48 protein-coding genes and 1 pseudogene (1 of these 49 only partly in view) are annotated in these 57,671 nt (G+C 69.9%); 21 read left to right on the top strand and 28 right to left on the bottom strand.

Features of this window, described 5'->3' with window-relative positions; all coding sequences use genetic code 11:
- The 4 genes from DNK56_RS00495 (at position 1) to DNK56_RS00480 (ending at position 2,206) form a co-directional block, all read left to right on the top strand.
- Positions 1-318, top strand: coding sequence for a cupin domain-containing protein (locus DNK56_RS00495; protein WP_111329612.1), 318 nt, complete (start codon positions 1-3; stop codon positions 316-318).
- A gap of 130 nt (positions 319-448) precedes the next feature.
- Positions 449-664, top strand: a complete 216-nt coding sequence (locus tag DNK56_RS00490; RefSeq protein ID WP_158558501.1) for a DUF5326 family protein — start codon at positions 449-451, stop codon at positions 662-664.
- A gap of 232 nt (positions 665-896) precedes the next feature.
- Positions 897-1,667: an IclR family transcriptional regulator gene (locus tag DNK56_RS00485; RefSeq protein ID WP_330239568.1), complete on the top strand. Its 771-nt coding sequence runs from the start codon at positions 897-899 to the stop codon at positions 1,665-1,667.
- A 101-nt stretch (positions 1,668-1,768) separates the two neighbouring features.
- Complete coding sequence (locus tag DNK56_RS00480; protein ID WP_111329610.1) at positions 1,769-2,206, top strand: SsgA family sporulation/cell division regulator; 438 nt, start codon at positions 1,769-1,771, stop codon at positions 2,204-2,206.
- Between the two features lie 78 nt (positions 2,207-2,284).
- Here DNK56_RS00480 and DNK56_RS00475 read toward each other — a convergent pair whose 3' ends face one another.
- A complete protein-coding gene (locus tag DNK56_RS00475) occupies positions 2,285-3,616 on the bottom strand; it encodes a YibE/F family protein (RefSeq protein WP_111329608.1) in 1,332 nt (443 codons plus the stop codon).
- A gap of 199 nt (positions 3,617-3,815) precedes the next feature.
- On the opposite strand from DNK56_RS00475, the gene thiC reads away from it, so the two are divergent.
- Positions 3,816-5,621 (top strand): phosphomethylpyrimidine synthase ThiC, encoded by a 1,806-nt coding sequence (thiC, locus tag DNK56_RS00470; protein WP_111329606.1) that lies wholly within the window; start codon positions 3,816-3,818, stop codon positions 5,619-5,621.
- 137 nt (positions 5,622-5,758) lie between these two features.
- Here thiC and DNK56_RS00465 read toward each other — a convergent pair whose 3' ends face one another.
- From DNK56_RS00465 to DNK56_RS00455, 3 genes are all read right to left on the bottom strand, one after another.
- Positions 5,759-6,571 carry a hypothetical protein gene (locus tag DNK56_RS00465; RefSeq protein WP_111329604.1) on the bottom strand — a complete coding sequence of 271 codons (813 nt, stop codon included), beginning with the start codon at positions 6,569-6,571 and terminating at the stop codon, positions 5,759-5,761.
- Between the two features lie 182 nt (positions 6,572-6,753).
- The gene (locus tag DNK56_RS00460; protein ID WP_111329602.1) at positions 6,754-7,812 is read right to left on the bottom strand and encodes a metallophosphoesterase; all 1,059 of its coding nucleotides are present in this window, start codon (positions 7,810-7,812) and stop codon (positions 6,754-6,756) included.
- A 175-nt stretch (positions 7,813-7,987) separates the two neighbouring features.
- Positions 7,988-9,100 carry a LacI family DNA-binding transcriptional regulator gene (locus DNK56_RS00455; RefSeq protein ID WP_111329600.1) on the bottom strand — a complete coding sequence of 371 codons (1,113 nt, stop codon included), beginning with the start codon at positions 9,098-9,100 and terminating at the stop codon, positions 7,988-7,990.
- A 371-nt stretch (positions 9,101-9,471) separates the two neighbouring features.
- Here DNK56_RS00455 and hisC point away from each other — a divergent pair, with 371 nt between their 5' ends.
- The 5 genes from hisC (at position 9,472) to DNK56_RS00430 (ending at position 18,734) form a co-directional block, all read left to right on the top strand.
- Positions 9,472-10,551, top strand: a complete 1,080-nt coding sequence (gene hisC / locus DNK56_RS00450; protein WP_111329598.1) for a histidinol-phosphate transaminase — start codon at positions 9,472-9,474, stop codon at positions 10,549-10,551.
- A 238-nt stretch (positions 10,552-10,789) separates the two neighbouring features.
- The gene (locus DNK56_RS00445) at positions 10,790-12,298 is read left to right on the top strand and encodes a cytochrome ubiquinol oxidase subunit I (protein ID WP_111329596.1); all 1,509 of its coding nucleotides are present in this window, start codon (positions 10,790-10,792) and stop codon (positions 12,296-12,298) included.
- A 16-nt stretch (positions 12,299-12,314) separates the two neighbouring features.
- A complete protein-coding gene (cydB, locus tag DNK56_RS00440) occupies positions 12,315-13,316 on the top strand; it encodes a cytochrome d ubiquinol oxidase subunit II (RefSeq protein ID WP_111329594.1) in 1,002 nt (333 codons plus the stop codon).
- Between the two features lie 45 nt (positions 13,317-13,361).
- Positions 13,362-16,898: a thiol reductant ABC exporter subunit CydD gene (gene cydD / locus DNK56_RS00435; RefSeq protein ID WP_111329592.1), complete on the top strand. Its 3,537-nt coding sequence runs from the start codon at positions 13,362-13,364 to the stop codon at positions 16,896-16,898.
- Between the two features lie 78 nt (positions 16,899-16,976).
- On the top strand, positions 16,977-18,734 hold the full coding sequence (locus DNK56_RS00430) for a GAF domain-containing sensor histidine kinase (protein ID WP_111329590.1): 1,758 nt from the start codon (positions 16,977-16,979) through the stop codon (positions 18,732-18,734).
- Positions 18,735-18,842: 108 nt separating this feature from the next.
- On the opposite strand, the gene DNK56_RS00425 is transcribed toward DNK56_RS00430, so the two are convergent.
- On the bottom strand, positions 18,843-19,709 hold the full coding sequence (locus DNK56_RS00425; protein ID WP_111329588.1) for a Cof-type HAD-IIB family hydrolase: 867 nt from the start codon (positions 19,707-19,709) through the stop codon (positions 18,843-18,845).
- Positions 19,710-19,921: 212 nt separating this feature from the next.
- Between DNK56_RS00425 and DNK56_RS00420 the strand changes: the two are divergent.
- Positions 19,922-20,161, top strand: a pseudogene (locus DNK56_RS00420) (LLM class flavin-dependent oxidoreductase); the annotation flags it as partial.
- 63 nt (positions 20,162-20,224) lie between these two features.
- Here the strand turns inward: DNK56_RS00420 and DNK56_RS00415 are convergent.
- Positions 20,225-25,039: a P-loop NTPase gene (locus tag DNK56_RS00415; protein WP_146610456.1), complete on the bottom strand. Its 4,815-nt coding sequence runs from the start codon at positions 25,037-25,039 to the stop codon at positions 20,225-20,227.
- A 189-nt stretch (positions 25,040-25,228) separates the two neighbouring features.
- On the opposite strand from DNK56_RS00415, the gene DNK56_RS00410 reads away from it, so the two are divergent.
- Entirely contained in the window at positions 25,229-25,822 is a 594-nt protein-coding gene (locus DNK56_RS00410; protein WP_111415612.1) for a hypothetical protein, read from the top strand.
- Between the two features lie 26 nt (positions 25,823-25,848).
- On the opposite strand, the gene DNK56_RS00405 is transcribed toward DNK56_RS00410, so the two are convergent.
- The 3 genes from DNK56_RS00405 to DNK56_RS00395 form a co-directional block, all read right to left on the bottom strand.
- The gene (locus DNK56_RS00405; protein WP_111329580.1) at positions 25,849-26,751 is read right to left on the bottom strand and encodes an LLM class flavin-dependent oxidoreductase; all 903 of its coding nucleotides are present in this window, start codon (positions 26,749-26,751) and stop codon (positions 25,849-25,851) included.
- A 155-nt stretch (positions 26,752-26,906) separates the two neighbouring features.
- Entirely contained in the window at positions 26,907-27,386 is a 480-nt protein-coding gene (locus tag DNK56_RS00400; protein WP_111329578.1) for an NUDIX domain-containing protein, read from the bottom strand.
- A gap of 91 nt (positions 27,387-27,477) precedes the next feature.
- On the bottom strand, positions 27,478-28,395 hold the full coding sequence (locus DNK56_RS00395; protein WP_111329575.1) for an FkbM family methyltransferase: 918 nt from the start codon (positions 28,393-28,395) through the stop codon (positions 27,478-27,480).
- Between the two features lie 101 nt (positions 28,396-28,496).
- Here DNK56_RS00395 and DNK56_RS00390 point away from each other — a divergent pair, with 101 nt between their 5' ends.
- Positions 28,497-28,997 (top strand): ATP-binding protein, encoded by a 501-nt coding sequence (locus DNK56_RS00390; RefSeq protein ID WP_199563674.1) that lies wholly within the window; start codon positions 28,497-28,499, stop codon positions 28,995-28,997.
- Here the strand turns inward: DNK56_RS00390 and DNK56_RS00385 are convergent.
- From DNK56_RS00385 to DNK56_RS00370, 4 genes are read right to left on the bottom strand one after another with little or no spacing between them, the layout of a single operon-like run.
- Positions 28,955-29,851, bottom strand: a complete 897-nt coding sequence (locus DNK56_RS00385) for a glycosyltransferase family 2 protein (RefSeq protein ID WP_111329573.1) — start codon at positions 29,849-29,851, stop codon at positions 28,955-28,957. The two genes, DNK56_RS00390 and DNK56_RS00385, sit on opposite strands and share 43 nt — an antisense overlap.
- Positions 29,848-31,083 (bottom strand): hypothetical protein, encoded by a 1,236-nt coding sequence (locus tag DNK56_RS00380; protein WP_111329571.1) that lies wholly within the window; start codon positions 31,081-31,083, stop codon positions 29,848-29,850. The genes DNK56_RS00385 and DNK56_RS00380 overlap by 4 nt, the downstream gene beginning before the upstream one ends.
- Positions 31,080-31,784: a hypothetical protein gene (locus DNK56_RS00375; RefSeq protein WP_111329568.1), complete on the bottom strand. Its 705-nt coding sequence runs from the start codon at positions 31,782-31,784 to the stop codon at positions 31,080-31,082. The genes DNK56_RS00380 and DNK56_RS00375 overlap by 4 nt, the downstream gene beginning before the upstream one ends.
- Positions 31,781-32,935 (bottom strand): glycosyltransferase family 1 protein, encoded by a 1,155-nt coding sequence (locus DNK56_RS00370; RefSeq protein WP_111329565.1) that lies wholly within the window; start codon positions 32,933-32,935, stop codon positions 31,781-31,783. Before DNK56_RS00370 ends, DNK56_RS00375 begins: the two co-directional genes overlap by 4 nt.
- 143 nt (positions 32,936-33,078) lie before the next feature.
- On the opposite strand from DNK56_RS00370, the gene DNK56_RS35180 reads away from it, so the two are divergent.
- Positions 33,079-34,050 (top strand): helix-turn-helix domain-containing protein, encoded by a 972-nt coding sequence (locus DNK56_RS35180; protein WP_199563673.1) that lies wholly within the window; start codon positions 33,079-33,081, stop codon positions 34,048-34,050.
- Positions 34,047-34,616, top strand: a complete 570-nt coding sequence (locus DNK56_RS35175) for a peptide deformylase (RefSeq protein ID WP_199563672.1) — start codon at positions 34,047-34,049, stop codon at positions 34,614-34,616. Before DNK56_RS35180 ends, DNK56_RS35175 begins: the two co-directional genes overlap by 4 nt.
- A gap of 42 nt (positions 34,617-34,658) precedes the next feature.
- Here DNK56_RS35175 and DNK56_RS00360 read toward each other — a convergent pair whose 3' ends face one another.
- The 6 genes from DNK56_RS00360 to DNK56_RS00335 form a co-directional block, all read right to left on the bottom strand.
- On the bottom strand, positions 34,659-36,371 hold the full coding sequence (locus DNK56_RS00360) for a relaxase/mobilization nuclease domain-containing protein (protein WP_111329563.1): 1,713 nt from the start codon (positions 36,369-36,371) through the stop codon (positions 34,659-34,661).
- Entirely contained in the window at positions 36,368-36,928 is a 561-nt protein-coding gene (locus tag DNK56_RS00355; RefSeq protein WP_111329561.1) for a MobC family plasmid mobilization relaxosome protein, read from the bottom strand. The genes DNK56_RS00360 and DNK56_RS00355 overlap by 4 nt, the downstream gene beginning before the upstream one ends.
- Before the next feature lie 261 nt (positions 36,929-37,189).
- Entirely contained in the window at positions 37,190-37,927 is a 738-nt protein-coding gene (locus DNK56_RS00350) for a DUF2637 domain-containing protein (RefSeq protein WP_111329559.1), read from the bottom strand.
- A 280-nt stretch (positions 37,928-38,207) separates the two neighbouring features.
- Positions 38,208-39,749 (bottom strand): DnaB-like helicase N-terminal domain-containing protein, encoded by a 1,542-nt coding sequence (locus DNK56_RS00345; RefSeq protein WP_241989706.1) that lies wholly within the window; start codon positions 39,747-39,749, stop codon positions 38,208-38,210.
- 130 nt (positions 39,750-39,879) lie between these two features.
- On the bottom strand, positions 39,880-40,068 hold the full coding sequence (locus tag DNK56_RS00340) for a hypothetical protein (protein ID WP_111329557.1): 189 nt from the start codon (positions 40,066-40,068) through the stop codon (positions 39,880-39,882).
- Positions 40,069-40,303: 235 nt separating this feature from the next.
- Positions 40,304-41,737: a recombinase family protein gene (locus DNK56_RS00335; protein WP_111329555.1), complete on the bottom strand. Its 1,434-nt coding sequence runs from the start codon at positions 41,735-41,737 to the stop codon at positions 40,304-40,306.
- Positions 41,738-41,760: 23 nt separating this feature from the next.
- On the opposite strand from DNK56_RS00335, the gene DNK56_RS00330 reads away from it, so the two are divergent.
- Positions 41,761-42,501, top strand: a complete 741-nt coding sequence (locus DNK56_RS00330; protein WP_241989705.1) for an LLM class flavin-dependent oxidoreductase — start codon at positions 41,761-41,763, stop codon at positions 42,499-42,501.
- Positions 42,502-42,583: 82 nt separating this feature from the next.
- Here DNK56_RS00330 and DNK56_RS00325 read toward each other — a convergent pair whose 3' ends face one another.
- Both DNK56_RS00325 and DNK56_RS00320 read right to left on the bottom strand, forming a co-directional pair.
- Complete coding sequence (locus DNK56_RS00325; RefSeq protein ID WP_111329553.1) at positions 42,584-43,126, bottom strand: RNA 2'-phosphotransferase; 543 nt, start codon at positions 43,124-43,126, stop codon at positions 42,584-42,586.
- Positions 43,127-43,306: 180 nt separating this feature from the next.
- On the bottom strand, positions 43,307-45,079 hold the full coding sequence (locus DNK56_RS00320) for an SDR family oxidoreductase (protein WP_111335285.1): 1,773 nt from the start codon (positions 45,077-45,079) through the stop codon (positions 43,307-43,309).
- A gap of 370 nt (positions 45,080-45,449) precedes the next feature.
- On the opposite strand from DNK56_RS00320, the gene DNK56_RS00315 reads away from it, so the two are divergent.
- From DNK56_RS00315 to DNK56_RS00295, 5 genes are all read left to right on the top strand, one after another.
- Positions 45,450-46,460 (top strand): ABC transporter ATP-binding protein, encoded by a 1,011-nt coding sequence (locus DNK56_RS00315; RefSeq protein WP_111329551.1) that lies wholly within the window; start codon positions 45,450-45,452, stop codon positions 46,458-46,460.
- On the top strand, positions 46,450-47,358 hold the full coding sequence (locus DNK56_RS00310) for an ABC transporter permease (protein ID WP_111329549.1): 909 nt from the start codon (positions 46,450-46,452) through the stop codon (positions 47,356-47,358). Before DNK56_RS00315 ends, DNK56_RS00310 begins: the two co-directional genes overlap by 11 nt.
- On the top strand, positions 47,355-48,266 hold the full coding sequence (locus DNK56_RS00305) for an ABC transporter ATP-binding protein (RefSeq protein WP_111329547.1): 912 nt from the start codon (positions 47,355-47,357) through the stop codon (positions 48,264-48,266). The genes DNK56_RS00310 and DNK56_RS00305 overlap by 4 nt, the downstream gene beginning before the upstream one ends.
- 27 nt (positions 48,267-48,293) lie before the next feature.
- Positions 48,294-49,013, top strand: a complete 720-nt coding sequence (locus DNK56_RS00300) for an ABC transporter permease (RefSeq protein ID WP_111329544.1) — start codon at positions 48,294-48,296, stop codon at positions 49,011-49,013.
- A gap of 311 nt (positions 49,014-49,324) precedes the next feature.
- On the top strand, positions 49,325-50,017 hold the full coding sequence (locus DNK56_RS00295; RefSeq protein WP_111329542.1) for a hypothetical protein: 693 nt from the start codon (positions 49,325-49,327) through the stop codon (positions 50,015-50,017).
- A 120-nt stretch (positions 50,018-50,137) separates the two neighbouring features.
- On the opposite strand, the gene DNK56_RS00290 is transcribed toward DNK56_RS00295, so the two are convergent.
- The 7 genes from DNK56_RS00290 to DNK56_RS00260 form a co-directional block, all read right to left on the bottom strand.
- On the bottom strand, positions 50,138-50,944 hold the full coding sequence (locus DNK56_RS00290) for an HAD family hydrolase (protein WP_111329539.1): 807 nt from the start codon (positions 50,942-50,944) through the stop codon (positions 50,138-50,140).
- Positions 50,941-52,230, bottom strand: a complete 1,290-nt coding sequence (gene serS, locus DNK56_RS00285; protein WP_111329536.1) for a serine--tRNA ligase — start codon at positions 52,228-52,230, stop codon at positions 50,941-50,943. The genes DNK56_RS00290 and serS overlap by 4 nt, the downstream gene beginning before the upstream one ends.
- A 583-nt stretch (positions 52,231-52,813) precedes the next feature.
- Positions 52,814-53,749, bottom strand: a complete 936-nt coding sequence (gene pheA / locus DNK56_RS00280; RefSeq protein ID WP_111329533.1) for a prephenate dehydratase — start codon at positions 53,747-53,749, stop codon at positions 52,814-52,816.
- Positions 53,750-53,854: 105 nt separating this feature from the next.
- Positions 53,855-55,150 (bottom strand): iron uptake transporter deferrochelatase/peroxidase subunit, encoded by a 1,296-nt coding sequence (gene efeB / locus DNK56_RS00275; RefSeq protein WP_111329531.1) that lies wholly within the window; start codon positions 55,148-55,150, stop codon positions 53,855-53,857.
- Positions 55,151-55,158: 8 nt separating this feature from the next.
- A complete protein-coding gene (locus tag DNK56_RS00270) occupies positions 55,159-57,147 on the bottom strand; it encodes a copper resistance CopC/CopD family protein (RefSeq protein WP_111329528.1) in 1,989 nt (662 codons plus the stop codon).
- Positions 57,148-57,160: 13 nt separating this feature from the next.
- Positions 57,161-57,610 (bottom strand): copper chaperone PCu(A)C, encoded by a 450-nt coding sequence (locus DNK56_RS00265; RefSeq protein WP_111329520.1) that lies wholly within the window; start codon positions 57,608-57,610, stop codon positions 57,161-57,163.
- Positions 57,607-57,671, bottom strand: the 3' portion of a protein-coding gene (locus DNK56_RS00260; RefSeq protein WP_111329517.1) for an SCO family protein. 589 nt of this gene lie beyond the right edge of the window; 65 of the gene's 654 nt are visible here — the last part of the coding sequence; its start codon lies beyond the right edge, outside the window; its stop codon occupies positions 57,607-57,609. The genes DNK56_RS00265 and DNK56_RS00260 overlap by 4 nt, the downstream gene beginning before the upstream one ends.

The following is a 57,671-nucleotide window of genomic DNA, read 5'->3' as shown; positions in this document are numbered from 1 at the left end:
ATGAAGGCGTTCAGGCTGGACGAACTGGAGGCGGAACGGGCCGCCAACGACGGGGCGTACCTGCAGTTCCTTCGCGAACGGAACATGTCGGTCGGCCTGTACGCCCTGGACGCGGGACAGATCGACCCGCAGCAGCCGCACGGCCAGGACGAGGTGTACTTCGTGGTCAGCGGTCGCGCTTCGATCACCGTCGGCATGGAAACGACACAGGTGGGAAGAGGGAGTGTGGTGTACGTGCCCGCGGGCACGGCCCACAAGTTCCACCACATCACCGAGGACCTGCGGGTGATGGTGGTCTTCTCGCCGCCCGAGGGATGAGCCGGCGGCCGGCGCTTCTCCGGGTTCCCTAGGGGATCGATCAGGGGAGTACAAGGGCTTCCCAGGCCCCGGTGGCCGCCCTTTCGCCTCTAGCATCGAAGCAGGAACTCACAGAGACGAGGTAAGGACGATGGCCGTGCGGGAGATATTCGCTGGGATGCCCTGGTGGGTGAAGTGGATCGCGGTGCCCGTGATCGCGATCGTCGTGTTCGGCGGTCTGATCGCCAGCCTGCTCGCGTTCGTGGTCGGTCTGCTGTTCAAGATTCTGGTCTTCGTGATCCTGGTCGGCGGGCTCGTCTTCGTCGTACGGAAGTTCATGTCGTCGTCCTCACGCAACGGGTGGTGACCGCACGCCCGACGGGGGATTAGCCCAGGTGAGCTAAGGGAAAGGCGAATCGGCACTCGGGCAGAAGGCTGCCGTTACAGTGACAGTCCGCTGCCGCCGCCTGGGAAAGCGCCGTAAGTCACCACCCCGACCAGTGGTTTGTACGGAATCCGGCCTCCGGTTCCGCGGCAGACCTGTGGGGGCGGCCCCCACGGGCGGGCTGACCGCCCGTCACCACGCCTGGGGGTGACCGTTGACCACGGCATCGAGTACGGCTGTTCCGACGCTCATCGGGTCGGTGCAGCGGGCGCTGAGGCTGCTGGAGGCTGTGGGTACCCATCGCGACGGGGCCCCGGCCAAACAGCTCGCGAGGGAAGCGGGACTGCCCCTCCCCACCGCCTACCACCTGCTGCGCACCCTGACCTATGAGGGCTATCTGCGCCGGGAGAACGGCGTCTTCCTCTTCGGCGCCGCCGCCGAACGGCTGATGGGTGACGGCGCCCTGCAGAACCGCCGCAGCACCTTGTCCCGGTCCCTGCACCGCTGGCGGGACATCGTCGAGGCCCCCGTGTACTGCGCCATCTACCGCGAGGGCGAGATCGAACTCCTCGCCGTCGCCGACAGCCCGGAGCGCCCGGCGGTCGACGAATGGGCGGCCTTCCGCGAGACCGGGCACGCACACGCGATCGGGCAGTGCCTGCTGAGCCGGATCGACGAGAAGGCCCGTGAAGATCACCTGGACCGGCACCCGGTCCGCCCCCTGACCAGGTATTCCGTCCGCGATCGTGCGGCGTTCCTGGCACGGCTGCGCTCGCTGGAGCGTACGGAGCCGGTCATCGAACGGCAGGAGTACGCGCTCGGCACGGTCTGTGCCGCCATCCCCATCACGGCCGGATTCACGGCTGCCGCGATGGCCATTTCCGTACCCCTGCACGAGGAAGAACGGTTGCTCCCCGCAGTCGAACGGCTACGCGGTGAAGTGGCCAGCCTCTTGCGTTCGTTCGTGTTCTCTATCAGTATCTGAAAAATCACTCCTTGTGATCTGCTATCGCGTGCACCACGATGGCGTCAATAGGGCCATGGGGGATCATTCCTGGCCAGATTCATCTACTGCGGGGTTGAACGATGCGTGAGTCGGTTCAAGCTGAGGTCATGATGAGCTTCCTCGTCTCCGAGGAGCTCTCATTCCGTATCCCGGTGGAGCTCCGGTACGAAGTGTGCGATCCGTACGCGATCCGGATGACCTTCCATCTGCCCGGCGACGCCCCCGTCACCTGGGCCTTCGGCCGCGAGCTGCTGCTCGACGGCCTCAACAGCCCCAGCGGTGACGGCGATGTGCACATCGCGCCGACCGAGCCCGAGGGCCTGTCCGATGTCCACATCCGGTTGCAGGTCGGCGCCGACCGTGCGCTCTTCCGGGCGGGTACGGCACCGCTGGTCGCCTTCCTCGACCGTACGGACAAGCTCGTGCCGCTCGGACAGGAGTGCACGCTGGGTGATTTCGACGGCAACCTGGAGGAGGCGCTGGGTCGCATCCTGACCGAAGAGCAGAACGCCGGCTGAGAGGGAGCCTGCCCACGGGCATTCATGCCACTCGAACAGGACATCTGCCGATCGGGTGAATCACCCTCCGTCGTTCGGTCAGGACCTCGCCCGCCGCCGCCGGCCCCGGCCGGCCCGTACGGGTGCCGAAGCCATGGCTTCCGCGCCGATCCCCGTGCGGTCCGCGGAGACGACCGCCGCCGCGAGCGCGGTCGTCACCGGCACGGAGGCGACCAGCCCGATCGACCCGACGAGCGTGCGCACGATCTCCTCCGCCACCAGCTCGCTGTTGGCGACTGTTCCCATGCTGCTCTGCGCGACCGTGAACAGGAGAAGGAGGGGCAGGGCCGCGCCCGCATACGCGAGCACCAGGGTGTTGACCACGGAGGCGATGTGATCGCGTCCGATCCTGATCCCTGCCCGGTAGAGCTGCCGCGTACTCATGGTGGGGTTCGCCTGTCGCAGTTCCCAGACCGCCGAGGTCTGGGTGACCGTGACGTCGTCGAGCACGCCCAGCGAGCCGATGATGACACCGGCCAGCAGCAGGCCGCTCATGTCGATGTGCGGATACAGGCCGTGGATGAGACCGGTGTTGTCGTCGGTGTTCCCGCTCAGACTCGCCCAGCCGACGAAGAGCGAGCCGAGCAGCCCGATCAGCATCAGTGACACCAGGGTGCCGATGACGGCGACGGAGGTGCGGGCGGTCGGCCCGTGGCAGATGTAGAGCGCGATCAGCATGATCGCGCCTGCTCCGACGACCGCCACCAGCAGCGGGTTCGAGCCCTGCAGTATGGCCGGCAGGATGAAGAACGTCAGCACGGCGAACGACAGGGCGAGCGCCACCAGGGCCATGACCCCGCGCATCCTGCCCACGAGCACCACCGCGACGGCGAAGATGCCGGCCAGCAGCACCAGCGGAAACTTCCGGTTCACATCCGTCACGGAGTACTGGAGGTCATGGGGCGCGTCGGGGGCGTACGCCACCACCACCCCCTGCCCCGCGCGCAGTTGCCGGGGCGCGTCCGGCTGGACCACCTCGGCGAACCGGCGTCCCTCGTCCGGACCGCTGGTGACCTCGACGGTTGCCTTCCCGCAGAGACCGCGGCCGGTCGCCGGCCGTTCCCCGGGCGGGGCGGTTCCGGCGTCGACGGGCAGCTGGGAGGCGTTGACGTCCTGGCAGTCGATCCTGACGACACTCACCACCTTCCCCTGCTGGGTCTGCCGGTCGAAGCCGACCCCGGTCCGTTCGTGCGCCGGCGCGCTGCCCGGCCACAGCGCCACGAGACCGACGAGCACGGCGGCCGCGAAGGGGATCAGCACCGCGGCGATCACCCTGCGCAGACGGGCGGAGACGGGTGCGGCGGGGCCGTGGCTGTGCGTGTGGCCGTGCTGGTGGCCCTGCGGTTCTGAGTCGTGAGGAGGGGGCGTCACCGGCCGATCATCGCAAGGAGGAAGGGGCCCTCTGTTCAGCCCGCCCGTGCGGAGGCTAGCGTGGTGGCACCTTTGCACACGCGGGAGCTCGGAGCACCGGGCTGAGAGGGCGCTGAAACCGTACGTCCGTACGTACGGGAATCGCTGCGCCGACCGCCGAACCTGTTACCGGGTAATGCCGGCGTAGGGAGTAGGTCTCATGACCACATCGGACACACGCACGCCTGCCTCCTCTCAGGGTGACGAGGCCGGGAAGTCCATCGGCTGGCACAAGGGATATGTCCAGGGGCCGCGCCCCGACATCCGGGTGCCGGTCCGCCAGGTGCACCTCACCAACGGCAAGGACGTGACGCTGTACGACACGTCCGGGCCGTACACCGACCCGGCGACCGCGACCGACGTCCGTCGCGGGCTCGCACCGCTCCGGGAGAACTGGATCATCGCCCGCAGCGACACCGAGGAGTACGAGGGCCGGCCCGCCCGCCCCGAGGACGACGGGCTCAAGCACACCACGCCGCGCGGGGGGCTGCGCAATCTGGACGCGGTCTTCCCCGGCCGGCCCCGGCGGCCGCGGCGGAGCCGGGACGGTGCGCCCGTCACCCAGCTCGCGTACGCCCGCAGGGGCGAGATCACCCCGGAGATGGAGTACGTCGCGATCCGGGAGAACGTGGCGGCGGAGGTGGTGCGCGAGGAGATCGCCGCCGGCCGCGCGGTGCTGCCCGCGAACGTCAACCACCCGGAGATCGAGCCGATGATCATCGGGAAGCGGTTCCTGGTGAAGGTCAACGCCAACATCGGCAACTCCGCGGTGACGTCCTCCATCGAGGAGGAGGTGGACAAGATGACCTGGGCGACCCGATGGGGTGCCGACACGGTCATGGACCTTTCCACCGGCCGCAACATCCACACCACCCGTGAGTGGGTACTTCGCAATTCACCCGTACCGATCGGCACCGTCCCCCTCTACCAGGCCCTGGAGAAGGTCGACGGCCGGGCCGAGGAACTGACCTGGGAGATCTACAAGGACACCGTCATCGAGCAGGCCGAACAGGGCGTGGACTACATGACGGTGCACGCCGGCGTGCGCCTGCCGTACGTTCCGCTCACCGCGCGCCGCAAGACCGGCATCGTCTCCCGCGGCGGCTCGATCATGGCGGCCTGGTGCCTGGCGCACCACAAGGAGTCGTTCCTGTACGAGCACTTCGAGGAGCTCTGCGAGATCCTCGCCGCCTACGACGTGACGTACTCGCTGGGCGACGGGCTGCGTCCCGGTTCGATCGCGGACGCCAACGACGAGGCGCAGTTCGCCGAACTGCGCACGCTCGGCGAGCTGAACACGATCGCCAAGCGGTTCGGGGTGCAGACCATGATCGAGGGTCCGGGCCATGTCCCGATGCACAAGATCAAGGAGAACATCGACCTCCAGCAGGAGATCTGCGAGGAGGCGCCGTTCTACACGCTCGGCCCGCTGACGACCGACATCGCGCCGGCGTACGACCACATCACCTCGGGCATCGGCGCCGCGATGATCGCCTGGTGGGGCACGGCGATGCTCTGTTACGTGACGCCCAAGGAGCACCTCGGGCTGCCGAACCGGGACGATGTGAAGACCGGCGTCATCACCTACAAGATCGCCGCCCATGCCGCCGACCTGGCCAAGGGCCATCCGGGGGCGCAGGAGTGGGACGACGCGCTCTCGGACGCCCGGTTCGAGTTCCGCTGGGAGGACCAGTTCAACCTGGCGCTCGACCCGGACACGGCACGGGAGTTCCACGACGAGACGCTGCCGGCCGAACCCGCCAAGACGGCGCACTTCTGCTCGATGTGCGGGCCGAAGTTCTGCTCGATGAAGATCAGCCACAGCATTACCGAGCAGTTCGGCGGCCAGGACAGCGGCCGGGACGGCGCGGAGGCCACGGCCGAGGAGATCGCCGAGGGCATGCTCCGCAAGTCGCGTGAGTTCGCGGAGAGCGGCAACCGGGTCTATCTGCCGCTGGCCGACTGACGCGCGTACGCGACCGAGGTGTCCGGCCCTGTCGCCGGGCCGGACACCTGAGCCCGTTGGTCGCCTGCTTCTGCCGGACGTCCGCGTCTCCGCGCGCTTGCGGTAGCTCGTACGCGGCGCCGGCCGGCGCCGCCCCGTCAGTCCGGTTCGTGCTCCGGCCCACCGAAATCGGGGCTGGAGAAGTCCGGGCTGGTGTACGTGGGGCGGGGCGCGGCGGCCGGTCCCTCGGCCGGGCCGGCGAAGTCGGGCCGGGTGTAGCCGATCTTCGGGAGGCGGCCCGCCGGGCGGTGCGGGGCGGGGATCACGGTGCCGGTGGCGGGTTCGGCGAGCGCGTCGCGCAGGAAGGGCACGATGCCCCGTTCCAGCAGCGCCAGGCGCCAGGCGTCCTTGGCCAGCGCCACCTCGTCGGGCAGTGCGTCGGCGGCGTCGCGGGCCGCCAGGGACGTGGAGCCGTTGCGCAGGGCGGCGAGGAGCAGGCCGATGGCGGCGACCAGGATGGCGGCGGCCGTGACGGCGGCGAAGAACCATCCGGCGCCGACCATGGTCCCGGCGAACGCCGGTGGCGGGTCCAGCATTCTCAGGAGGTAGCCGACCAGCAGGAATATGGCCGCCGCCGTACCCGCCAGCATCGGCGTCAGAACCGTGACGACCGCTCCTATGCCGGCGCCCGACTGCGGGTGGTCGTCCGGCGCGGTGTCCGGGCCGGTGCGCCGGACGGGGGCGCGCAGTTCCTCGCGGGTCTTCACGTACTGCTCGTACTCGGCGGAGGCCGTGGCGGTGATCAGCGCGACGGCGGCGAGCGCCATGGTGCGCAACTGGGCGGCGTTGAGGTGTTCCCCGACGGCGGCCAGTTCAGGTCGTTCATGAGCGTGACGCAGTGCGTCGTCGAGGAGCCGTTCGTACTCGGGCCGGTCCTCGGTCAGCAGGTGCGGAGCGCTGTTCATGTGCATCCCCCGATGCTCCGTCGAGCCTGTCTGCCCGCTGGGGGCGGGCAGTTGGGCGGAAACGGAGGAGAGCCTGCTACTGATAGGCCCGATGTTAGAGCGCGTACAGCACGGGGTGACAGGGGATTTGCGGAAATAGGCCCGCCGCTCGGCGCGGTCGGGCCGGGACGTCTCTTCCCCGTGACGCGTCAGTCACGCAGGGGGAGTTGGGCGACCAGCAGCTTTCCGGCCATGGTCACCCCGCCGTCCATGGCGATGGCGAGCCCGTCCGCGTACACGTGGGGACCGTCGACCTGGGGTCCGGCGCCGTCCTCGCCGTCCTCGGAGCCGACCTCGCCGGTCAGGTACGGGATGGGGCTGTGGCCGTGGACGACGCGCCGCCCGCCGTACGCCGTCATCAGCTCCTGGACGGCGCCGGAGCCGGAGTCGTCGCGGAAGGCGAACCGCTTGGTGAGCTTGCGGAACAGGTCCCAGCACTCGTCGGCGTCGTTGCGCGTGAGGATGGCGTGCACCGTGTCGTTGACGTCCTCGATGGTGGAGCCGTAGTCGAGGTACGCCGTGGTGTCCGAGTGCAGCAGGAGGTGCTCGTCCTCCTCGACGATCGCGTCGAGGCGGGACATCCACTGCAGGTGGACGTCCTGGAGGCGTTCCATGTCCGTCTTCTGACCGCCGTTGAGCAGCCAGGCGGCCTGGAAGGTGGCGGTACCGGCGCCGGAGTTCACCGGGGTGTCGCCGAACCGTTTGGCGCCGATGAGCAGCAGTTCGTGGTTCCCCATCAGGGCCTTGCAGTAACCTCCCGCGGCCGCGGCCTCGGCGGAGAGCCGCATGACGAGGTCGATGACGCCGATGCCGTCCGGGCCCCGGTCGGTGAAGTCGCCGAGGAACCAGAGACGGGCGTTGCCGGCGGCCCAGCGGCCCTCGGAGTCGATCAGGCCCTGCTCGGCGAGGGCGGTCAGCAGCTCGTCCAGGTAGCCGTGGACGTCACCGACGACGTACAGCGGGCCGCGGCCGGGTGTGGCGGCGGGACGCGGCTCGGGCGCGGGCTGCGCCCGAGCGGTTTCGTCGATGCTGATGACGGGAAGGTCGCGCGCCGTCGGCGTGTAGCCCTCCGGGGGCTCGCCCTCGGGGAAAGCGCTTCCGGGATGCGGTGACGCGGGCGGCGCAGGGGACTGCGCATAGGGCGGTACGCGGAAGTCGCGCAACGTCGCCGTCCGCACCACGGGCTCCTGACCGGCCCCCTGTGTCATCGACCCCTCCACACCACCGTCGCGCCGCCGTACACCTGACGGGCCCTGCTGGTCGGGTTGGTCCGCGGTGTCGTGCGCCCATCATAGGAATGCGGATCGTGGTCTGGGACGCACCAGGGGTGGTGAATCCTTCCGCATGCCAGGTTCGTCGGTCGATTGGTCCCAATTGGGCTGATCAGTCCCCTGCCGGGGATCGCGGCGCACTGACCGTGGTGCGGGGCGGACGGCGTTGCGAGGACGTCCGGACGATCAGCTCCGTCGGTATCACCCGCTCGACCGGACCGTCGTGGTCGACGCCCTCGATCGCGTCGATGAGCAGCTGGACGACCGCCGTGCCGATCCGGCGCGGTTTCAGCGAGAGCGTCGTGATGGGCGGCTCGGTCGTGGCGTAGACCGTGGACTCGCTGCAGCACACCAGCAGCAGGTCGTCGGGGACGCGCAGTCCGTAGCGGCGGGCGGCCGCCAGCAGGTCCGTGCCGTTGGGGTCGAAGAGCCCGTAGACGGCGTCGGGTCGGTCCGGGCGGGCCAGCAGCCGGTCGGCGGCCACCGCGCCCGCGCACGGGTCGTGCGCCGGGTAGGACTCGTAGACCGGGTCCTGCCCCACGCGCTCGCACCAGTGCAGATAGGCGGTGGTGGAGAGCCGTGTGTACGTGTCGGTGGTGGTGCCGGTGAGCAGCCCGATGCGGCGGGCCCCGGCGGCGGCGAGATGGTCGAGGAGGTCGAGCACGGCGGCCCGGTGGTCGTTGTCCACCCAGGCGGTGACCGGGAGCGATCCGGCGGGACGGCCGTCCGAGACGACGGGCAGCCCCTGGCGGACCAGCTCGGTGACGACCGGGTCCTGGTCGGAGGGGTCGATGACGACGGTGCCGTCGAGGGCCACGTTCGACCAGACGTCGTGGCGCGAGGTGGCCGGGAGGATGACGAGCGCGTAGCCGCGGGCGAGGGCCGCCGAGGTGGCCGCCCTCGCCATTTCCGCGAAGTACGCGAACTCGGTGAAGGTGAAAGGTTCATCCCCGTAGGTCGTCACGGTCAGGCCGATGAGGCCCGACTTGCCGGTACGGAGCGTTCGGGCCGCTGCGGAAGGGCGGTAGCCCAGGCGCTCTGCGACCTCGCGGACATGGCGGCGGGTGGCGTCCGGGAGCCTGCCCTTGCCGTTGAGCGCGTCGGAGACGGTCGTGATGGAGACGCCGGCGGCGGCCGCCACATCACGGATTCCGGCACGTCCCTGCCTGCCGCCGCGCCGGGGGGTCTCCGTCCGGCTCACCTGGTGCTTCCCTGCTGCTGTCATGGCGTGCCGATAGTAGGGCGCTGCAGGGGGGTTGATCTGGTCGCATATGCGGACGTTGACAGGCACGTTTCTGCATGATCATCAGGCATCAATCGCCTTGTTAATCAAGGGTGTTGAGCCGGTTTACCGTCATGTGTCAAGCGTGTGGCCGGATGGGCCTGGCGTCGGGGCGAGGTCTCGAAGAGGTCTCAACTCACCTCTTCGAGGGACGCGCGCCACGGAGTGAGCCACCGGCGCACGCCACGACCGGGCGCGCTCCCCCTCATTCCGGGGTCCACCGGACGAATCCACTGTTCACCCGTTCGCAGCGGCGCCCAATCCTCATAAGGTGAGCAGTATTGATGTGTACGGATGGCCGAGGAGGATCTGCGGTGAGCGAGACGAGCCCCAAGTTGCGTGCCGAGCTGGACGGCGTTCCCGCGTATGTGCCGGGCAAACCGGCGTCGGCGGACGGACCGGCCTCTTTCAAGCTGTCCTCCAACGAGAACCCGTATCCGCCGCTGCCGGGGGTGATGGAGAGCGCGCTCGCCGCCGCGGCGAATTTCAACCGCTACCCGGACATGGCCTGCACGGGCCTGATGAACGAGCTGGCGAACCGCTTCGGCGTGCCCGTCTCGCACCTGGCCACGGGTACCGGTTCGGTCGGCGTGGCCCAGCAGCTGCTCCAGGCGACCTCGGGGCCGGGCGACGAGGTGATCTACGCCTGGCGCTCCTTCGAGGCGTACCCGATCATCACGCAGGTCAGCGGCGCGACCTCGGTGAAGGTGCCGCTGACGGACGGCGATGTGCACGATCTGGACGCGATGGCGGACGCGATCACGGACCGGACGCGGCTGATCTTCGTCTGCAACCCGAACAACCCGACCGGCACCGTCGTGCGCAGGGCCGAGCTGGAACGGTTCCTCGACCGGGTGCCGGGCGATGTGCTCGTGGTGCTGGACGAGGCGTACCGGGAGTTCATCCGCGACACCGAGGTCCCGGACGGCATCGAGATCTACCGCGACCGCCCGAACGTGGCGGTGCTGCGGACCTTCTCCAAGGCGTACGGCCTGGCCGGGCTGCGGGTCGGCTTCGCGGTGGCCCATGAGCCGGTGGCGGCGGCGCTGCGCAAGACGGCGGTGCCGTTCGGTGTCAGCCAGCTCGCCCAGGACGCGGCGGTGGCCTCGCTGCGGGCCGAGGACGAGCTGCTCGGCCGGGTGGGGTCGCTGGTGTGCGAGCGGGACCGGGTGTCGCAGGCGCTGCTGGGACAGGGCTGGACGGTGCCCGACTCCCAGGCGAACTTCGTCTGGCTGCGGCTGGGCGAGCGCACGCTGGACTTCGCGGCCGCCTGCGAGAAGGCCGGCGTGGTGGTCCGGCCGTTCGCGGGTGAGGGCGTGCGCGTCACCATCGGCGAGGACGAGGCGAATGACCTGTTCCTGAAGGTGGCGGAGGAGTACCGCAGGGAGCTGTAGCCGGCACCGCCCGGCGGTCGGGGCCCCGTATCTCGCGAGAGGTGCGGGGCCTTTTCGTATGCCCGGTATGGGCCGGTAGGTGACAGGGGACCCCCGGATGCGGGGTCCGAAAGCGTGTGCGCCATAATTGCTTGTGAATGTGAACGCGTTCACAAGCGTGTCCTGCTTCCTCCCGTGATCCGTTGGATTTCGCGGACAAATCGCCGGTGCTCCGGCGGTGACGTAAGGAGAAGTCGACGTGGAGCTAGCTCTGGCGCCGGAGACCCTGGCGCGATGGCAGTTCGGTACGACGACCGTCTACCACTTCCTCTTCGTTCCTCTGACGATCTCTCTCGCGGCGCTCACCGCCGGCCTGCAGACCGCCTGGGTGCGGACGAACAAGGAGAAGTACCTCCGGGCGACCAAGTTCTGGGGAAAACTCTTCCTGATCAACATCGCCATGGGTGTCGTCACCGGCATCGTCCAGGAGTTCCAGTTCGGCATGAACTGGTCCGACTACTCGCGGTTCGTCGGTGACATCTTCGGGGCGCCGCTCGCCTTCGAGGCCCTGATCGCGTTCTTCTTCGAGTCCACCTTCATCGGGCTGTGGATCTTCGGCTGGGACAAGCTCCCCAAGAAGATCCACCTCGCCTGCATCTGGATGGTGTCGCTCGGCACCGTGCTCTCCGCCTACTTCATCCTGGCGGCCAACTCCTGGATGCAGCACCCGGTCGGCTACCGCATCAACGAGGAACGCGGCCGCGCCGAACTCACGGACTTCTGGCAGGTCCTCACCCAGAACACCGCGCTCGCCCAGTTCTTCCACACCATCACCGCCGCCTTCCTGGTCGGCGGGGCCTTCATGGTGGGCATCGCGGCCTTCCACCTGGCCCGCAAGAAGCACATCCCGGTGATGCGGACCTCGCTGCGCCTGGGCCTGATCACCGTGGTGATCTCCGGCCTCCTGACAGCCGTCAGCGGCGACCAGCTCGGCAAGGTGATGTTCAAGCAGCAGCCGATGAAGATGGCCGCGGCCGAGGCCCTGTGGGACGGCCAGAACTCGGCACCCTTCTCGATCTTCGCCTACGGAGACGTGAGCAAGGGCCACAACTCCGTGGAGATCTCCATCCCCGGCGTCCTGTCCTTCCTCGCCGACGACGAGTTCGACTCGTACGTCCCCGGCATCAACGACATCAACAAGGCGGAGCAGGAGCGCTTCGGGCCCGGCGACTACCGGCCCAACATCCCCGTCGCCTTCTGGAGCTTCCGGTGGATGATCGGCTTCGGGATGGCCTCCTTCGGCCTCGGCATCCTCGGACTGTGGCTCACCCGGAAGAAGTTCATGCTGCCCGAGGCGATGCGCACGGGTGAGGACGAGGTGCCGCATCTGGTCCTCTTCAAGAACAAGGCCCTCAGCCCGCGTCTGGCCCGGTGCTACTGGATCGTCGCCCTGTGGACCCTGCTCTTCCCGCTGATCGCCAACTCCTGGGGCTGGATCTTCACCGAGATGGGCCGCCAGCCCTGGGTGGTCTACGGAGTGCTCCGGACCCGTGACGCGGTCTCCCCCGGTGTCTCGCAGGCCGAGGTGCTCACCTCGCTGATCGTCTTCACCGTGCTGTACGCGGTGCTCGCCGTGATCGAGGTCAAGCTCCTCCTGAAGTACATCAAGGCCGGCCCGCCGGAGCTGACGGAGGACGACCTCAACCCGCCCACCCGGATCGGCGGCGATCACGCCGACGCCGACCGGCCCATGGCCTTCTCCTACTGAGAGCGGGAGCCGAGTAATGGAACTCCACGACGTCTGGTTCGTGCTCATCGCCGTCCTGTGGACCGGCTACTTCTTCCTGGAGGGGTTCGACTTCGGGATCGGCGTCCTCACCAAGCTGCTGGCCCGCAACCGCAAGGAACGCCGGGTACTGATCAACACCATCGGCCCGGTCTGGGACGGCAACGAGGTCTGGCTGCTCAGTGCCGGCGGAGCGACCTTCGCCGCGTTCCCCGAGTGGTACGCCACGCTGTTCTCCGGGTTCTATCTGCCGCTGCTCGTCATCCTGCTCTGCCTGATCGTGCGCGGTGTCGCCTTCGAGTACCGAGCGAAGCGGCCGGAGGAGAAGTGGCAGACCAACTGGGAGCACGCGATCTTCTGGGCCTCGCTGATTCCCGCCGTCCTGTGGGGCGTGGCCTTCGGCAACATCGTGCGCGGCGTGAAGATCGATGCGCAGATGGAGTACACGGGCAGCGTCGTGGACCTGCTCAACCCCTACGCGCTCCTCGGCGGACTGGTCACCCTCACCCTCTTCACCTTCCACGGCGCGGTGTTCGCCGGGTTGAAGACCGTGGGCGACATCCGGGCCCGCGCCCGCCTGCTGGCGCTGAAGCTGGGGGCCGTCACGGCGGTGGCCGCGCTCGCCTTCCTCATCTGGACCCAGGTCGACAACGGGGACGGCTGGAGCCTGGTCGCGATGATCGTCGCCGCGGTGGCGCTGGTCGGGGCGATCGCGATGATCGCGGCAGGACGGGAGGGCTGGTCCTTCGCGCTCTCCGGCGTGGCCATCGCGGCGGCGGTCGCGATGCTGTTCCTGACGCTCTTCCCGAACGTCATGCCGTCCTCGCTGAACGACAGCTGGAGCCTCACGGTCACCAACGCCTCGTCCAGCCCGTACACGCTCAAGATCATGACCTGGTGTGCCGGGATCGCCACTCCGGTCGTCCTGCTTTACCAGGGGTGGACGTACTGGGTGTTCCGCAAGCGGATCGGTACCCAGCACATCGCCGAGGCGCACTGACGCCATGCACGTCCTGACCGCGCCGAGCCGCATGGGGTGTTTCACGTGAAACCGATCGACCCGCGTCTGCTCCGTCATGCCCGCGCCACGCGCCTGTTCATGGTGGCGGTGGTGGTCCTCGGCATCGCCGGGGCGGCGCTGGTCATCGGTCAGGCCATGCTCGTCGCCGAGATCGTGGTGGGCGGTTTCGAGAAGGGGCTGACGGCCGGTGAGCTGCGCACCCCACTCCTTCTGCTCGCGGCGGTCGCGCTCGGGCGGGCCCTGGTCGCCTGGCTCACCGAGCTGGCCGCCCACCGCGCCGGTGCGTCGGTCAAGTCCGAACTGCGCGGGCGGCTGCTGGACCGGGCGGCCGAGCTGGGGCCGGACTGGCTGAGCGGGCAGCGCACCGGCTCACTGGTGACGCTGGCCACGCGGGGGATCGACGCGCTCGACGACTACTTCTCGCGCTATCTGCCGCAGCTCGGGCTCGCGGTGGTCGTGCCGGTGGCGGTGCTCGCCAGGATCGTGACCGAGGACTGGGTGTCGGCGGCGATCATCGTCGTCACCCTGCCGCTCATTCCGCTGTTCATGATCCTGATCGGCTGGGCGACCCAGTCGCGCATGGACCGTCAGTGGCGGCTGCTCTCCCGGCTCTCCGGCCACTTCCTCGATGTGGTGGCCGGGCTGCCGACACTGAAGGTGTTCGGCCGCGCCAAGGCTCAGGCCGAGTCCATCCGCAGGATCACCTCGCAGTACCGGCAGGCCACCCTGCGCACCCTGCGGATCGCCTTCCTCTCGTCCTTCGCCCTGGAACTCCTCGCCACGCTCTCGGTGGCCCTCGTCGCTGTCACCATCGGGATGCGACTGGTGCACGGCGAACTCGACCTCTACACCGGCCTGCTGGTTCTGATCCTGGCCCCCGAGGCCTATCTGCCCATCCGTCAGGTGGGAGCGCAGTTCCACGCCGCCGCCGAGGGGCTTTCGGCGGCCGAGGAGGTCTTCGCCGTCCTGGAGACGGAGCCCCGCGCGGGCGGTACGGGGGAGGTCCCCGGCTCGCTGCGGCTGGAGCTGGACGGGCTGACCGTCCGGCACGAGGGCCGCTCCGTACCGTCGCTCGCCCCCACCACGCTGACCGTCGAGGAGGGGGAGACGGTCGCCCTGGTCGGCCCCAGCGGGGTCGGCAAGACCACTCTGCTGAACGCGGTGCTGGGGTTCACCGCGCCCGACGAGGGCCGGGTCCGCATCGGCGGCACCGACCTCGCGGAGGTGTCCCTCGAACGCTGGCGGGAGCACATCGCCTGGGTGCCGCAGCGCCCGCACCTCTTCGCGGGCACCATCGCGGAGAACGTCAGGCTCGCCCGTCCGGCCGCCGACGACAGCGCGGTGACGGCCGCGCTGCGTGCCGCGGGGGCGTACGACTTCGTACGGGGGCTGCCGGACGGCGACCGCACCCTGCTCGGTGAGGACGGCGCCGGGCTCTCGGCAGGCCAGCGCCAGCGGATCGCGCTCGCCCGCGCCTTCCTGGCGGACCGGCCGGTGCTGCTGCTCGACGAGCCGACCGCGAGCCTGGACGGCGAGACGGAAGCGGGCATCGTCGAGGCCGTACGGAGGCTGGCCGAGGGCCGGACCGTTCTCCTGGTGGTGCACCGGCCGGCGCTGCTGTCGGTGGCGGACCGGGTGGTGACCCTGACCGCCCCGGCGCCCGAACCGGCACCGACGACCGTCCCCCGCCCCGTGAACGCGCCCGGCGATCTCGCCGCCGTCGAGCCGGAGCCCGTATCGGAGGCGTACGAGGAGCCGGCGCCCGCTCCCGGGGCCCCGGCACCGGACGCCGCCCGGCGGCACGTGCTGACACGGGTCCGGGAGGCGGCGGGTGCCCGCCGCGGCCGGTTCGGGCTCGCCCTGCTGCTGGGGAGCCTCGCCCTGGGGTCGGCGGTCGGGCTGATGGCGGTCTCCGGCTGGCTGATCTCCCGCGCCTCCGAACAGCCGCCCGTCCTTTATCTGATGGTCGCGGTGACGGCGACCCGTGCCTTCGGGATCGGCCGGGCGGTCTTCCGCTACGCCGAACGCCTCGTCTCGCACGACGCGGTCCTGCGCATGCTCGCCGAACTCCGCGTCGCCGTGTACCGCAGCCTGGAACGCATCGCGCCGGGCGGTCTGCGCGGCGCCCGGCGCGGGGACCTGCTCTCGCGGCTGGTCGCGGACGTGGACGCGCTGCAGGACTACTGGCTGCGGTGGCTGCTGCCCGCCGGCACCGCCGTCCTCGTGGGCGCCGCGACCGTGGGCTTCACCGGCTGGCTGCTTCCCGAGGCGGGCGTCGTCCTGGCCGTGGGGCTGCTCCTGGCGGGCGTCGGGGTTCCCCTGCTCAGCGGCGCCTGTGCCCGCCGGGTGGAACGGCTGCTGGCGCCCGCGCGCGCCGACCTGGCCACCCGGATCACCGATCTGCTGGGCGGAACGGCCGAGCTGACCGTAGCGGGCGCTCTGCCGGGCCGCACGGCCAGGACCCGCGCCGCCGACGCCGTCCTCACCCGGATCGCCTCCCGCGCGGCGACGGCGACCGCGCTCGGCGGCGGACTCATCGCCCTGGTCTCGGGCCTCACCGTGGCCGCCGCCGCCCTGGTCGCCCTGCCCGCGGTGGCGGACGGCCGGCTGGCCGGCGTGGAACTCGCGGCCGTCGTCCTCACCCCACTGGCCGCATTCGAGGCCGTGACCGGTCTGCCGCTCGCTGCCCAGTACCGGCAGCGGGTCAGGCGGAGCGCGGAGCGCGTGTACGAGGTGCTGGACGCCCCCGTGCCTGTACGGGAGCCGGAGACTCCGGTGCCGGCGCCGGACAGCCCCTTCCCGCTGGAGGTCCGCGGGCTCGCCGCCCGCTACCCCGGCACCGCCCGCGATGCGCTCACCGGGGTCGATCTCCGGCTGGACGCGGGCCGCCGCATCGCCGTCGTGGGGCCTTCCGGGTCCGGCAAGACGACCCTGGCCATGGTGCTCCTGCGCTTCCTCGACGCAGGCGCGGGCAGCTACCGGATCGGCGGGGTGGATGCCTCGGCGCTGGACGGGGACACCGTCCGGCGGTTCGTCGGGCTGTGCGCCCAGGACGCCCACATCTTCGACAGCTCGCTCCGGGAGAACCTGCGGCTCGCCCGCCCCGGCGCCACCGAACCGGAACTCCGCAGCGCCCTGGCCGGGGCCTGCCTGCTCGACTGGGCGGACGCGCTGCCGGAGGGGCTGGACACCCTCGTCGGCGAGCACGGCGCCCGCCTCTCCGGGGGACAGCGCCAGCGGCTCGCCCTGGCCAGGGCCCTGCTCGCCGACTTCCCGGTCCTCGTGCTGGACGAGCCCGCCGAGCACCTCGACCTGCCCACCGCGGACGCCCTGACGGCGGACCTGCTGGCGGCGACGGCGGGGCGTACGACGGTCCTGATCACCCACCGCCTCGCCGGTCTCGAAGCGGTGGACGAGGTCGTGGTCCTGGAGGAGGGCGCGATCGCGCAGCGGGGCCCGTACGACGTGCTGGCGGCGGTGGACGGACCGCTGCGCCGCATGCTGGCGCGGGAACGCGAGAGCACTGGGGCGCCGGGCATGGCCATCGGCGCGTGCTCCTGAGCGAGGCCGGCCTCCGTAAGTCTTCTGGGGACCGGCTTCCGACTTTCCTCACCAAATGGGACTAATTACGCTCTGGGTATGGCACAGGAGGAGCCCGACCACGCGGAGCCCCCCGTTCACGCGGAACCTCCCGACCACGGGGAAGCACCGGTGGACGCGGCGGAGACGGCCGAGGTGACCCGGAGCCTGCGCGGGCTGTCCACCGAGCTGACCGCCCGTGTGCCGCGCCTGCTGGAAGCCATGCGTTCGGTGGGCACCGGCCTCGAACTGCACTCCACGCTCGACCGGATCTGCGAGACGGCGGCCGAACTGGCCCATGCCCGCTACGCCGCGATCGGCGTGGTGGATGCGGAGGGCGAAGGGCTCTCCGACTTCGTCACCCACGGCGTTTCCGACTCGGTGGCGCGCGAGATCGGCCACAGGCCGGACGGCCACCGGGGTCTGCTCGGCGCCCTCATCCACGATCCCCGGCCCCTGCGCCTCGCGGACCTGACCACCGATCCGAGGTTCGCCGGCTTTCCGCCGGGCCATCCCGAGATGCGGACCTTCCTGGGCGTGCCGATCAGGGTGCAGGGGGAGATCTTCGGCAATCTCTATCTCGCCGAGAAGGACGGCGGCGGCGAGTTCAGCGACTACGACCTGCATCTGGTGCGCGTTCTGGCGACGGAGGCCGGGATCGCCATCGGCAACGCCCGGCTGTACGAGGCCGCCCGGCAGCGCGAGCGGTGGATCGACGGCTCGGTGGCCGTGACGACCGCCCTCCTGTCCGGCGGGGACGCCGACGACGCGCTCACGGTGGTCGCCGAGCAGGCCCGCCGCCTCGCGGGGGCAGCGGCGGGGATCGTGCTGCTGCCCGCTGCGGACGGCGGCCTGGAGATCGTCGCGGTGTCGGCGGACGACCCGACCGACTCGCTCGGCGTGATCATCCCGGCGCAGAGCCCGGTGGTGGGGATGCTCCTGGGCGGTGAGGCGGTCTTCGTGGACGACTCGGCCACCGACACCCGCATGATCACCCGGCTCGCGGACCCCTTCGGGCCGAACATGCTGCTCCCGCTGCACAGCGGAGGCCGGGTGCTCGGCGCGCTCGCCACACCCCGCGCCAGAGGGGCCCGGCCCTTCACGGAGACGGAACGGACGCTGGCCACGCAGTTCGCCTCGCAGGCCGCGCTCGCCCTGATGATGGCCGAGGCGCAGCGCGACCGCGAGCGCCTCGCGGTGTACGAGGACCGCGACCGGATCGCCCGTGACCTGCACGATCTGGTCATCCAGCGGCTGTTCGCGACCGGGATGATGCTGGAGAGTGCCCAGCGGCGGTCGGACGTGCCGGAGGTGCAGACCGGCGTCGGCCGGGCGGTCGACGAGCTGGACGTGACCATTCAGGAGATCCGGACCGCGATCTTCGCGCTCCAGCAGGAGCCGGCCGAGGCGCCGTCCGGGCTGCGCACGCGGGTGCTGCGCGAGATCAACATGGCGGCCGTGCCGCTGGGCTTCAAGCCGTCCCACCGCTTCGTCGGGGCGGTCGATTCCCTGGTCAGCGAGCTGACCGGCAAGAACCTGATCGCGGCGCTGCGGGAGGCGCTGTCCAACGCGTTCCGGCACGCGGGAGCGGCGCGTATCGAGGTGGTCGTCGACGCGACCGTCACGCTGGACGACGGGCGGGGCGCCGTACGGCTTGCGGTCGCCGACGACGGGGTGGGCATGCCGGAGGGCGGGCGGCGCAGCGGACTGCGCAATCTGGCCCGGCGGGCGGAGTCGCTGGGCGGGGCCAGCTGGTTCGGACCGGGGATCGGGGAGGACGGAGGCGGCACGACGGTGGTGTGGCAGGCCCCGCTCTGAGGAGGCCCCGCTCAGAGAGGCTCCGGTCCGAGGGGGCCGTGTTCTGAGGGGGTTCTGCTCAGAGGGGCCCGCTTCGAGGAGGCCGTGTTCCGTCGCCGCGGACTGCTCTCAGCTCTCCGTGAGGTTCCCCGCGCGTTCGGCCAGGATGCGTTCGATGACGACGGCCACGCCGTCCTCGTTGTTGGTGGCGGTACGGCCGGAGGCCGCCGCCCGGGCGGCCGGGTGGGCGTTGCCCATCGCGTACGAACGTCCGGCCCAGCTCAGCATCTCCACGTCGTTGGGCATGTCGCCGAAGGCCACGACCTCGGCGGCCGCGATGCCGCGTTCGGCGCAGCACAGCTCCAGGGTGCTGGCCTTGGAGACGCCGGCTCCGCTGATCTCGATGAGCGCGGTGGGGCTGGACCGGGTGAAGGTGGCCCGTTCCCCGGCAGCCGCACGGGCCAGGGAGAGGAACGCGTCCGGGTCGAGTTCGCCGTGCCGGGCCAGCAGCTTCAGCACGGGCGCGCCGGCGCCCACGGCCCCCTCCTGCAGCAGCTTCTCGGCGGCCGCGACGGTGGCGCCGGGGTCGAGGTAGAAGGGCGGGTAGGCGGGCTCGTAGTGGATGCCGGTGGTCAGCTCGACGGCGAACGAGGTGCCGGGAGCGGCGGCCCGCAGGGTGTGGACGACGTCCAGGGCCGTCGCCCGCTCCAGGCCCCGCACCTTCAGCAGGCGTCCGCCCGCGTGCAGATCGGCCACGGCGGCGCCGTTGGCGCAGATCGCCAGACCGTGGCCGTGGACGTGGTCGCTGACGACGTCCATCCAGCGGGCCGGGCGTCCGGTGACGAAGAAGACCTCGATCCCCGCTGCCTCGGCGGCGGCAAGGGCCCGGACCGTGCGGTCCGAGACGGTCTTGTCATCGCGCAGAAGGGTGCCGTCCAGATCCGTGGCGATCAGCCGGGGAGCGGCAGGAGCGGACTGTTCGATAACGGTGGTCACCCGTACATTCTCGCGTACACAGTCGCACGGTCGTGCGGAGGGGCGCACATTTGAGAGCACACGTCCCTGACCTGGCGAACATTCCAGATGCATATGACAGCGTCCGTCAGGGGAGGGCGCTTGGGAGCCGGTAAGTGCGTCCGTCGCTGCGACACCACCGTCCGTGCCCGCCCTGTCGGCGCGGCGGCTCCGCTCCCTCGTAGGGTCGCCCCATGCGACTGAGCACCGTGATTCTGCCGATCCACCGCTGGAACCAGGGAGGCCGCGAGCGCTGGCGGCACGCCGAGGAGCTGGGCTTCCACGCCGCCTACACCTATGACCACCTGTCCTGGCGGGCCTTCCGGGACGGCCCGTGGTTCGGCGCACTGCCCACACTGACCGCCGCCGCTGCCGCCACCGAACGCCTCCGCCTCGGCACGCTCGTCACCTCAGTCAAGCCTCGTTCACCTATCGCAGCCTGACCTGCGGCAACAGTCCCTACGGGGCGCGTGCACCCACCCTTTGAAAGCACGGGTTTAGGGAAGGTCGACGTCGAATCCTTGCGGGGTCGGTAGGGTCCTGAAGCCAAGAGTCTCGACGGCGAGCTTCAGCTTTCCTCTCCCCTTCTCCCTGCGGAACTTGTTGTAGGCATCCATCCCGAACAGGGTCTGCAACGCTTTGCCCAACTCCAACGAGGTCAGGCGGCGTTCCTCCCCGCGGGCTTGCTTCAGAAGATCGTGAATGGCTCGCTGGAAGTCCTCAGCCCCTCCGGGGCCGCGCTGACGGGCGGCGAGCGAACGCAGCACCGCCGGATCGACCCGATAGGGATCGGGACCGGCAGGCACCATGGGCACAGACTCTGACTCATCCGGCTGCGGTTCAGGTTCCGGATTAGGCATCGACGCTCCATCCGCAGGGGCGAGGACTGACTGGTTGACCGCACTCGACGTGGCCAAGGGCGCGGATACCTTGGGTGGCTCCGCGTTGATCAGCGCGTCAGGCGTCTCTCCGGGAAGCGTAGGTTCCCAGGCTCGGAGTCCCTCGTAGCTGAAACCGAGGTAGAACTCGACGGACTCATTGACGCCACTGGTCTGCCGGAACCGATTTCGGGGAGTGAAGAAGGCCGACAACTGACCTCCAGTGATCCTCAGTCGTCCGGATTGAGGACTCTTGATCTCCTCGATGATCCCGCTGACGCGTACCAGCTCCTGCGGGTGACTCCAGAAGCCCGAAGGCCCGTGGCGCTGCCGGCCCATTTCGCTGAAGTGCACCAGCGGATGCGGGCGTGTGCTGCCACCGAGCCACTCAAAGCTCCACTGCCTTCGGTGCTGACGGCTCAGACGCTTGCATTCCTCCAGGTAGTAGCGGACACGCTCCTCGTCCTGCGCGTCCCCCCGCCGCCAGATGAGGAAGTGCAGGATATAGAGATAGTAGTTCGCGTCGAGGCTGTTGTGCTCGGAGGCGAACCACGCGAGCCGCTCAAGGGTGTGAGTCTCGGAGTATTCGGGGAGCCTACGGTAGGACTGGAACCACAACCGCAGGTCGGCGTCGGTGGCCTGGCCACTATTAACCGGCCCTTCCGCCATCTCAGCAATGGTCCGCGCTTGCTCCTCGGTCAGCTGCGACCAGTCCCGCCCGGCCTTCGCGTACAGGGTCCGGGCGATGGTCAGGTCTACGTCGGGGCTGTCGCCGCGACGGCGCAGCTCCTGCCACTGCTCGACCAGCCGTTCGACGTCTCCGTAGAGCACGGTCAGCCGTTGATCGAGCCGTCGATAGTACTTGCCTTCGGCATTGATGTTGCGGAGATTGTCTAGCAGCTCCTCGGCCCGCCCGATCTGCTCGGTCACCCATACGGCCGTGGGGTCATCGCCCTCCATGAACTCTGCAAGGCTCTCCTCGCCCGAGGCTTGCCTGAGGCGTTCCACAACGGTCGCGATCAGCTGGATGGGGGTGGACCACGTGTAGTCCGTGTTCTTGTACTTACCGGCGTCGGTGAAGGCTTCCATCGCTCGGTCGAACAGCGGCTCGACGGACGCGAGCAGCTCTTCCGGCGTGTGGCGTTCGCCGTCCCGGAGCAGCTGGTTGAGCTTGTTCTCGATCCAGAACCGGCGAACCATCCCCAGAGTGTGCAGATGGGTGGCGTCTCGGCCATGGGACTTCTCCACAGCCTTGAGTACAAAGCTCTCGGCTCGGCCGAAGTCCGCCTTGACCTTGTAAATGTCGTATCGGCCCCGATGGTTCCAGAAGTGCGCGTTGTTCGGGCACTGAGTGGTGAGTACCTCGAATACCTCCGCGCCGGCCTCCACGGACATGGCCTCAATCAGTTCCGAGAAGTTGTCCGACCTACCGTCCGTGGACGAGTTGGTGCGCCGGATGAACAGCTCGTTCAGCAGGTGCTTCGTCGTTCTGTTCTCGGGACCGAGCAGCGCTGTCGTCTTCCTGATGAAGTCCACTGAGATGTTGCCGAGGCTGTAGCGCTCTCCATCAACTTCGCCCATCAGGACGCGCTCCGCGATGAGAGGGTGCAGCAGCCTCAGGGCACCTCGCTCCGTAACCACCAGGTGGCGCAGGTCTGGGCCAAGGAGTTCGCTGAGCTCAGCGTCGGTCAGAGGTGAGTAGACAGGCCGTTCGCGCCCCAGCCATGCCTCGACCATGACGATCGGTAGGCCGAGTTCCTGCCCGTATCGGGTGAGCAGCGCCAGATGACGGGCGAGCTCCCTTTGCTCCCGGGTCAGTCCAGCGAAATGGTTGTGCACATACGAAGCGATGCCTTCGAACTGATCCTCGTACACACACAAGCCGAAGAAGAACGGCGAGAGCTTCTGTGCGGCCACAACATCGGTGGCTCCCTCGGCCAAGCCATCCAGGAGCCGGCGCGCCCGATCGGTTTCCGCGCGCTCCTTGAATGTCTTAAGGAAACGTTCCCGTTCCGGGCCCTGCAGCGGGTCGAGCAGCTTGTGCCCGTTGCCGCTGTCGCCCACGTTCGTGCGATTCACCCACAGCAGCACGGCGCGGGTGTTCCGCTGTGCCAGGGAATGGACCAGTTCGTCGAGGTCGTAGTCTGGAAGTATTGCCGACTCCGCAACCACGAGTGCGGGATGTCCAGTCTCCTGATAGATCTCGTCGATGCGATCTGCCGTGGTCTCCGAGTAGTTGCGCAGAAGCACGGTCGGATAGGTGCGGTGCAAGTCCCAAGCCACGCGACGAGACAGTGTCGTGCCGCCAGCTCCCGGGGAATGGTCGAGATGGACGATGGCTAGCTGGTGGTCACTGAGACGCTGGTTGATTTCCTTCCACAGGCCGGGGTAGGCGTCTCGTGAGACGTCGACCGGTACTTCCAGTTCCTGCCAGGACGGCGGTCGACCACGCCAGAACTCATCCGTCAGCTGCTGGGCGGACTCTCTGTCGGAAAGGAGCTCGGAGTGCAGTACTTCCAAGTCGACCGAGAGCCGGTGCAGATCTGACCAGTTGAGCGTCCAGCGTCGCCCGTTGATTCCGGGCAATGAAGGTGTCGAGGCACTCCCGTCTGGTGGCAATGACTCGGCGACCACGGTGAGGAACGCTTCGATGTCGATCCCGTTGATGGCGGGGGCCTGCGCCAGATCGAGACGCTCGGCGAGGCCGTCGTACTTCTCGTCGATGTAGTCGATCACACGCCCGATCTCCCGGTCACGCCGCCCGGAGCGCAGGACCAGGACGGCTGCGGACTGATGCGGGGTACCAGCGTGTGTCTCGTCGACCAACTGCCGCACGCGCTGCAGGTAACCCCGCCGCCGCCACTGGTCGTCGGAGTCTGCGGTCGGCTCGTCGTGCGTAGTCCAGCCGTTCGCCATCAGCCAGTTCGTGGCGTTATCCGGCGGGACCGGTACTCGGTTGCTGCCGAAGACACTGACGTGTCGTCGTTCCGCGAGCTCCGGAACGACGACACGGGACAGGCCGTTGCTGTCGCTGTCTGGATCGAGATCGATCACCGTCGCCCAGCCGCAGTGCGCGAGCGCGGCCAGTTCGCGTGTGGCGGCCACGCCGTCGGCGACGAGATAGAGGTCCATGGCCCCGTGTGTCTGCCGAAACGGCTTCCAGCGACGCAGGGCTTCCTGCGCAGTGACCGGGGTGGCACTTGCGCTGGTGGCCAGGCCGACGGCTCCAACCCGCTCCTCCTTTGCGATGTTGACCCACACCTCCGGGTGACGCTCGCGCAGGAGAAGGCGGGCTGCCCAACCCGCGCTGGCTAGAGCGGCGCGACGCTGGGACATGTCGTCGAGAGGCTTGGCAGCCCAGTTGAGGCCCGCGGCGATCCGGGCCATGAGCATCTGCTGCCGCCAGACGTCCACCCGCTTCTGCTCGCGCGCGGTCAGTACGCTCTCAGTCTCACGGCGGATTCGACGGAGTAGGTTGACGAGCCCGGAGTCGTTGAAGTCCAGTTCGACAGGGACCGTCACGCCCTCTTCGTCAAGCCGGGCGAGCAGGGGCAGCACCCGGCCGCTCGTGGACGCGCCCAGTCCGAACAGCAGCGCGGACAGCTCCAGGTACGCATGGTCGTACAGGAGCGGTGTGGGTGTGTCCCAGTTGACGTCGATCAGCCAGTAGGTGAGGTCCCGGGTTAGGCGGGAGCCCCGGACCAGGACATTGCGCAAGTGGAGATCGCCGTGGGTCGGTCCGCGGAAGCACGCCAGGTCACGGCCGGACAAGCCGAGGTCGAGGTCCAGTAGGACGAGAGGATCCGGCAGGAGTTCGCCCTCGTGACGAAAGACGCGACCCGTCCCATGAAGTTGGTTGAAGACCTCACGGACGCGGGAGCCGCGCTGGTTGTCAGGGAAGTCGCCTCCAAGCCATTCGCGCAGCACTGTGGCCACTGTGCCCTGGTAGTTCGGCGGGCCTGCGACGGCAAGTTGAGCACTCAGTAGTTCCCGGGATGCCCGGGCAAGGATCTCCTCGCGGTCCTCTGCATCGACATAGTCGGCCGAGCGCAACCGGTTGAGACTGAACCCTGCGATGTCGTAGATGTCGACGCTAGTGCCGGGTCCCTGGAGCGACTGAACTAGTTGCGGAACACGGGTCTGCCCAAACTCGCCAAGGCCCGTGGTGAAGGCATTGTGGGCTGCAGCCTGGAGTCGGCCGGTGGAGAACCCCACCTTCAAGATGTGCTGGCCACTTGGGACGCCGTCAGAGCCGCGACCCGGCTCATGGCCAATGTCGCACAGCATCACCCGGGCATCGGTGTAACCGCCCGCAAGCGACTTAACGATCTCTACGGAAGTACTGGCAGGTAAGTCGTTCCGCAGCAGGGCCAGTCCGGACTCCAGCAGGTCACGACCGGCTCCCTCGTCGCTGTTCGCTGCCTTGCGGTTCATGGCCGAAGCCTACAGATGCAGACCACCCAGCACACCAAGAGTGGCACCATTTCCCACAAGAACTGTCCCCAGCGCAGGGAGTCTTCGACGACCTCCTGCTTCAGGGAGCCACAACGGACGACCGGCCGGGCCGCCGGGAGCGACTCTGAGTCGCTCCCGGAGGGCGGTCATGGCAACAAGGAGTCATTGGTGGAGGCACTGATCACTGCTGTCATTGGCGTATGCGGCACACTCTGCGCGACATGGTTGACCCAGCGCAGTGGAGCACGAGCGCTGGCTGCGGAGCGGCTAAACACCGAGAGGCTTCGCCAGATTGAGGAGAGCACCCGAAAGGAGGAGCGCATCCTTGATCTGCGCCGTACAAGCTACGTCGCCCTGAACCAGTCTGCGCGCCGCTACTTCGGCGCGATCAACGATGGACTTCACCAGTTGCTGGCTGAGCGGGATGCGTCGGAGCTGGACGCGCAGGTTGCCGAGCTGGATGAGGTGCGCGTCCAGTACCGCGCTTGCTATGCGGAGGCGCAGATGGTCGTCCCCGACACCGTCCTGACCGTCGCCTCCACCGTCAATCGTGAGTTGAACCAGGCGTATGGGATTCTCAAGCGCCTTCGTAGTCGCACGCCGCGCGAACAGGACAACTCGGAGCAGATCCGTATGCATCTGGACGCCACCCGTGGGCTCCTGCACGATCTCCGCCATGAAATGCGCTCAGACCTCGGGGTCACGCACCTTCCGCGTTCAGGGGGAGAGGGAACTCCGGCCGGGCTACCGAATGGTTCTTGAGGTACCACTCTGAGTAGTGCCGCCGTTCAGCCGAGCTGGGTAAGGGCCTCCGTGGCGATCTTGTCGAAGACGGCCTGGTTGGCGGCGAAGTCGGAGCCCGCGATCGGCCAGTGGATCACGATCTCCGTGAAGCCGAGCTCCTGGTGGCGGCCGGCAAAGTCGACGAAGGCGTCCACGGACTCCAGCGGTCGGCCCCGGTCCGGGGTGAAGCCGGTGAGCAGGATCTTGTCCAGCCCGGCCACCTCCCGGTCAGCGTCCGCGCACGCCTTGCCGAGCCGCTCGACCTGGCCGCGCAGCGCCTCCACCGACTGCTCCGGGGTGCCCGTCTCGTACAGCTTCGGGTCGCCGGTCGTCACCCATGCTTGCCCGTGGCAGGCAGCCAGCTTCAGGCCACGTGGGCCGGTCGCCGCCACCGCGAACGGCAGCCGGGGGCGTTCCACGCAGCCGGGGATGTTGCGGGCCTCGTCGGCCGAGTAGAAGCTGCCGCTCTCCGTCACCGCGTCCTCGGTGAGCAGCCGGTCGAGCAGCGGCACGAACTCGGCGAAGCGGTCGGCCCGCTCCTTCGGCGTCCACGCCTCCTGGCCGAGCGCGGTGGCGTCGAAGCCGTTGCCGCCGGCCCCGATGCCGAGGGTGACCCGCCCGCCGGAGATGTCGTCGAGCGAGATGAGCTCCTTGGCGAGCGTCACTGGATGCCTGAAATTAGGCGACGTGACGAGGGTCCCCAGGCGCAGGCGGTCCGTGGCCGTGGCGGCGGCGGTAAGGGTGGGCAGGGCGCCGAACCAGGGGCCGTCGCGGAAGGTCCGCCAGGAGAGGTGGTCGTACGTGTACGCGGCGTGGAAGCCGAGTTCCTCGGCGCGCTGCCACTTCGCGCGGCCTCCCTCGTGCCAGCGGTCGACGGGAAGGATCACGGTGCTCAGGCGCAGGCTCATGCCACCGAGCCTACGTCGGACCCAGGGGTGTTCCCGTGCGACTCCGGAGCGTGACGCCTTCACGCTGCGGCGATCCGGTCTGGTGCGAGGTGGGCGGCACCCGCCGGAGCCGTCTCAGTGTGGCGGCCGGGCCCGCCGATCACCCTGGTGCCGGCTCATTGCGCAGCGGTGACCGACCATCCATAGCGGGAGAAGGACGGGCCTTCGTCCTGGTACGCCGTCAGGGCCTGCGTGGAGGTCGGGAACGCGGGGGTGTGCAGGCCGCTCGCGGCGACCCACTCGGCCGTCAGGTGCTTGTCCGGCTCGGTGTTGGTCAGCTCACCGGCCCACGTGTCGGTGGCGAAGACGAACAGGACGAACTGCCCGGCCTGGTCCCAGCCCTGTTCGACGTGGATGACGTGGACGAGGGCGAGATCCGCCGGGTCGACGAGCAGGCCGGTCTCCTCCTTGAGTTCGCGGGCGGCGGCCTCGTCGAGGGCTTCGCCGGGTTCGGCCTTGCCACCGGGGAGGGTCCAGGCTGGCTGCGGGGACCAGTTGCGGGCTCCGTAGAGCACGGCGGCGATCGTGTCGGCGTCCTTGTCGTGGACGATCACGCAGACTGCGTTGCGGCTGTTCATCACGCTGGTGTTGATCACGTGCCCACTCCTCGTCGACGTGCCGGAAGGTGTCGGTGGTCCTGGCGCGCGGCTCGGACTGGCCGAGCCGCTTGGAACATGGAGGTGCTGCTCAGCGCCCGAGCGTGAGGCCGTCGGCGTTGGTGCGGGAGAAGACCAGGTCGGTCATGTCCTTCGGGGTTTCGTTGCACCGGGCGGGCGGCTGCGGTCGGCGCATGGCTCGGGGGTAGGTGGCCGGGTCGTAGTCGTTGGTGAGCGTGTACGCGTACAAGCCGTGTTCGCGCAGGGTGTCGATGATGTCGGCGGCGCTCTCGCCCTGCTTGGCCAGGAGTCTGGGGGTGACTTCCACGACGAGTTCCGCATCGTCGCGCAGGTGCGCGAGCGCGGGCAGCAGCCCTCGGATGGCTGCTGCCTCGGCGCCTTCGACGTCGATCTTGATGACGCGGGTGGTGGCGAGCTCAGGCCGGCTGATCAGGTCGGCCAGGGGTGCGGTCGGCACGTCGAAGGCCGTGTGTACGTGGCGGGGCCGGACGGCGGTGGTGTGGCCGAGGTTGGCGGGGTCCTCCAGGTAGAGGGTCAGGGTGCCGTGGGTGTCGGAGGCGGCGGAGCGGACGGCCCGGATGTTGGTGCGGTGGTTGGCGGTGGCCGCGGCGGTCAGGTCGTTGTGGAACTGCGGGGAGGGCTCAATGGTGACGACGCGGCCGTGGGGGCCGACGGCGTGGGAGGCCAATAGGCTGAAGGCGCCGCGGTGGGCTCCGACGTCGATGAAGGTGTCCCCAGGGCGGAGCCGGTCGCGCAGGAAGGCGCTCAGGTTCGGCTCCCACTCGCCGAACAGGTACTGGTAGCGCTGGATGACGTCGCTGGTGGTGACGCCGACCTTGTCGCCGGACCGCAGCCGGACGGTGGTGCGGACGGGGTGGGTGCGCAGGTGCTCGTCGAGGAAGCTGCCGACGAGCCGGGCCTTGCCCACGCTGCCGGGGGCGTGGCGGACGTAGGCCCGTAGCGCGCGGGCGAGTGCGGAGGCGGACACGGGCGGCTCCTTCGGGTGGTGGTGAGGAGGAACGGGGTCCTGGGCTTGCCGGCGGTGGCAGACTGGCCAAGGAACGCTGGTGGTGTTGAGGGGAGTTGGCGGTGGCTGAGCGCACTCCGGTGGTGTTCCTGCTGGTGGGGCTCACCGGTTCGGGGAAGACCACCTATGCCCATCGGATGCTGGAGCCTCAGTGTGCTGTGCGGCTCTCGGTGGACGAGGTCGTCTATGAGCGGCACGGTCGGTACGGCGTCGACTACCCGGAGAACACCTACTTCGAGAAGGAGGCCCCGGTCGTCGCCGAGCTGCACGAGCGGCTTGCCGAGCTGGTTGCCGAGGGCCGGGATGTGGTGTGGGACCACGGGCTGTGGCCGCGTAAGGACCGCGACGCGATGAAGGAGCTGGTGGAGTCGGCCGGTGGGCGGTGGCGGCTGCTGTACTTCCCGGTGGAGCGTGACGACCTGCTGCGCAGGCTGGCGGAGCGCAACGAGCGCGGGGACGCGAACGCACTGGTTGTGACGCCGGAGGCCCTGGACGACTTCTTCGCCCGCTTCGAAGTGCCTCAGGGCGAGGGCGAGGAGATCGTGGAGCCGGACTGGCTCTGAGGAGTGTGGGGGCGCCAGGTGGTGGCGATCTTGGCGGCTTCGGTGACCCAGCCGTCCGGCAGGCGGTCGAGGGTGACGCGGCGGAAGGCCAGACGGGGATCGGCGACGTCGATGCGGCCGCTGTGACGGTCGATGTGCTGTAGCAGGCGGGACGCCTCGCTGCGGACGGCCGGGGTGTGCTCGGCCCACTCACCGGAGGTGAACCGGTCGATCCGCCGGCGCAGGTCGTCCAGGACGCCCGAGCGCCACTTGAAGTGGTGCACGCACGCGAGCGTGTCCGGGTCGGGCTTGTGGCCCGGTGCCCGGTGGTTGCCGGATGCCACGGTCACTGAGGAATGGGCGAGGACGATCTTACGGGGGTCGCCCTTGAGGAGCCGGTGGGTGAGGTGCCCGCCGAGCGGGAAGGCCCGGTCCAGTCCGGTTTCCGGGCGCCACAGGGCCAGGCGGCCGTCGTTCGTGACGCGGTCGAGCATCAGCCCGCCGATCACCTTGTGCCTGGCGGCCTCGGCCTGGGCGATCATCTCGGCGAGCGAGGCGGGGTAGGTCTGGAACTCGTCGGAGTCGGCGATCAGGTGCCAGCCGGTCCCCGCCTGCTCGCGCAAGGAGTCGCGGAGCCGGGTGTTGGTGTGCTCGTGCCACGGTCCGGTGCTGATCCGGGCGGGGATGATGCCGAGGCCGTGGCTGGCCGCGATGAGCTGGTGCCGCCAGGCGTCGTGGACGTGGTCGGGGAAGTGGAAGGCGAGGTGGAACCGCTCGATGCCGAGCCGGCGGTAGTGGGCGGTCCAGGCGGCCAGCAGGGCCGGTTCGACCGGGCCGACCACCGCGACCAGGGCGGGAGAGACGGGCGTCTTCATCGGCACTCCTTGGTCAGGCGGGTGTAGGTCTCGGTGAGGAAGGCGGCCTGCTCGGCTGCCGAATTCATATCCAGGACCCCGCGCGCCGACGGTCCCGGGCGGGAGGGCGCGTCGGCCGTGAGGTGGTCCAGCGTCTTGGCGAGGGTGTCCGGATCACCTGCCGGGAAGAGTCGGGCCCACGACTCCCCGGTGAGCCGGGCGGTCAGCTCGGGGTCGTGTGCCGAGACGATCAGCGGGACGGCGAGGCGGGCGGCGTCCATGACCAGTCCGGATTCCTTGCCCACGCTGGACTTCCGGGCGACGAGGGCCGCGTCGGCGGCGGCGTAGACGAGCCGCAGGACCTGGTCGCCGACTGGGCCGGGCACGGTGTGAAGGCGGACGTTGGGGAGCTGGCGCCAGCGCGTGAGGACGGCGTCGTCCAGTGGGGTGCCGCACACCAGGACGTGCAGCGGGATGGTGAGGCGGGCGAGGGCGGCATCGACGGTGGCGATGTCCTTGTACGGCCACCAGCCTCCGACCACGCACACCGCCTTCGCGTCGGCGGGGATCGTGAAGGCAGTGCGAGCACCGTCGCGCTCGGCGTCGGTCAGCGGCCGGCCGTCGTCGACCGCGAACGCCCGCACCTCACCACGAAGGTGAGGGAAGGCTGGCGCGACCTGGTCGCGGACGGCGGTGGTCGGGTAGAGCGCGATCACCCGCTTCTCGCCTGCGCGGGCGAGTCGGCTCAGCCACCGGATCAGGCGGTCTTCGGTGGTGACCGCCTCGTGGATGAACCGCAGGTGCGGGGTGCCGCCGAGCAGGGCGGTGGCACCGTGCAGGGCCTCGCTCGCGCTGAGGATCACCACTGCCGAGGCCCGCGGGGCGAGGCGGCGTGCGGTGCGAAGGCAGGCGGCCTCGGTCAGGCACCGGGCGAGAAGGATGACCTGGTGCGGGGACCTGCGGACCGCCTGCGGCCAGCGTCGGGAGGCGAAGACCTGCTGGCCGGCGGCGGAGACCCGTGCTGCCGCCCGCGCGGCAGCCAGAAGGATCTTCGCCGCGGGCCCGGCCGCACCGACAGCGACCCGGGTACCGGCCCGCACCAGCGGGCCCAGGTCCTCGCTCAGGCCGCCCGGGGCGATGACGAGGCTGTCCGGCCGCGCGGCGGCGATCGCCGCCAGCGTGCGCTGGTGGTGTCCGCCGACCTGGTGCGCGTACGGCTCGATCAGCACCAGCGGCCCGGGGACGGTGTTCATCCGGTCACCGCCTGCTCGCCGTACAGCGTGGTGAAGTGCTGGCACAGCCAGGGCGGGTCGTTGAGCGCCTCGAAGCGCTGCGGGTCGCGGGCGGCGGCCTTGGCGAAGCCGAGTCCGTCGCGGGCGCCGGCCGCCGCGTAGGCGGCGAATTCGCCGTCGCGGCTGGCCGTCCAGGCGGCGATGTGTTCCTGGGCGGAGGCATCGGTCATGCCGTACTCGCTGCCGCGCGCGAGCATCGCGCACTCGCGGAAGCCCGCCTTCCACGCGTGGAACGGGCTCTGGTTGAACCGCGTGACCCCGGCGGTCTGGCGGCAGAACTCGACCCGGCCGGGCAGTGCGGCCAGCACGTCAACGGCCTGGCCCATCTCCCTCAGCGCCGAGCGGCGGATCAGCTTGAGCCCGCCGTAGCCGTAGGTCAGGCCGTTGACCGGGTTGACCGCCTGCCAGACCCGCATCGCCACCCCGTCGGCCAGCGGCTGGACCGCGGCGGTGGGGAACTCGGGGTCGATGGCGAAGTCACCGTCGGCGAGGAAGAACTGCTGGGTGTCGACCAGCTCAGCGGTGAGCCGGTAGGCGCGTCGCATCCCGCGCACTCCGTGCAGGCGCTTGACGGTGCCGCCCAGCACCCGGGTGAGGCGGGTGTGCAGGGGGCCGGCCAGCGGCTCGTCATAGGAGAGCTGGACCGCGTCGAAGCCGGTCACTTGATCGCCTCCAGGTAGCGGGCGGCCACCGCGGTGGGCGTGAGGTCGGCGGTAGAGGCGTACGCGCGCTTGGCGTGCACCAGGTAGAACTCGGCGTCCGCGGCGAGGCGCTCGGCGATCTGGACGGCCTGCTCGTCGGTGTCGAACAGCAGCTCGTGGTCGATGTGCTCGGCCAGCCAGCCGGTACGCGGGCCGATCACGGGCAGGCCCATCGCCTGGCAGTCGATCACCGACATGGACCAGGGGCAGCCGGGGCGGAAGGGGGCGATGCCGAAGTGGGCGCCAGACAGAAGGTTGCGGTAGCGGACGCGGTCGCCGCGGTCGGAGGCGATCGTGACGCCATCCGTGGTCGCCAGCTCCTCCAGGTGCCGTTCGGGGCTGGGGTCGAGGCGGATGCGCTCGGAACTTCGGTTGCCGAACAGGTCCATCACCGTGAGCCGCACCGGGGCGTCGGCGACGAGGCGGCGGGCGAGCTGGGTGAAGCGGGCGGTGCCGTAGTGCCTGTACAGGCGGTGGTTGTAGATGCCGGTGGCCCTGCCTCCGGGCGGGGTGATGCCGGCCGGGTCGCGCACCAGCCGTACGTCCCTGGGAGCGGGCACGATGTGCAGCTTGTCGCCGAGGTCGACGCCTGTGCGGGCGGCGGCTGCGGTGGTCCAGGAGGCGGCGGTGGAGGAGTGGACCAGGATGCGGTCGCAGGCCGCGAGGCCGGCGGCGAAGGCCAGCAGCACGCTGCGGCCCAGGCCCCGGTCGTTCATCGCCGGGTCCAGCTCCAGGACGCCGGTGTCGGTGAAGGAGAACGGCAGGTAGTGGCAGTAGCCGGCGATCAGCGCATCCACCCCGGCTTCCAGGAGCGCGGCCCGGATCGCGGGGGCGGCTTCGATCTGGTTGGCCACCACCACCTCGGGCCGCCGGTCGCGGATCAGTGTGACCAGGGCGTCCATGCCGGGGTCGAAGCGGGCGCGGTACTTGGTGGACGGCGAGGCGGTGGGCGCGAAGTGCACGCGGGTGTCGCCGACCGGGACCGGCGAGGCCACGGTCACCTCGGCCCCGGCGTCGGTCAGGGCCGGGGCGAGCATGTCGGCGAAGGTGTAGCCGGAGTCGGCGGACAGCTGACTGGAGTTGGAGACGTTGAGCAGATACAGCACGCGCATCGCTGGGACCCTCCTGGTTTGGGCCCGGGGGTCGACCTGGGCCGGTGGAGGAAGGAAACTGGCGACGGGAGCCGTGACAGAATGGTGAATCGAGATCACTCACGGTTCATTCATCTCATCCGACGGCCAGGGCGGGGGCTTTGATGGACGCGCGGGACGACGCCTTGACGGTCGAGCAGGCCGCCGAGGCGTTCGCGGCGGAGGTCGCCTACTGGCGCGAGGTGCGGGGCCTTGCCAAGCGGGAGTTAGCCAGGAGGATGGGCTTCGACCCGTCCTACGTGAGCCACGTCGAGTCGGGCCGGCACAAGCCGACCGAGGACTTCGCCCGCCGTGCGGAGGAAGCCCTGAACGCGGGCAAGGCCATCTGGAAGCGCTGGCTGGACTACGAGACGGCCAAGGCTCCCGTGGCACCGGCGACGGCCGTACCCGCACCCCGCAGGGCCGAGCAGCCGTACGCGACCGGCTCGGCGATCGTCGTCGAGCACGACGCGGCCCGCCTCGACTACGACGGGCACCTCTACCGGCTCACGATGCGCCGGCTGCTGCGGAACACCGGCAGTGAGCCGATCACCCGCTACCTGATCCGCATCAGCGTCGACCGCTACCCGGGCGAGCCGGAACGCTCCAACGCCCACTACCGCGAGCACCCGCTGACCTGGGACGAGCTCTCCCTGACCGCGACCTGCCGCGGTGAGGCGATGCGCTGGCAGGCCAAGCACGACCGCGACGCCTTCAAGGAGGTGTGGCTGCTGTTCGAGAACGAACAGGGCCGCTTCCCTCTCTACCCGGGCGAGTCGGTGTGGATCGAGTACGCCTACTCCGTGGGCGAGGAGAAGTGGGGCCGCTGGTTCCAACGCGCCGTCCGCCTGCCCACCGAGCACCTGGCGGTCGAACTCGCCTTCCCCGCCGAACTCGACCCCGCGGTGTGGGGCACCGAGACCTCCATGACCGCTGAGGCAGCACCGCTGCGAACGGCCCCGGTCCAGCGCGAGGAGAACGGGATGCGGGTCTTCTCCTGGAGCACGTCCACACCCGCACTCCATGCCCGGTACCGTCTGGAATGGCGGTTCCGGGCACGGCCCGAATGTGAAGCAAAACAAGGGGAGTTCAGGTGATTCAGGTGCGACCCAGCGAGCAGATGCGCGGCCTTGGCGTCGTGCAGAACGGCGCCCCCGTTCTCGCCGAGTCCGCCCGCGCCTTCGATCTGTCAGCCGAGCGTGAGACCGCCGAGCAGGTCGTCGAGCAGTTGTTCTCCGCGATGGAGCGCGTCGGGCAGGTCCACCCGTTCGCCAAGGGCATGGGCATCGCGGCCCCTCAGATCGCGATCGGCCGGGCCGCAGCCGTGGTCCAACCCCCCGACCCCGGGACTCCGGCGATCGTCCTGCTGAACCCCCGGATCACCGACCGCTCCAGCGACGAGGACGAGCAGTACGAGGGCTGCCTGTCGTTCTTCGACGTCCGCGGCCTGGTCCCCCGGCCGCTGTGGATCACCGTGGAGACCACGACGCTGGAGGGCCGGCTGGTGACGACCACCTACGAACGCGGGCTCGCCCGGCTGGTCCACCACGAGATCGACCACCTCGACGGTCTGCTCTACACCGCACGGATGCGGACGGGCGTCGCTCCCATCCCCGTGGAGGAGTACCGCCAGACCGGCCGGGCGTGGGCATACGAGCAATAGCAGTCGAAGCGGGGCCAGACTCCTTGTTGTCCTTTTTAGCTGTCAGCGGCGTCGGTGGCGTTGATCGGTAGGGGTCACGGATGCCGTGGAGGGGAGAGGGTTTCGGGCCTGGTGTGCGCTATGTGTGGACACGAGGGTTGAGCGGCGGCGGGCGGCTTCGGCGCGGGGGTTGTGTGCGGGGTTGCGGCTGGTGCGCTGGATGCGGGTGATCAGGACGCGGGCGGGTTGGCGGGCGGTGGTGAGTTCACGCTGGGCCGCAGCTTCCTTGAGGAGCTGGTGGGGTTTGTGGCCGCCGGCTTCGGCTTCGGCGAGGACGGTGGCGAGGGCCGGCCAGGCGGGATCGGTGAGGATGCGGTCGGCGTGGTCGGGGACGGCAGCCCGGACATCGTGGGCCAGGGTCCAGAGGGCCTGATCGTTCGGCCGGCGGGTGGCGAGGCTGCCGACGACGGGCGTGAGGGCCCGGTCGGCGGCGGCCTGAAGGTGGTGGAGGGTCTGCCGGGCGGCTTCGGACTGGTGGGCATGGTTCTTCGCGTCGTGCCAGCGGGCAGCGACGATCGTGGCCCAGACGAGGGCAGCGAGCAGGGTTGCCAGGGCGCTGCTGTCGGGGCCGGTGGTGGTGTGGGCAAGGTCCCGGGCCGCTCGGCGCAGGGTGTGGGCGGCCTGGTTCTCGGCGCGGATCTGGGAGCGCTGGGCGCGGCCGAATGCCCTTGATGCGGCTTCGAGTTCGGCGTGGAGGTGGGCGGGGACTTTCTGAGCGGTGGCTTCGATGAGGTCACCGAGCGCGGTGATGTGGGCTTGGGCGTGGGTGTCGTCGGCCATGCCGGCGTGGAGAGTGTCGAGGGCGTCGATGGCCTGGTACCAGGGAGTGGCCGGTTGGTCGCGGCGGGCGGTGGGGTGCTCCTCCGGCGTGGTGGCCTCCAGGCGGACCTTGAGCTTGGGCAGGGTGAGGTCGGGGGCGATCTTTCCGCCGGGGTGGAAGATCTGTTCGCCGTCCTTGTTGAGGTCGCCGGGGCGGCCGATGGCGTAGCCGAGGAGGTCTCCGGACGGTCCGCGGCGGGGTTTGATCGCGATGCCGTCGGCTTCGAGGTAGGCGAGGAGTTCCTCTGTGTTGCTGGCGTGGGGGATGGCGGCGCGGATGCGGTCCTGGAGCCAGTCGCGGCTGGTCTGCTCCCAGCCGAGGCGCTGGGCCTTGTGCATCTCGGCCTGGGTGGGCCGGCGTCCGGCGGTGCGGTCGCCCTTCTTCAGCTGGCGCAGGCCGTAGTCGGTCTCGATCTGGCGGCAGGCGTCGCCGACGCGGATGCCGCTGTCGTGGAGCCTGGGGCGGCGGCCGTCTTCGCGGACGGTGGTGGCGAGGATGTGGATGTGGTCGTCCGCGTGGCGTACGGCGATCCACCGGCAGCCGAGGTCGTCTCCGGGCGGGGCGATGCCGGCGGCTTCGACGATGCGCTGGGCGATGTCGGCCCACTCGGCGTCGGAGAGGCGCCGGTCTTCGGGGGCGGTGCGGACGGGGCAGTGCCAGACGTGATCGGTGACCCTCTTGCCGAACTCGCTGTTCCGAAGATGGACGGGCTCGTCGAGGTGGCGGGCAAGCCGGGTGAGGGTGGCGTCCGGGGCGCGGCCGGGGTCGGGCATGCCGAGCATGGCGAAGCCGGCGACGATGTGCGGGTCGGCGTGCTCGTCATGGCGGCCGGGGCCGTAGAGGTAGGCGAGCAGGCCACGGGTGTTGGACCCAGCCGGTTTGATGGCGGCGATCACGCTGCCCGGTCCTTCCTGGCGTCGGCGGGTTCGCACAGGGCCTCGGCTATCAGCTCCAGCAGGCGGTGGAGCTCGTCGAGACGGTGGCGGATGTCGGGCGGGGTGAGGTCGCTGTTCAGCGCGCGGGCGACCTGGTTGACGTTGACGCCGATCCGGTTGAGCTCGCGCAACACCTGGGCGCGGAACATGTGGGTGCGGCGGCGGTCCTCGGACAGCGGCAGGTTCGCCGTGAACCGGCCAGTGATGAAGGCGAGGACGATGTCAGCGGCGAAGCCGGATTCCCCCTTGTAACCATGCTCGACGGCAGCCTCCTGGAGGCTGGCGTGCTCGTCGCCGGTGAACCGCAGCGGGCCGACGCGCACGGTCCGCTTGGTACCGGTGAAACGGCGAATCGCCGGCTGCACGCTCTGCACCGCTCGCTCGCCGGCTGTCGGCACGGTGGCGGGTGCGGGGCGAAGGATCTGCTGCTGGACGACGTGGAGCTCGTCCGGGTCGGGGCCGCCCTCGGTCCCGACCTCCCGGTCCGGCGCCCCCTGGCGTCGGGCAGTCTCCGCCACCCCCGGGGCGGAGATCCCCGAAGACCGGCCTTGAGTCGGACTCGGGGTACTACTGGCTCCGCCAGGAGCAGCCCGCCCGAACGCCAGCCGCAAACGGCCCAGGATCGTAGACGACTTCGCCGGCGACGGACGTGTGCCGGGGGTGCCGACGGGGTGGCGGTCGTGCATCACGATCGGTTTCTCCAAGAGGGGGTTGAGGAGCTGGCTTGGGCTGTGGGCCTGTGGAATGGGTCTTGAGGTTCCGACCGGTCACGAGGACCGTCAGCCGCCGACCGAGGGGGATACGGCCTCGGTCTCGAACTCGGGTCGAAGGATGTTCATCACTTCGGTCAGCCGCTTACCGCTGACCGAAAGTCCCTTGTCCCGTATGGCCTGCTGGACGATTGCCCGTGTGAGGCTGTTCTTCTCGGCGACGGCGATGCGGCCGATCTCTACGAGTTCGTCGAGAGTGGCGCCGGGCGGTCGGCCGCCGCGCGCCCTACTCTGCGGAACTATTCGCTGGGGTTCCGGTCGCTGAACGGAAATACCGGCCACCGGCCCAGAGACCTGATCGGGAACGTGGTCCGGGCTGTCGGTGGTTTCGGCGACGAGCTGGTGGATCTGCCGCATCAGGACGCCGAAGGCGAGGAGGGCGGCGGTCGGCGGGACTGCGGCGACCACGTAGTCGAGCCAGTGCGTAGTGCGAGAGTCGCCCGCTCCGCTCACGCCCGCCACGTTGAGCGCGATGGAACCGACCGAACCGATTGCGGTGATGGCGATGGCCCATCGGTCGGTGACCTGGCGCAGACCTGCACGGAGCATAAGCAGTTCGCCTGCGACGATGAAGGCGTCCAGGGTGGCGGGCCACGCCCATCGCCGGGCCGGGAAGCCGCCGAGTCCATGCTGCCCCGCGACTTCGGCGAGGTGTGCGTACGAGAGCCAGAAGGCGCCGACGGTAAGGGCGACGATGACGCCTCCGGCCGCCGCGAGCGCGTATCGCTCGGTGCTCTGCTTGGTCATGCCCGCGCTCCTGTCGCTGTGACGACAAGCGCTGGGGCGGTGCCGGCCTGGGGTGCGGTGACGAGCAAGGGTGGTTCTCCACGAGCTGTGAGGGCGGGGCGCTTACGCTGCCCCCTCTCCAAGGAGGGGGCAGCGCGTACGCGCCAAGGGTGTGAATGCGCCGTTCGATGGCGCGTAGGCGTCTGATCTGCGGTTTCCCGAGATTCGTACGCGGCGAAGGCGGTGCGTACGCGCCCTCGGCGGGTCGGGGCGCGTACGGCACCGCGTACGGGGCCGCCGGTCAGGAAACGGCGGTCATGTGGCGGGTGACGGCCTTCCAGCGGGTCGCCTGGCCGCCCCCGGTACCACCGCCGGCACCGGTCTCCTGGGTGGCGTGTCCGCTCTTGGTGAGGTTCTCCAGGCGACGCCTCGCCCTGGCGATGTCCGCCGCGATGGGCTTCTCCTCGCCGGTGATCTGGGTGGCGAGCTGGCGGGCGGTGAGCCCGTTCGCGCCCGCCTGCCGCAGGAGGGTCAGTGGGTCGAGGCTCGTATCGACGCGCGAGGTGCCACGGGGGTGGTCGTGGATGACCGGCAGCGGGCCGATCTCGTCGTCGATCGTCTTGAGGTGGTGGAGGTGGACCACCGGGTCCCCGGCCGCGCCGCTGAGGAACAGGACGCTTCCCGCGCCTGCGGTGAACCAGGCCGAGCCGTAGACCTGGTCGAGGACAGGGCGCTGGGTGCGCGAGGCGTCGGGGCCCTGCTTGCGCTGGTGGTGCAGTTCGAGAAGCTCGACGCCGTCGCGCAGGAGCTGCTGACGGGCGTTGTTGTACGCGAGGCCGGCCTCGTCGTCGGTGAGCTTGCCGACCACGTCCTTGAGGCTGTCGATCACCACGGTGTCGGCCCCGTGTTCGGCGGCCAGCTCGGCGAGAAGCTGCGGCTCGGTGTTGAGCGATGCGGGCAGCGGTCCCGACCAGAAGACCAGGCGCTGGCGCAGGATGTCCCGGTCGGCCTGGTGCACGACACGGGTGAAGGCACGGGCGAGCTGGCTGGGCCGGTCCGCGGCGATGTAGAGGACCTTCTCTCCCTCGCGCACCGGCATATCCAGGACCTGGGCGAGCAGGCCAAGACGGGCGAGCACGATCTGCTGGGCGATCGTCGACTTCCCGACGCCTGGTGGCCCGACGAGCATCAGGCTTTCACCCGAGGCCCAGGCCGCTTTTCCCGGCGTCCCCCACACGGGCTCGGTGCTGGAAGGGGTGTCGGTGACGAACGACCAGCCGTCCACGGCATACCTCTGGAGTCGCCCGCCCGAGCTGCGGCGGGCTCGGTCGGCGGCCTCGCTCAGCGATGCCGCCAGCAGGCTTCGTACCTCGGCCGGGTCAGCTCCCGGCGCGGTGGCGCCCTGGAGCACGCGGACCGCCGTGGCCTGCAGGACGCGCAGATCGGCATGGCTACGGATGATGTCCGCGTAGTACGAGGCACCCGACCCCACGGCCGCCGAGGTCGCCAGGGAATGCAGGTACTGGGGGCCGCCGACGCGCGTGAGGTCGCCCGTGGACTTCAGCTGGTGGGACAGGGCGATCGCGTCGGTCGGCGCCTCCTGCCTGCGCAGCTCCAGCAGGGCGTGCCAGATCGTGGTGTGCGCGGGCCGGAAGAAGTCGCCCGGCTCCAGCACGTGCCGGACCTCGTCGATGACCGCGCTCTGGAACATGCAGGCCCCGAGCACGGCTGCCTCGGCGTCCGCGTCGTGAGGCGGTGCGGCCGTGACGCCGATCGCGTCCTGCGGGCCGGCGTGGGAGTGAGCGGATGGTGCTTGCCACTGCTGGGTCGTACCCTGGGGCACAGAGCTTCCTTGTCTCGGGCCGATACGGACTGGCAGGTCCCGGCACCGTGTAGATCGTTTTGGGCGGTCGTCTTGGGAGTCGCTGCGGCCTTGGTGCTCCAACACCGGGGCCGCTTCTCTGTACGGGGCCTCAGGCAGCCTTCTCGTACCGCGATCCGGCCATCAGGTCGGCCAGCCGTGCCGCGCTGTGCGGGCTGATCGTCGTGGTGAATCCGGCGCAGACGCGGCGCAGGGCCTGAGCCCGGGCTTCCTCCTGTCGTGCGGCTCGGGTCGTCGTGGGCGTGGTCGGTGCTGTGCTCGCCTCGGGCAGCAGGCGCACGGGCAGCTCCTTGCGGGCGGTGCGGGGATGGCAGTCCCCGCACCGCGCGGGTCGTCGGGCGGTCGGTTGCGTCGCGCTGCTTCCAGGTGCTCCAACACCTGGGGCCGCGCATGCCGCGCTCACGGACGACTGGCAGGTCGTCCGCACGCGACGCCCTCAGTTTCCGGAAAATCGCCGGTTGGGCTAACCGGCGTTTCCGTGGATAATGCGCCCTCGCCCGAGCCCGTGCCCGACGTCAGAGCTGGTTCTGCTCGATGTCGATGCGGTCCCAGTCGAAGACTCCGCTCGGCTTGCTCGACGCGTCGATGACCACGCCGGAGAAGAGGAAGCGGAGCACGGCGTTGCGCCGCTCGTCCGTCATCTCGTCGGCCTCCCAGGCAGCCCTGGCCCCCGGCCCCGTGAGTCCGTCGAGCAGCTTCACCGGCCGCACAACCATCCGCCGCTGGGCCTTGGCGATCCGGTCGGTGATGTCCTTGCGCATCGTCCGGTACTCCGCCGTGGAGATCTCCTTGGCGGTCCACATCTGGTTGAGCTCGGCGAGCTGCCGCTGGTCAGCCTCCACCGCCTCCGTCAGGGCGTTCGTCGGTGTGGCAGAGGCGAGTTGGCCGGAGACGGTGAGGCGGCCAAGCAGGTCGATCGCGGCCTCGGTAACGAACTCCTCCAGCTTCACGGCGGCGATGCGGCGGACGCACTTCTTCTCGTCGTTGCGGCTCTTGCGTGTGCACAGGTACGAGGGCACGGCCCCGACCTTGGTACCGGACATCAGGGTGCCGCAGCGCTTGCACATGACCAGGCCACGCAGCAGGTAGAAGCGGCGCAGCTCCAGGTTGGTCTGGTGGATCGCGGACCGGTACTCGCGGCGGGCGCGGACCTCCGCCCAGGTGCCGGCGTCGATGATGGCGGGCCACTTCCCGGCGCCGACCTCCTCGCCTTGGTGCATGCGGATACCGGCGACGTGGCGGGAGTCGAGCAGGGCCCGGACGGTGCCCTGGGTCCACTCCTTGCCATACACGGTCTTGATGCCGCGCTTGTGGAGGACGAGGGCGATGGAGACCGGACTCTGGCCCTTGAGGTAGCGGTCGAAGACCTCGCGGACGATCTCGGCCTCGTCCTCCCTGACGGTCATGCCGTCGGGCTCGTACCCGAACCGCCGCTTGCCCGAGTGCGGCATTCCGGTCTCGGCCCGCTCCGCGAGCGCGGACTTCAGGCGGCGGGAGGTGTCGTCGGAGGAGCGGCAGGCGTGGGCGACCTCGATGCGGAGGATGAACCGGTCGTCGGGGTCGGAGAGGTTCCGGCGGTTCGCCTCGCCGTGCAGCACGATCTCCTGCTCGTCGGAGACCTGGAGGAGTTCCTCCAGGTCGCGCGGCTGCCGCATGAGCCGGTCGGGGTGGTACGCGATGATGTGCCGGAACTCGCGACCCCGGGCTCGTTCGAGGAGCTGGTCCCAGCCGGGGCGCTTGCGGTTGCGCCGCCAGGCGGAACGGCTGTTGTCGACGAAGACGTGGGCGGGGTCGATGGCCAGGCCGCGGCGCTCGGCGATCTCCCGGCAGATGCGTTCCTGCCGGTCGACGCCGGTCTGGTCGTCATCGTCGGCCTGGGATATTCGGCAGTACAGGGCGGCCGGTTCACCTGGGGTGATACTCGGCTCTCGGTGCTTGGGGCGGGGCATGGCATCGATGGTATGAGCAAGGCTTGGGCTCGCCGAACTTCCGCCACCCGGTCACCCTGGCCAAGGAGTTGATCACGCTCGACGACATCTCGGGCGGGCGGATCACGCTGGGCATCGGCGCGGGCGGCAACGGATTCGACGCGACGACGCTCCTGCGCGGCGACGAGGTGCCGTGGACGCCCCGGCAGCGGGCCGACCGCTTCGGGGAGTTCGTCACCCTGCTGGACGGCCTGCTGTGCGAACCGGCCGGAATGTCGTACGAGGGCGAGTTCTACGCGGCCACCGAGGCGCGGAACCTGCCCGGCTGTGCACAGCGGCCCCGGATTCCCTTCGCCGTCGCCGCCACCGGGCCGCGCGGTCTCGCGCTCGCGGCGCGCCTCGGCCAGGCATGGGTGACCACCGGTGATCCGAAGCTGTACGAGGAAGGGAGCGGCGCGCAGTCGCTCGACGCCCTCGCGCGTCAGATGGACGGCCTGGGCCGGGCCTGCGCGAAAGCCGGGCGGGATGTGGCGGAGCTGGACAAGGTGCTGCTCACGGGGTTCACGCCGGAGTTCAACCCGCGTCTCGTGGTGGGCGCGGACCGGCCGTTCGACTCCGTGGACGCGTTCGTGGACTTCGCCGGCCGGCATGCGGAACTGGGATTCACCGAGATCGTCATCCATGCCCCGGTTCCCGTCGACGGGCCGGGGTTCGACGCGGCGGTGCCGGACGACAAGCTGTTCGAGGAGATCGCGACGCGGGGCGCGGCCCAACTGGCCGTCTGAGGGGCGGGGCGCGCGATGGCCTCCCCTGGGGTGCGTCCGGGGCGCACGTGGCCTCTGGCCCGTGCCGCCTCCGGCCCTCGTCTCAGCCCGGCAGGCGCAGAAACGCGGCGGGCACGGCGGCGGTGAGCCACACCCCGTTGGCGCTGACCCAGAAGGTGTGACCGGCGCGGTGCATCGCCCCCGCGTCCACCGACAGCACGACGGGGCGGCCGCGCCGGGCCCCGACGCGGGTGGCGGTCTCCCGGTCGGGCGAGAGGTGCACGTGGGTGCGGTTCATCGGGCGCAGCCCCTCGGCACGGATCGCGTCCAGAGAGCGGCCGACGGTGCCGTGGTACAGGTACGCGGGCGGTTCGGCCGGCGGCAGGCCCAGATCCACGGCCACGGTGTGCCCCTGGCTCGCCCGGATGCGGTCGCCCTCGACGGCGAAGCGCCGCTTGTCGTTGGAGGCGACCACATGGTCCAGCTCCGATCTGCTGATCGGGAAGTGGTGGCGGGCCGCCGCGAGCAGCAGTTCGTCGACCGGGACCCAGCCCTGGGGGTCGAGCGTGATTCCGATCCGTTCGGGCTGGTGCCTCAGATGTTTGGAGAGGTACTTGGACACCTTGACGGTGCGTCTTTCGTCCATCCCTTCAGCGTCCTCCCGGCGGCGCCCCGGCGCATCCGCATTTCCTCTTCTTCCCGGCTTCACCGGAACGATTCCCGCTCGGAGGTTTGATCCACAGCCAACTCGACTTATCCACAGGTTCGTTGGCGATTCTGTGGACAACTGCGAGCCCGAGCCCGCCTCTTCCCGGCCGCCGGCGGCCTATAGCGGCGGCTTCAGCCGTGCGACGCCCCGCAGCAGACCGGGCCCGACACGGGACAGGAACCGTACGGCGTGGGACTCCGGCGTCACGGGAACGACGGCCTGGTTGCGCACCACCGCCCGCAGGACCGCGTCCGCGACCTTCTCCGGCGGGTAGTTCCGGGCGCCGTACAGCTTGCTCGCCCGCTTGCGCAGCCGCTGCTCCTCCGCCTGGTCCGTGCCCACGAACCGCGCGGTGGCCGTGATGCCGGTGTTGACGATGCCGGGGCAGATCGCGCTGACCCCGATCGACTTCTCGGCGAGTTCGGCGCGCAGACACTCACTGAGCATCAGCACGGCCGCCTTCGACGTGCTGTACGCGGGCAGTGCGCGCGACGGCTGGAAGGCCGCCGTAGAAGCGGTGTTGACGATATGGCCGCCCTGGCCGCGCTCGGCCATCTGCTTGCCGAAGAGCCGGCAGCCGTGGATGACGCCCCACAGATTCACATCGAGGACGTTGCGCCAGTCCTCGGACGTCGTCTCCAGGAACGGGCCGGACAGCCCGATGCCGGCGTTGTTGACCAGCACGTCCACGACGCCGTACGCGTCGGCCACCCTGGCGGCGAGCTTCTCCATGGCCTGCTCGTCGCCGACGTCCACGGCCTCTCCCCACGCCTCGGGCGCCCCCGCCGACCGGGCTGCCTCCGCCGTCCGTTCGGCCCCTTCGGCGTCTTTGTCGACGGCCACCACCCGCGCGCCCGCCGCCGCGAAGGCCAGCGCCGTGGCGCGTCCTATGCCTCCGGCGGCCCCCGTCACCAGCACGAGTTGGCCGCCGAACCGCTCCGTGTACACCCCCTGGGGCCGGGCCCCGACCGGGGCGCCGGTCTCCCCGGCGGACTCGACCGTCGTCGCGAACTCCGCGATCCAGGCGGCCAGCTGGTCCGGCCGGGTGCGCGGCACCCAGTGCTTGGCCGGGAGCGCCCGCCGGGTCAACCGCGGCACCCACGATTCGAGTTCGTCGTAGAGCTGCTCGGAGAGGAACACATCACCGGCCGGCGTGATCAACTGCACCGGGACGTGGGCATGGGCGTCAGTGCGCGGTCTGCGCAGCCGGGTGCGCACGTTGTCCCGGTAGAGCCATGCCCCGTGCGCAGCGTCGTCGGGCAGCGACGGCGTCGGGTAGTCGCCCGGAGGCACCTTCTCCAGCCGCTCCAGAATGCCCGGCCACATGGTGCCGAGCGGCCCCCGCCAGGCCAGTTCGGGCAGGACCGGGGTGTGCAGCAGGTACACGTACCAGGACTTGGCGCCCTGGCCGAGGAGCTGGCCGACCCGGCGCGGGGTGGGACGGCGCACCCGCCGCTTGATCCAGTGGCCGAAATGGTCGAGGGACGGCCCGGACATCGAGGTGAACGACGCGATGCGGCCCTTCGTACGGTCCACCGTGGCGAATTCCCAGGACTGGACCGACCCCCAGTCGTGCCCGACGACATGCACCGGGCGGTCCGGGCTGACCGCGTCGGCCACGGCCAGAAAGTCGTCGGTCAGCTTCTCCAGCGTGAAACCGCCGCGCAGCGGCTTCGGCGCCGATGAACGGCCGTGCCCGCGTACGTCGTACAGCACTACGTGCCACTGCCCGGCGAGTCGCGCGGCGACCTGCGTCCAGACCTCCTTGCTGTCCGGATACCCGTGCACGAGGACGATCGTCGGCCGTGCGGCGTCCCCCAGCTCGACCACGCACAGCTCGATGCCGCCCGTGGCCACCCGGCGCTCGCGCGCCCCCGGCAGGTCGAGCAGACGCGGGCCGCCGTTCCCCCCGGAACCGCCCGTGCCCGTGGGCCGTTCATTCCTTCGTCGTGACGCCATGCGACCGTCCGTCCCTGCCGTGTGCGGTACGTGCTCGTAACGTGACACCGATGAATCTCGCAATGCCCGGCGGCCGCGTCAAGGGGGTCGCGCAGCCTGTGGAAAACCCCTTCGCGCAGGCCATCGCCGCTTCGCTCCGGGGCTGGGGTAGTCCTTCGTGACGGTGCCCTTACGGGTCCCCTACAACTCGAGGCTGATGCCGATCCAACCGTGTGGTCTGACGACTGCTGTGGCCCGCGCCACTACCGTCGGTCGGGTGAATGTCATTGTTGCCGAAGGTCTGAGTAGGCGGTTCCCCCGTGTGACCGCGCTTGACCGGCTCACCCTGGACATCGGCCCCGGTGTGACCGGGCTGGTCGGTGCGAACGGAGCCGGCAAGTCCACGTTGATCAAGATCCTGCTGGGTCTTTCCCCCGCCACCGAGGGCCGGGCCGCGGTGCTCGGGCTCGACGTCTCGACGAGTGGCGCCGCCATCCGCGAGCGGGTCGGCTACATGCCGGAGCACGACTGCCTGCCGCCCGACGTCTCGGCCACCGAGTTCGTCGTGCACATGGCGCGCATGTCGGGGCTGCCGCCGACCGCCGCCCGCGAGCGCACCGCCGACACCCTGCGCCATGTGGGGCTCTACGAGGAGCGCTACCGGCCCATCGGCGGCTACTCGACCGGCATGAAGCAGCGCGTGAAGCTGGCCCAGGCACTGGTCCACGATCCGCAGCTGGTCCTCCTTGACGAGCCGACCAACGGTCTGGACCCGGTCGGACGCGACGAGATGCTCGGCCTCATCCGCCGCATCCACACCGACTTCGGCATCTCCGTCCTGGTCACCTCGCACCTGCTCGGCGAGCTGGAACGCACCTGCGACCACGTCGTCGTGATCAACGGCGGCACGCTTCTGCGCTCCAGCTCCACCAGTGACTTCACCCGGATCACCACGACCCTCGCGGTCGAGGTCACGGACAGCGACGACCACCCGGACGGCACGGACGCCCTTCGGCGTTCCCTCGCCGGCGCGGGCGTCAAACTCCTCGGGCAGGACGGCCTGGACACCCAGGGACTGCCCGGCGCCGGACACATCCTGCTGATCGAGGCGACCGGCGAGGAGACGTACGACCTCGTGCGCGACAGCGTCGCGGGCCTCGGACTCGGCCTCGTACGGATGGAACAGCGCCGCCACCACATCGCCGAAGTGTTCCGCGACGACGAAGCGGCACCGCGCTCCGTGCCGGCCCACGCCGGGCCCGCACCGCAGGCCGGAGTCGTACAGCAGGCCGGAGCCGTACTGCAGAAGGGGAGCGGACGCGATGAGCACTGAGACCGGCGCCGTGACCGGGAGCGAGACCTCCCGCATCCACAACATCGGCTACCGCGCCTACGACGGCCCGCGCCTCGGCCGCGCCTACGCCCGGCGCTCGCTGTACTCGCAGACCCTGCGCGGCGCCTTCGGACTCGGCCGTTCGGCCAAGTCCAAGGTGCTGCCCATGCTGCTGTTCGGCGTGATGTGCCTGGTGGCGGCGATCATCGTCGCCGTCGCCATCGCCACTCCGGGGACGACGAAACTTCCGCTCCAGTACACGCGGTTCGCCATCTATCTGCAGGCCGTCATCGGTCTGTTCGTCGCCGCGCAGGCACCGCAGGCGGTCTCCAGGGACCTGCGGTTCAAAACCGTGCCGCTGTACTTCTCGCGGCCGATCGAGCACGGCGACTACGTCCTCGCCAAGTTCGCCGCCATGGCGTCCGCGATCTTCGTGCTGACCGGTGCGCCGGTCGTGATCCTCTACATCGGCGCACTGCTGGGCAAGTTCGACTTCGCGGACCAGACGCAGTGGTTCGCCCAGGGGATGGTCTCCGTGCTGCTGCTCTCCGTTCTCTTCGCGGGCCTCGGCCTGGTGATGGCCGCGCTCACCCCGCGCCGGGGCTTCGGCGTCGCCGCGGTCATCGCGCTGCTGACCATCACCTACGGCGGGGTCTCGACCGTCCAGGGCATCGCCTGGTCCACCGGATCGGAGAACGCGGTGGAATGGCTGGGGCTGTTCTCGCCGATCACGCTGATCGACGGGGTGCAGACCGCGTTCCTCGGGGCGACCACGGCCTTCCCCGGCGGGGCGGGGCCGGGCGCCGGGACCGGCGTCGTCTATCTGCTCGTTGTTCTCGCGCTGATCGCCGGCTCGTACGCCGTGCTGATGCGCCGCTACCGGAGGGTCGGGCTGTGACCACCATCGAGATCGACCACACCTCCCGCTGGTTCGGCAATGTGGTCGCCGTCAACGACGTCAGCATGACCGTGGGTCCGGGCGTCACCGGTCTGCTCGGCCCCAACGGCGCGGGCAAGTCCACGCTGATCAACATGATGGCCGGTTTCCTCGCCCCCTCGACGGGCACGGTCACGCTCGACGGCAAGCCCATCTGGCGCAACGAGGCGGTGTACCGGGAGATCGGCATCGTGCCGGAGCGGGAGGGCATGTACGACTTCCTGACCGGCCGCGAGTTCGTGGTGGCCAACGCCGAACTGCACGGACTGGGCAAGGCCGAGGCGGCCGCGGCGCTGGCCACGGTCGAGATGGAGCACGCGCAGGACCGCAAGATCTCGACGTACAGCAAGGGCATGCGCCAGCGCGTGAAGATGGCGTCCGCGCTGGTCCACAACCCTTCCGTGCTGCTGCTCGACGAACCGTTCAATGGGATGGACCCGCGCCAGCGGATGCAGCTGATGGAACTGCTGCGCCGGATGGGAGCGGAGGGCCGTACGGTCCTCTTCTCCTCGCACATCCTCGAAGAGGTCGAACAGCTCGCCTCGCACATCGAGGTGATCGTGGCGGGACGGCACGCGGCGTCCGGCGACTTCCGGCGCATCCGCCGGCTGATGACCGATCGTCCGCACCGCTATCTCGTACGGTCCAGCGACGACCGGGCCCTGGCCGCCGCTCTGATCGCCGACCCGTCGACGGCGGGGATCGAAGTCGACCTGAGCGAGAACGCTCTGCGTATCCAAGCGATCGATTTCGCCCGGTTCACCACGCTGTTGCCCAAGGTCGCGCGCGAGCAGGGCATCCGTCTGCTGACCGTTTCACCGTCCGACGAGTCCCTCGAATCGGTCTTTTCCTATCTCGTAGCGGCCTGATCGTGGCCGACAAGGAGCTGTGACGTCATGTACGACCCCACAGTCGCCCGGCTCACCTACCGGGCGTTGCTCGGCCGGCGCCGGGCCGCCATCCTCTTCGTCCTGCCCGTGCTGCTGATCGTCATCGCGGTGGCGGTGCGATGGTTCGCCGGGGCCGACGACCAGGTGGCGTCGGACGTGCTGGGTGGATTCGCCATCGCCACGATGGTCCCGCTGATCGGCGTGATCGCCGGTACGGGCGCCATCGGGCCGGAGATCGACGACGGCTCGATCGTCTACCTGCTGGCCAAGCCGGTGAGCCGGCCGACGATCATCTTCACCAAGCTGATCGTCGCGATCGCGGTGACCATGGTGTTCTCGGCCGTCCCGACGATGGTCGCGGGCCTCATCCTCAACGGCAACGGCCAGCAGATCGCGGTGGCGTACACGATCGCCGCCCTGGTCGCCTCGATCGCCTACAGCGCGCTGTTCCTGCTGCTGGGCACGGTCAGCCGGCACGCCGTGGTGCTGGGCCTCGTCTACGCGCTGGTGTGGGAGGCCCTGTTCGGCAGCCTGGTGCCCGGTGCGCGCACGCTCAGCGTGCAGCAGTGGGCGCTCGCGCTCGCCGAGAAGACCGGCGGCAACGGGGCGATCACCTCGGACGTCGGGCTGCCGCTCGCCACGATCCTGCTGGCCGCGGTCACCGTCGTGGCCACCTGGTACGCGGGGCAGAAGCTGCGCGCGCTGAAGCTCGCCGGCGAGGAGTGAGCGGGCGCCCCCTCGGCATGCGAAAGCCCCCGGCTCTTCGGCCGGGGGCTTTCGCATGCCGGACAGTCCTACGCGTAACTGTGCGGTTATCGGTGCGTTGTTCACGGTGCGTGGAGGCAACTGGAATCCGTGGCGTCGTAGCGTTCGTGAAAGTGCAGATGGCCGGTACGGCGAGGGAACACCCGCGGGCCGGTTCCCAGAGTGAGTGGCAACCGTGAGCGTCCTCCGCCCCTGAAGCCCTGGGAAGAGGGCTGTCGATTTCCCCTGTCCATTTCCCGTGGATTTCACCAGCGGAAGGCAGAAGACAGCTCATGCCAACAGAAGTCGCCTTGCTCGAATCACGCGCGTTGCGCGTCGAACAGATGGGGCGCGTCGACGCCCTGGACAAGGTGAAGACCCTTGTCATGCTCCCGGACGGGATTCACGTTCGCACAGAGGACGTGGCTCGTTACTTCGAAGTATCCACAGAGGTCGTCAAGAAGGTGACCCAGCGCCATCGAACCGAGCTGGAGGAAAACGGGCTCAGGACGCTCCGTGGCTCTGACCTGGAAACCTTCCATAGGGACATGTTGTCCCTATGGGATGCGCAGGAGGGCGGAAGTTATCCACAGGCAGCCACTCAGCTCCGTCTCTACACCCGACGAACCGTCCTCAACGTCGCCATGCTCCTTCGCGACAGCGACGTCGCTCGGTGCGTGCGTACGTATCTGCTCGACGCCGAGCAGGACCTGCGCGCGGGATACGCGTCGCTCGAACACCGCGTCACCCGGGTCGAAAGCCATCTGGCCGGCGTGGGCATCGCGCTCCAGGAGTTGGGCCCGGTCCTCAGCCGGATGTCGCACCGGCTGGACAGCCTCGACCGGAGGCTGGAGGTCACCCATCAGGTCGTCGGCGCCATGAGCGTGCGGCTCAGCGGAGCAGCCGAGGGCATCGACCGGCTCGACGGGCGCATGGACGCCCTCGCACGCAACCTGAAGGAGCTGAACCGCCGCAACACGCGCTGATCCGGGGCCGCAGGTTCCGGTGACGGCGTAGGAAAAGGCTCAGGGGCCGAGGCAGTGCCCCGGCCCCTGAGCCGTACGAGCGAGTCCGCGGCCGAACAGGCCCGCGACCAGCGGTGAGGGCTACGACTCCCCGAGCAGCCGCTCCAGCACCACCGCGATGCCGTCGTCCTCGTTCGACGCGGTCGTCTCCTGGGCGACGGTCTTCAGGTCGGCATGGGCGTTGGCCATGGCCACCCCGTGCCGTGCCCACGCGAACATCGGGATGTCGTTGGGCATGTCACCGAAGGCGATCGTGTCCGCCGCCTTCACGCCCAGCCGGCGCGCCGCGAGCGAGAGCCCGGTGGCCTTGCTCAGTCCCAGCGGAAGGATCTCCACGACCCCCGGCCCCGCCATGACCACGTCCACCAGATTGCCGACCGCCGCCCGCGCCGCCTTCGCCAGCTCGTCGTCGCCCAGCTCCGGGTGCTGTATGTACACCTTGTTCAGCGGGGCTTCCCACAGCTCGGCCGGGTCCTGGACGAAGACGGACGGGTGAGGTCCCTCCTGCACCTGGTAGCCCGGCCCGACCAGTACATCGCCGTCGAGCCCGTCGCGGCTCGCGGCCAGCGCCAGCGGGCCGACGTCCGCCTCGACCTTGGAGAGGGCGAGTCCGGCCAGCTGCCGGTCCAGGGTGAGCGAGGTGAGCAGCCTGCGCTCACCCGCGTGGTAGACCTGTGCGCCCTGGGCGCAGACGGCCAGGCCCTCGTAGCCGAGGTCGTCCAGGATGTGCCGGGTCCAGGGAACGGCCCGGCCGGTGACGACGATGTGCGCCGCTCCGGCCGCGGCGGCGGCCTTCAGGGCGTCGCGCGTCCGTGCGGAGACGGTGTGGTCGTCGCGCAGCAGGGTGCCGTCGAGGTCGGTGGCGACGAGCTTGTAGGGAAATGTCACTTGGCGACCGGTTCCAGGAGTTCGCGCCCGCCCAGGTAGGGACGGAGCACCTCGGGCACCCGCACCGAACCGTCGGCCAGCTGGTGGTTCTCCAGGATCGCCACGATGGTGCGCGGGACGGCGCACAGCGTGCCGTTCAGCGTGGCCAGCGGCTTCATGACCTTCTTGCCGTCGCGGTTGTCCCGCATCCGGACCGAGAGCCTGCGTGCCTGGAATTCGCCGCAGTTGGACGCCGATGTGAGCTCGCGGTACTTGCCCTGGGTCGGAATCCACGCCTCGCAGTCGTACTTCCTGGTGGCCGACGCCCCCAGATCACCGCTGGCGACGTCGATGACCTGGAAGGGCAGCTCCAGGCCGGTGAGCCACTGCTTCTCCCAGTCGAGCAGGCGCAGGTGCTCGGCCTCCGCGTCCGCCGGGTCGACGTACGAGAACATCTCGACCTTGGTGAACTGGTGGACCCGGAAGATGCCGCGGGTGTCCTTGCCATACGTCCCCGCCTCGCGGCGGTAGCAGGACGAGTAGCCGGCGTAGCGCAGCGGCAGCTTCTCCGCGTCGATGATCTCGTCCATGTGGTACGCGGCGAGCGGTACCTCGGAGGTGCCGACCAGGTACTGGTCGTCCTTGTCGAGGTGGTAGACGTCGTCGGCGGCCTGGCCGAGGAAGCCGGTGCCCTCCATGGCGCGCGGGCGGACCAGCGTCGGGGTCAGCATCGGGGTGAAGCCGGCCTCGGTGGCCTGGGCGATCGCCGCGTTGACGAGGGCCAGCTCCAGCAGCGCGCCCACGCCCGTCAGGTAGTAGAAGCGCGAGCCGGAGACCTTGGCGCCGCGCTCCATGTCGATCGCGCCCAGCGCCTCGCCGAGCTCCAGGTGGTCCTTGGGCTCGAAGCCCTCGGCGCCGAAGTCGCGGATCGTCCCGTGCGTCTCCCGGACGACGAAGTCCTCCTCGCCGCCGATCGGCACGTCCGGGTGGACGATGTTGCCGAGCCGCAGCAGCAGGTTCCTGGTCTCCGCGTCGGCCTCGTCCTGGGCCGCGTCGGCCGCCTTGACGTCGGCCTTGAGCTGCTCGGCGCGCTTCAGGAGCTCGGTGCGCTCCTCGGGGGACGCCTTGGGGATGAGTTTGCCGAGCGATTTCTGCTCGGAGCGGAGTTCGTCGAATGCGACCCCGGACGACCTGCGCCGTTCGTCGGCGGAGAGCAGGGCGTCGACGAGTGCGACGTCCTCTCCCCGGTTGCGCTGGGAGGCGCGAACACGGTCGGGGTCCTCACGAATCAGGCGAAGGTCAATCACTCCCCCAGGCTACCGGGGCCCGCTTCCGGCGCTTGAACCGATGGGCACAAGCGTGGCGCTTTGCCCGAATTGCCGCTATTCGACATTCTGGGTTCGTGCCACATCGGCCTTGCGTGAAGGGGGAGTTGCTCGCCGCTTGTCCACAGGGGGGGGTGGTTCGTCAAAGTTATCCACAGGCTGTGGGGGAAGTCTGTGGACATGGATGGGGTCATTCCGGACGGCCGGTGGAAACGCGTGGATTCATGGTTCAAACCTGCTTTGCGCGCTCATTCGGGTGGGAATTGCTAGCCCTAAAGAGTTGATCAATGGAATTGTGCTGACACTGGGTGACCTGGACTCTGTGGACGGGTCCAAGTGGGCTGTGTTGATTTGTCGACCATGTCGGATTCCCGTGTCGACTTGTCCCCAGGCAGGGATGCGCGCCTGTGGATAACTTTTCAGTGAGGACAATCCGCTGATCCCACCAACCGTGTGGACAGGGCTGTTCCCCGGCCACCGCCTGCGTAGCCGGGTGGCCGGGGCATCGGGCCCGTCGCTGTCAGGCCCCCGTCGCTGTCAGGCCCCGCCGTGCGGACCGCCGCCGTCAGGCCCGCCCGTCCTGGTTGCGCGCCAGCCAGTCGGACGCCTCGGTGAACTCGGCGTCCGACGTACCGGCACGCAGAGGGCGTACGTCCGCCGGGGTCACACCGGCCCTCGGATAGGAGCCGAGGAAGCGGACATTCGGGCAGATGCGCTTGAGCCCCATCAGCGCCTCGCCGACCCGCCGGTCGGCGATATGGCCCTCGGCGTCCACCGCGAAGCAGTAGTTGCCGATGCCCGCCCCGGTCGGCCGCGACTGGATCAGCATCAGGTTCACCCCGCGCACCGCGAACTCCTGGAGCAGTTCGAGCAGGGCGCCGGGATGGTCCTCGCCCAGCCAGATCACCACGGAGGTCTTGTCCGCGCCGGTCGGCGCCGCGGGCCGGGCCGGCCGGCCCACCAGGACGAAGCGGGTCTGTGCGTTCTCCGCGTCGTGGATCTCGGTCACCAGCGGTTCGAGCCCGTACGTGGCCGCCGCGAACTCGCCCGCGAACGCCGCGTCGTACCGGCCCTCCTGCACGAGCCGTGCGCCGTCCGCGTTGGACGCCGCCGACTCCCAGACGGCCTGCGGGAGATGAGCGGCCATCCAGTTGCGCACCTGCGGCTGGGCGGCCGGGTGGGCGGTGACCGTCTTGATGTCGGACAGCTTGGTGCCGGGCCGAACGAGCAGTGCGAAGGTGATGGAGAGCAGCACCTCGCGGTAGATCATCAGCGGTTCGCCGCTGGTCAGCTGGTCGAGGGTGGTGGTGATACCGCCCTCGACGGAATTCTCGATCGGTACGAGCGCCGCGGCGGCCGTACCGTTGCGCACCGCGTCCAGAGCCGCCGGTACGGAGACCATCGGGACGAGTTCGCGGGTGGCGGATTCCGGGAGCGTACGGAGGGCGACCTCGGTGAAGGTGCCTTCAGGGCCGAGATAGGCGTAGCGCGTGGCGGACATACCGTCACCCTAATGCGCGGTGCGGGCCCGGAAGGCCCGGATGGCCGGGCTCCATGGCCCAACTCCCGCAGGCGTCGAAGCTTCCGCCTGTCGGCTCCCCGGCACTCAGGCCTCCAGCAGGCGCTGCCCCACGTACTCCCCGGCAGCGGCTCCGCCCGGTACGGCGAACAGCCCGCTCGCCTCATGGCGCAGGAACGGCGTGAGCGCGTCCCCGCGGTCCAGCTTGCGCTGCACGGTGACGAAGCCGCGCAGCGGGTCGGCCTGCCAGCAGATGAACAGCAGCCCGGCGTCCGGGGTGCCGTCCGCCGAGACGCCGTCGTGGTACGAGAACGGGCGGCGCAGCATCGCCGCTCCGCTGTTGCGCTCCGGCGAGGAGATCCGGGCGTGCGCGTTCTCCGGGATCAGCGGCTTGCCGTCCGGGCCGACCTTGTCCAGGTCCATCGGGGTGGTCTCGGTGCCGCCGCTGAGCGGGGCGCCGTCCGCCTTGCGCCGGCCGATGACCCGCTCCTGCTGCTCCACCGGAAGCTTCTCCCAGTCGTCGAGCAGCATCCTGATGCGCCGCACCACCGCGTACGAGCCGCCGGTGAGCCAGTCGTACGCCGCGTTCTGGCCGCCGGGTACGAAGACGCGCCGGTCGAAGTCGGCGTCCGTGGGCTTCGGGTTGCCGGTGCCGTCCACCTGGCCCATCAGATTGCGGGCGGTCATCGGCTTCGCGGTGGCGCCGGGCGTACGGTTGAAGCCGTTCATCTGCCAGCGCACGGTGGCCGTCGAGGTGGCCTCCTTCTGGACGGCCCGCAGGGCGTGGAAGGCGACGAGCGCGTCGTCGGAGCCGATCTGGACCCACAGATCGCCGTTGGACCGGTCCGCGTCGAGGTGGTCGGAGGAGAACGGCGGCAACGGGTCGAGCCCCGGCGGGCGGTGCGCGGTGAGGCCCGTGCGTTCGAAGAAGCCGTAGCCGAATCCGAAAGTGACGGTCAGTGAGGACGGGCCCGCGTCCAGCGCGACCCCGGTGTCATGGCCGGGGCCGTCCGCCGCCCCGTCGGCGGGCTCGCCGGCCATCAGTCGCCGGGCGACCGCGGACCAGCGGCGCATCAGGGCGGCGGCTTCCTTGCGCCCCGCGCCGGGGGCGAGGTCGAAGGCGATCAGATGCCCCCGTGCCTGAAGCGGAGTGGTGATCCCCGGTTGATGTTTCCCGTGAAACATCACCTCGGTGGAGCCGACCGCGGTCAGCGCGGTCGGGGCGTCGTCGCGGGTGGCGGCGTAGCCGGTGGCGCCGCCGGCCGCTCCGAGCACCAGCCCGGTCGCCCCGGCCGCGCCCGCTGTGCCGAGCAGCCGCCGCCGGGTGAGCGCGGGGGGCGCGCCGGTGTCGTTGCCGGTGCTGCGTGTGCTGTTTCGGTTCACGGTCCTGCTCAGCCGATCTTCGCGTTCTCGTTGACCGTCATCTGGTCGATGTCCGAGGTCCGTACGGTCACCGAGACCGTCCAGTCGCCGGCGATCGGCAGCTGGAGGCCGGTGGCGGTCCAGTGGCCCTCGGCCAGCTTGGCCGGGACGGCCGGGAGCGGCCCGATGTCCTTCGACTCCAGGGTGAAGGCGAGCTTCACCTCGGGGACGTCCATAGGCTTCTTGGCGGGGTCGTCGATCCACAGATGGATCACGTTGGCTCCGGTGCGGCCCGGATCGATGTCCAGCCGTACCGTGCCCTTGCCGTTCTCGCCGCCCGTGTCGAACGGCAGGGTGAGGCTGACGGGGCCGCTCTGCACGGGCGCGGCGGCTGCCGGCGACGACGAGCGGGCCGCCTCTTCCTCCGTACGGCCGGGCTCGGTGGACGTGAGGAAGGTGGTCACCGCCAGCAGGGCCACGGCGACGCCGACCTCGACCAGCACGGAGCGGCGCAGCCCCGAGCGTCCGGGGTCGGCGTCGCGTATGCGCTTCTTCTCGGCGGTGGCCACGGCGGCCCGCTGCCGGGCGAGCTGAGCGGCCCGTACGGGGTCCTGGGGGGCGGTGTCCGCCTCGCTCCGGGCGGCGGTCTCGGCGGCGTCCTCATCGGTGTCCACCGCGTCGTCGGGGTCTGCTGCCGTGTCGGTCCCGGCTGCCGCGTCGGCCTCCGCCTCGTCCGTCGCGGTGCCTGCGGCCAGGCGGCCCGTCCAGCGGCGCGACATGGACGCGATGCCCACCAGGACGGCGACCAGCCCCACCTTGACGAGGAGGAGCTGCCCGTAATCCGTACCGGTCAGCGCCGACCACGTGCCGACCTGCCGCCACGACTGGTAGAGGCCGGTCGAGGCGAGGACGACCACGCTGACCAGGGCGATCGTGGAGAAGCGCCGCACGGCGGAGGGGGGCAGGTCGGGTGTGCGGTACAGCGCGGTCAGCAGGGCCGCGAGTCCGCCCAGCCAGGCGGCGACGGCCAGCAGATGGAGTATGTCGACGGGCATCGCGATGCCGGGCTGGATGCCGGTGGACGCGTGCTCGGCCAGGGCCCAGGTGCCGGCGATACCGGTGGCGATGACCGCGCCCCCGATGGCCAGCCCGAAGGTGAGGTCCTTCTTCTCGCGGGGGTCCTCGCGCTTGGCGTACGCGCCGAACAGCACCGCGACGAACAGCGCGCTCGCGCCGAGCAGCAGCAGCCGGGAGACCAGCGCCGCGCCGGGCTTGGTGTCGAGGACCGCCTTGAGGCCGTTGAGGTCGAGGACGTCCCCCAGCTTCCCGGAACCGGTGTACGGGTTGCGCAGGAGGAGCATCGCGATCGTCGCCGCGGTGAGCGTCAGCCAGCCGCGTACGACCAGCCGCTGCAAGGGGCGCGCGCCCGCGCCGCGCCGCCAGCAGGCGAGGACGAACGCGGCGCCGCCCGCGAGCAGGATGAACCCGGCGTACGCGACGTAGCGCGCGATGTCGTAGAGGGCGCCGACCAGGCCGCCCCCGGCCTCGCTGCGGGAGAGGGCGACGGTGGTCTCGGAGGGGGCGCCGATGGAGAAGGTGAAGGCGCCGGAGACCGGGTGGCTGTCGGCGGAGACCGCCTGCCAGGCCACGGTGTACGTGCCCTCGGGCAGGTCGTCGCGCAGGGCGACGCCGTACTTCACGGTGGAGCCGCTGTTCAGGTCGAGCGGGTCGGCCTGGGTGTCGGCGCGTTCGCCGGACGGGTCCAGGACGCGGATGGAGTCCTTTCCGACGGCGACCTGCTCGGAGAAGGTGAGGGTGACTTCCTTGGGCGCGGTGGCGACCACCGACCCGTCCTGCGGATCGCTCCCGGTGAGCGCGGCGTGGGCCGACGCGGGGGCCGCGGTGGCCAGCAGCAGACCGAGCACCGCGCCGAGCAGCACGGTGAGGAGTCCGGCGACGGCGAGCGGGCGTCGCGGGGCGGCCGGGAACGGCCCGAAGGGCGGGGCGGTGGCTGTCATGGCGGTCAGTCCCTCACTGCTTCTTCGGGTTGTGGGTGGTCTCCTTCACGGGAAGGTCGACCTCGATCGCGCCGGCCTTCTCGAAGTGCAGTTCCACGGATACCTTCTGGCCCTGCTTGGGCTGCCGCTTGAGCTTCATGAACATGATGTGGTTGCCCCCGCGTTCGAGGTTCAGCTCGCCGCCCGCGGGCACGTCGAACGAGGCCACCTTGCGCATGACCCGGTCCTTCGTCTCGTGGATCGTGATGTCGTCCGAGAGCGGGCTGGTGACCGAGGTGAGGCGGTCGTCCCCGGTGCCGTGGTTCTGCACGACGAGGAAGCCGGCCGCCATGTCGTTGACGGGCTGCGGCATGAACCCGCCGATGACCTGGAGGTCCGGGGTGTCCGACGAGGACGAGCACCCCGCCAGCGCGAGGCCCGTGGTCAGGGCCAGGACGCCGGCGAGGGCCGTGCGGCGGTTCACGGGTTCTCCCCCTTGACGATCTTGGGGAGGTCCTTGGTGTAGTCGTCGGGCGTGGTGTCCT

Source organism: Streptomyces sp. AC1-42W (genome assembly GCF_003248355.1).
GTDB lineage: Bacteria > Actinomycetota > Actinomycetes > Streptomycetales > Streptomycetaceae > Streptomyces.
This window is presented reverse-complemented; position numbering and strand designations above follow the sequence as displayed.

Coding starts and splice junctions, on each gene's coding strand:
- DNK56_RS00350 (WP_111329559.1), bottom strand. CDS start 37,927: ATGACCAAGCAGAGCACCGAGCGATACGCGCTCGCGGCGGCCGGAGGC.
- DNK56_RS00300 (WP_111329544.1), top strand. CDS start 48,294: ATGTACGACCCCACAGTCGCCCGGCTCACCTACCGGGCGTTGCTCGGC.
- DNK56_RS00270 (WP_111329528.1), bottom strand. CDS start 57,147: ATGACAGCCACCGCCCCGCCCTTCGGGCCGTTCCCGGCCGCCCCGCGA.
- DNK56_RS00370 (WP_111329565.1), bottom strand. CDS start 32,935: ATGCGCGTGCTGTATCTGCTCAACGTCTCCAACTCCAGTCAGCTGTCC.
- DNK56_RS00460 (WP_111329602.1), bottom strand. CDS start 7,812: ATGACACAGGGGGCCGGTCAGGAGCCCGTGGTGCGGACGGCGACGTTG.
- DNK56_RS00490 (WP_158558501.1), top strand. CDS start 449: ATGGCCGTGCGGGAGATATTCGCTGGGATGCCCTGGTGGGTGAAGTGG.
- DNK56_RS00385 (WP_111329573.1), bottom strand. CDS start 29,851: ATGAAGACGCCCGTCTCTCCCGCCCTGGTCGCGGTGGTCGGCCCGGTC.
- DNK56_RS35180 (WP_199563673.1), top strand. CDS start 33,079: ATGGACGCGCGGGACGACGCCTTGACGGTCGAGCAGGCCGCCGAGGCG.
- DNK56_RS00310 (WP_111329549.1), top strand. CDS start 46,450: ATGAGCACTGAGACCGGCGCCGTGACCGGGAGCGAGACCTCCCGCATC.
- DNK56_RS00325 (WP_111329553.1), bottom strand. CDS start 43,126: ATGGACGAAAGACGCACCGTCAAGGTGTCCAAGTACCTCTCCAAACAT.
- DNK56_RS00455 (WP_111329600.1), bottom strand. CDS start 9,100: ATGACAGCAGCAGGGAAGCACCAGGTGAGCCGGACGGAGACCCCCCGG.
- DNK56_RS00380 (WP_111329571.1), bottom strand. CDS start 31,083: ATGAACACCGTCCCCGGGCCGCTGGTGCTGATCGAGCCGTACGCGCAC.
- DNK56_RS00295 (WP_111329542.1), top strand. CDS start 49,325: ATGCCAACAGAAGTCGCCTTGCTCGAATCACGCGCGTTGCGCGTCGAA.
- DNK56_RS00480 (WP_111329610.1), top strand. CDS start 1,769: ATGCGTGAGTCGGTTCAAGCTGAGGTCATGATGAGCTTCCTCGTCTCC.
- DNK56_RS00495 (WP_111329612.1), top strand. CDS start 1: ATGAAGGCGTTCAGGCTGGACGAACTGGAGGCGGAACGGGCCGCCAAC.
- thiC (WP_111329606.1), top strand. CDS start 3,816: ATGACCACATCGGACACACGCACGCCTGCCTCCTCTCAGGGTGACGAG.
- cydB (WP_111329594.1), top strand. CDS start 12,315: ATGGAACTCCACGACGTCTGGTTCGTGCTCATCGCCGTCCTGTGGACC.
- DNK56_RS00405 (WP_111329580.1), bottom strand. CDS start 26,751: ATGAGCCTGCGCCTGAGCACCGTGATCCTTCCCGTCGACCGCTGGCAC.
- DNK56_RS00415 (WP_146610456.1), bottom strand. CDS start 25,039: ATGAACCGCAAGGCAGCGAACAGCGACGAGGGAGCCGGTCGTGACCTG.
- DNK56_RS00335 (WP_111329555.1), bottom strand. CDS start 41,737: ATGCCCCGCCCCAAGCACCGAGAGCCGAGTATCACCCCAGGTGAACCG.
- pheA (WP_111329533.1), bottom strand. CDS start 53,749: ATGTCCGCCACGCGCTACGCCTATCTCGGCCCTGAAGGCACCTTCACC.
- DNK56_RS00430 (WP_111329590.1), top strand. CDS start 16,977: ATGGCACAGGAGGAGCCCGACCACGCGGAGCCCCCCGTTCACGCGGAA.
- DNK56_RS00465 (WP_111329604.1), bottom strand. CDS start 6,571: ATGCACATGAACAGCGCTCCGCACCTGCTGACCGAGGACCGGCCCGAG.